This window comes from Nitrincola lacisaponensis (assembly GCF_000691225.1).
GTDB classification, from domain to species: Bacteria; Pseudomonadota; Gammaproteobacteria; order Pseudomonadales; family Balneatricaceae; genus Nitrincola; species Nitrincola lacisaponensis.
In genome coordinates, this window is the sequence record NZ_JMSZ01000016.1 from 626542 (window position 1) to 684212 (window position 57671).

At 52.9% G+C, this 57671-nt stretch carries 52 protein-coding genes (2 of these 52 only partly in view); 33 read left to right on the plus strand and 19 right to left on the minus strand.

The features are described 5' to 3' along the window. A protein-coding gene (plsY, locus tag ADINL_RS06245; protein WP_036544946.1) for a glycerol-3-phosphate 1-O-acyltransferase PlsY crosses the window boundary here: on the minus strand, positions 1 to 513 show its 5' portion. The gene continues 75 nt to the left of window position 1, outside the view; only the first 513 of its 588 coding nucleotides appear in the window; its start codon is at positions 511 to 513; its stop codon lies beyond the left edge, outside the window. 30 nt (positions 514 to 543) lie between these two features. Here plsY and folB point away from each other — a divergent pair, with 30 nt between their 5' ends. The 3 genes from folB to ADINL_RS06260 all read left to right on the plus strand — a co-directional run bounded on the left by folB (position 544) and on the right by ADINL_RS06260 (position 4074). Next, entirely contained in the window at positions 544 to 900 is a 357-nt protein-coding gene (gene folB, locus ADINL_RS06250) for a dihydroneopterin aldolase (protein WP_036544949.1), read from the plus strand. Then, positions 900 to 1424: a 2-amino-4-hydroxy-6-hydroxymethyldihydropteridine diphosphokinase gene (gene folK / locus ADINL_RS06255; protein ID WP_036544952.1), complete on the plus strand. Its 525-nt coding sequence runs from the start codon at positions 900 to 902 to the stop codon at positions 1422 to 1424. The genes folB and folK overlap by 1 nt, the downstream gene beginning before the upstream one ends. Positions 1425 to 1485: 61 nt before the next feature. Next, on the plus strand, positions 1486 to 4074 hold the full coding sequence (locus ADINL_RS06260; protein ID WP_051632603.1) for a putative bifunctional diguanylate cyclase/phosphodiesterase: 2589 nt from the start codon (positions 1486 to 1488) through the stop codon (positions 4072 to 4074). Between the two features lie 14 nt (positions 4075 to 4088). On the opposite strand, the gene ADINL_RS06265 is transcribed toward ADINL_RS06260, so the two are convergent. From ADINL_RS06265 to ADINL_RS06275, 3 genes are read right to left on the minus strand one after another with little or no spacing between them, the layout of a single operon-like run. Further along, positions 4089 to 5198 (minus strand): tRNA nucleotidyltransferase/poly(A) polymerase-related protein, encoded by a 1110-nt coding sequence (locus tag ADINL_RS06265; RefSeq protein WP_036544953.1) that lies wholly within the window; start codon positions 5196 to 5198, stop codon positions 4089 to 4091. Further along, positions 5198 to 5515, minus strand: coding sequence for a thiosulfate sulfurtransferase GlpE (gene glpE, locus ADINL_RS06270; protein WP_036544955.1), 318 nt, complete (start codon positions 5513 to 5515; stop codon positions 5198 to 5200). Before glpE ends, ADINL_RS06265 begins: the two co-directional genes overlap by 1 nt. Before the next feature lie 13 nt (positions 5516 to 5528). Next, positions 5529 to 6356 carry a symmetrical bis(5'-nucleosyl)-tetraphosphatase gene (locus ADINL_RS06275; protein ID WP_036544958.1) on the minus strand — a complete coding sequence of 276 codons (828 nt, stop codon included), beginning with the start codon at positions 6354 to 6356 and terminating at the stop codon, positions 5529 to 5531. A gap of 115 nt (positions 6357 to 6471) precedes the next feature. On the opposite strand from ADINL_RS06275, the gene msrA reads away from it, so the two are divergent. Both msrA and ADINL_RS06285 read left to right on the plus strand, forming a co-directional pair. Beyond that, positions 6472 to 6945 (plus strand): peptide-methionine (S)-S-oxide reductase MsrA, encoded by a 474-nt coding sequence (msrA, locus tag ADINL_RS06280; protein ID WP_036544960.1) that lies wholly within the window; start codon positions 6472 to 6474, stop codon positions 6943 to 6945. Next, positions 6942 to 7664: a 16S rRNA (uracil(1498)-N(3))-methyltransferase gene (locus ADINL_RS06285; protein WP_036544962.1), complete on the plus strand. Its 723-nt coding sequence runs from the start codon at positions 6942 to 6944 to the stop codon at positions 7662 to 7664. The genes msrA and ADINL_RS06285 overlap by 4 nt, the downstream gene beginning before the upstream one ends. Here the strand turns inward: ADINL_RS06285 and ADINL_RS06290 are convergent. After that, positions 7657 to 9126, minus strand: coding sequence for a sigma-54 interaction domain-containing protein (locus ADINL_RS06290; protein ID WP_036544964.1), 1470 nt, complete (start codon positions 9124 to 9126; stop codon positions 7657 to 7659). The two genes, ADINL_RS06285 and ADINL_RS06290, sit on opposite strands and share 8 nt — an antisense overlap. A gap of 217 nt (positions 9127 to 9343) precedes the next feature. Here ADINL_RS06290 and ADINL_RS06295 point away from each other — a divergent pair, with 217 nt between their 5' ends. The 6 genes from ADINL_RS06295 to ADINL_RS06320 all read left to right on the plus strand — a co-directional run bounded on the left by ADINL_RS06295 (position 9344) and on the right by ADINL_RS06320 (position 17117). Then, the gene (locus ADINL_RS06295; protein WP_036544967.1) at positions 9344 to 11293 is read left to right on the plus strand and encodes an acetoacetate--CoA ligase; all 1950 of its coding nucleotides are present in this window, start codon (positions 9344 to 9346) and stop codon (positions 11291 to 11293) included. A gap of 52 nt (positions 11294 to 11345) precedes the next feature. Next, entirely contained in the window at positions 11346 to 12128 is a 783-nt protein-coding gene (locus ADINL_RS06300) for a 3-hydroxybutyrate dehydrogenase (protein WP_036544969.1), read from the plus strand. A 67-nt stretch (positions 12129 to 12195) separates the two neighbouring features. Then, positions 12196 to 13257 (plus strand): TRAP transporter substrate-binding protein, encoded by a 1062-nt coding sequence (locus tag ADINL_RS06305; RefSeq protein WP_036544971.1) that lies wholly within the window; start codon positions 12196 to 12198, stop codon positions 13255 to 13257. A 37-nt stretch (positions 13258 to 13294) separates the two neighbouring features. After that, positions 13295 to 13912, plus strand: a complete 618-nt coding sequence (locus ADINL_RS06310) for a TRAP transporter small permease subunit (RefSeq protein WP_036544973.1) — start codon at positions 13295 to 13297, stop codon at positions 13910 to 13912. A gap of 42 nt (positions 13913 to 13954) precedes the next feature. Further along, complete coding sequence (locus tag ADINL_RS06315) at positions 13955 to 15316, plus strand: TRAP transporter large permease (protein WP_239644342.1); 1362 nt, start codon at positions 13955 to 13957, stop codon at positions 15314 to 15316. Positions 15317 to 15458: 142 nt separating this feature from the next. Beyond that, positions 15459 to 17117: a HAMP domain-containing methyl-accepting chemotaxis protein gene (locus ADINL_RS06320; protein ID WP_051632604.1), complete on the plus strand. Its 1659-nt coding sequence runs from the start codon at positions 15459 to 15461 to the stop codon at positions 17115 to 17117. A gap of 44 nt (positions 17118 to 17161) precedes the next feature. Here ADINL_RS06320 and ADINL_RS06325 read toward each other — a convergent pair whose 3' ends face one another. Beyond that, complete coding sequence (locus ADINL_RS06325) at positions 17162 to 18019, minus strand: ion transporter (protein WP_036544975.1); 858 nt, start codon at positions 18017 to 18019, stop codon at positions 17162 to 17164. Positions 18020 to 18112: 93 nt separating this feature from the next. Then, positions 18113 to 18550, minus strand: coding sequence for an OsmC family protein (locus tag ADINL_RS06330; protein ID WP_036544976.1), 438 nt, complete (start codon positions 18548 to 18550; stop codon positions 18113 to 18115). A gap of 129 nt (positions 18551 to 18679) precedes the next feature. Between ADINL_RS06330 and ADINL_RS06335 the strand changes: the two genes are divergently transcribed. Together ADINL_RS06335 and ADINL_RS06340 are read left to right on the plus strand one after the other, a co-directional pair. Beyond that, the gene (locus tag ADINL_RS06335; protein WP_051632605.1) at positions 18680 to 19786 is read left to right on the plus strand and encodes an efflux RND transporter periplasmic adaptor subunit; all 1107 of its coding nucleotides are present in this window, start codon (positions 18680 to 18682) and stop codon (positions 19784 to 19786) included. Further along, the gene (locus tag ADINL_RS06340; protein WP_036544978.1) at positions 19786 to 22833 is read left to right on the plus strand and encodes an efflux RND transporter permease subunit; all 3048 of its coding nucleotides are present in this window, start codon (positions 19786 to 19788) and stop codon (positions 22831 to 22833) included. The genes ADINL_RS06335 and ADINL_RS06340 overlap by 1 nt, the downstream gene beginning before the upstream one ends. On the opposite strand, the gene ADINL_RS06345 is transcribed toward ADINL_RS06340, so the two are convergent. Both ADINL_RS06345 and ADINL_RS06350 read right to left on the minus strand, forming a co-directional pair. Then, positions 22834 to 25884 carry an efflux RND transporter permease subunit gene (locus ADINL_RS06345; protein WP_036544980.1) on the minus strand — a complete coding sequence of 1017 codons (3051 nt, stop codon included), beginning with the start codon at positions 25882 to 25884 and terminating at the stop codon, positions 22834 to 22836. Position 25885: 1 nt separating this feature from the next. Further along, positions 25886 to 26980: an efflux RND transporter periplasmic adaptor subunit gene (locus tag ADINL_RS06350; protein ID WP_051632606.1), complete on the minus strand. Its 1095-nt coding sequence runs from the start codon at positions 26978 to 26980 to the stop codon at positions 25886 to 25888. A gap of 171 nt (positions 26981 to 27151) precedes the next feature. On the opposite strand from ADINL_RS06350, the gene ADINL_RS06355 reads away from it, so the two are divergent. The 3 genes from ADINL_RS06355 to ADINL_RS06365 all read left to right on the plus strand — a co-directional run bounded on the left by ADINL_RS06355 (position 27152) and on the right by ADINL_RS06365 (position 31152). Next, a complete protein-coding gene (locus tag ADINL_RS06355; RefSeq protein ID WP_036544982.1) occupies positions 27152 to 28081 on the plus strand; it encodes an exopolyphosphatase in 930 nt (309 codons plus the stop codon). Between the two features lie 75 nt (positions 28082 to 28156). Continuing rightward, positions 28157 to 30388, plus strand: coding sequence for a YgiQ family radical SAM protein (locus ADINL_RS06360; protein WP_084154413.1), 2232 nt, complete (start codon positions 28157 to 28159; stop codon positions 30386 to 30388). A 554-nt stretch (positions 30389 to 30942) separates the two neighbouring features. Continuing rightward, positions 30943 to 31152: a cold-shock protein gene (locus ADINL_RS06365; RefSeq protein ID WP_036544984.1), complete on the plus strand. Its 210-nt coding sequence runs from the start codon at positions 30943 to 30945 to the stop codon at positions 31150 to 31152. A gap of 66 nt (positions 31153 to 31218) precedes the next feature. On the opposite strand, the gene ADINL_RS06370 is transcribed toward ADINL_RS06365, so the two are convergent. Next, positions 31219 to 31557, minus strand: a complete 339-nt coding sequence (locus ADINL_RS06370; RefSeq protein ID WP_036544986.1) for a hypothetical protein — start codon at positions 31555 to 31557, stop codon at positions 31219 to 31221. 149 nt (positions 31558 to 31706) lie between these two features. Between ADINL_RS06370 and ADINL_RS06375 the strand changes: the two genes are divergently transcribed. After that, positions 31707 to 32153, plus strand: coding sequence for a flavodoxin (locus tag ADINL_RS06375; RefSeq protein ID WP_036544988.1), 447 nt, complete (start codon positions 31707 to 31709; stop codon positions 32151 to 32153). Between the two features lie 51 nt (positions 32154 to 32204). On the opposite strand, the gene nfsA is transcribed toward ADINL_RS06375, so the two are convergent. From nfsA to ADINL_RS06390, 3 genes are read right to left on the minus strand one after another with little or no spacing between them, the layout of a single operon-like run. Then, positions 32205 to 32945: an oxygen-insensitive NADPH nitroreductase gene (gene nfsA / locus ADINL_RS06380; protein WP_036544990.1), complete on the minus strand. Its 741-nt coding sequence runs from the start codon at positions 32943 to 32945 to the stop codon at positions 32205 to 32207. A gap of 22 nt (positions 32946 to 32967) precedes the next feature. After that, a complete protein-coding gene (locus tag ADINL_RS06385) occupies positions 32968 to 33855 on the minus strand; it encodes a ribose-phosphate pyrophosphokinase (RefSeq protein ID WP_036544993.1) in 888 nt (295 codons plus the stop codon). Then, positions 33852 to 35396, minus strand: a complete 1545-nt coding sequence (locus ADINL_RS06390) for a thymidine phosphorylase family protein (protein ID WP_036544994.1) — start codon at positions 35394 to 35396, stop codon at positions 33852 to 33854. The genes ADINL_RS06385 and ADINL_RS06390 overlap by 4 nt, the downstream gene beginning before the upstream one ends. A gap of 113 nt (positions 35397 to 35509) precedes the next feature. Here ADINL_RS06390 and ADINL_RS06395 point away from each other — a divergent pair, with 113 nt between their 5' ends. From ADINL_RS06395 to ADINL_RS06415, 5 genes are all read left to right on the plus strand, one after another. Beyond that, on the plus strand, positions 35510 to 35854 hold the full coding sequence (locus ADINL_RS06395; RefSeq protein ID WP_036545601.1) for a 4a-hydroxytetrahydrobiopterin dehydratase: 345 nt from the start codon (positions 35510 to 35512) through the stop codon (positions 35852 to 35854). Between the two features lie 77 nt (positions 35855 to 35931). Next, positions 35932 to 36786 carry a formyltetrahydrofolate deformylase gene (gene purU, locus ADINL_RS06400; RefSeq protein WP_036544996.1) on the plus strand — a complete coding sequence of 285 codons (855 nt, stop codon included), beginning with the start codon at positions 35932 to 35934 and terminating at the stop codon, positions 36784 to 36786. A 92-nt stretch (positions 36787 to 36878) separates the two neighbouring features. Next, on the plus strand, positions 36879 to 37292 hold the full coding sequence (locus tag ADINL_RS06405; RefSeq protein ID WP_036544998.1) for a CBS domain-containing protein: 414 nt from the start codon (positions 36879 to 36881) through the stop codon (positions 37290 to 37292). A 23-nt stretch (positions 37293 to 37315) separates the two neighbouring features. Further along, on the plus strand, positions 37316 to 38170 hold the full coding sequence (locus tag ADINL_RS06410) for a DnaT-like ssDNA-binding domain-containing protein (RefSeq protein WP_036545000.1): 855 nt from the start codon (positions 37316 to 37318) through the stop codon (positions 38168 to 38170). Further along, a complete protein-coding gene (locus ADINL_RS06415; protein WP_239644343.1) occupies positions 38088 to 38888 on the plus strand; it encodes a replication protein P in 801 nt (266 codons plus the stop codon). Before ADINL_RS06410 ends, ADINL_RS06415 begins: the two co-directional genes overlap by 83 nt. On the opposite strand, the gene ADINL_RS06420 is transcribed toward ADINL_RS06415, so the two are convergent. The 3 genes from ADINL_RS06420 to ADINL_RS06430 form a co-directional block, all read right to left on the minus strand. Beyond that, positions 38865 to 39905, minus strand: coding sequence for a DUF3549 family protein (locus ADINL_RS06420; protein ID WP_036545005.1), 1041 nt, complete (start codon positions 39903 to 39905; stop codon positions 38865 to 38867). The two genes, ADINL_RS06415 and ADINL_RS06420, sit on opposite strands and share 24 nt — an antisense overlap. Position 39906: 1 nt before the next feature. Then, on the minus strand, positions 39907 to 41256 hold the full coding sequence (locus ADINL_RS06425) for a class II 3-deoxy-7-phosphoheptulonate synthase (protein WP_036545008.1): 1350 nt from the start codon (positions 41254 to 41256) through the stop codon (positions 39907 to 39909). Positions 41257 to 41354: 98 nt separating this feature from the next. Beyond that, positions 41355 to 42269: a LysR family transcriptional regulator gene (locus ADINL_RS06430; RefSeq protein ID WP_036545011.1), complete on the minus strand. Its 915-nt coding sequence runs from the start codon at positions 42267 to 42269 to the stop codon at positions 41355 to 41357. 282 nt (positions 42270 to 42551) lie between these two features. Here ADINL_RS06430 and ADINL_RS06435 point away from each other — a divergent pair, with 282 nt between their 5' ends. Continuing rightward, positions 42552 to 44630: a putative bifunctional diguanylate cyclase/phosphodiesterase gene (locus ADINL_RS06435; protein ID WP_051632607.1), complete on the plus strand. Its 2079-nt coding sequence runs from the start codon at positions 42552 to 42554 to the stop codon at positions 44628 to 44630. Positions 44631 to 44688: 58 nt separating this feature from the next. On the opposite strand, the gene argF is transcribed toward ADINL_RS06435, so the two are convergent. Together argF and ADINL_RS06445 are read right to left on the minus strand one after the other, a co-directional pair. Then, positions 44689 to 45606 carry an ornithine carbamoyltransferase gene (argF, locus tag ADINL_RS06440; RefSeq protein WP_036545607.1) on the minus strand — a complete coding sequence of 306 codons (918 nt, stop codon included), beginning with the start codon at positions 45604 to 45606 and terminating at the stop codon, positions 44689 to 44691. Positions 45607 to 45666: 60 nt separating this feature from the next. Beyond that, on the minus strand, positions 45667 to 46860 hold the full coding sequence (locus tag ADINL_RS06445) for an aspartate aminotransferase family protein (RefSeq protein ID WP_036545014.1): 1194 nt from the start codon (positions 46858 to 46860) through the stop codon (positions 45667 to 45669). A 201-nt stretch (positions 46861 to 47061) separates the two neighbouring features. Between ADINL_RS06445 and grxD the strand changes: the two genes are divergently transcribed. Further along, a complete protein-coding gene (gene grxD / locus ADINL_RS06450; protein WP_036545016.1) occupies positions 47062 to 47400 on the plus strand; it encodes a Grx4 family monothiol glutaredoxin in 339 nt (112 codons plus the stop codon). 51 nt (positions 47401 to 47451) lie between these two features. Here the strand turns inward: grxD and rnt are convergent, their stop codons facing one another. Then, positions 47452 to 48069 (minus strand): ribonuclease T, encoded by a 618-nt coding sequence (rnt, locus tag ADINL_RS06455; protein WP_051632608.1) that lies wholly within the window; start codon positions 48067 to 48069, stop codon positions 47452 to 47454. 170 nt (positions 48070 to 48239) lie between these two features. Here rnt and ADINL_RS06460 point away from each other — a divergent pair, with 170 nt between their 5' ends. The 9 genes from ADINL_RS06460 to mvaD form a co-directional block, all read left to right on the plus strand. Next, positions 48240 to 49091 carry a flagellar protein MotY gene (locus ADINL_RS06460; protein WP_152547621.1) on the plus strand — a complete coding sequence of 284 codons (852 nt, stop codon included), beginning with the start codon at positions 48240 to 48242 and terminating at the stop codon, positions 49089 to 49091. Between the two features lie 98 nt (positions 49092 to 49189). Continuing rightward, on the plus strand, positions 49190 to 50407 hold the full coding sequence (locus ADINL_RS06465; protein WP_036545022.1) for an argininosuccinate synthase: 1218 nt from the start codon (positions 49190 to 49192) through the stop codon (positions 50405 to 50407). 207 nt (positions 50408 to 50614) lie between these two features. After that, a complete protein-coding gene (locus tag ADINL_RS06470; RefSeq protein WP_036545024.1) occupies positions 50615 to 52189 on the plus strand; it encodes a tetratricopeptide repeat protein in 1575 nt (524 codons plus the stop codon). 47 nt (positions 52190 to 52236) lie between these two features. Next, positions 52237 to 53274, plus strand: a complete 1038-nt coding sequence (locus ADINL_RS06475; RefSeq protein WP_036545026.1) for a hydroxymethylglutaryl-CoA reductase — start codon at positions 52237 to 52239, stop codon at positions 53272 to 53274. Further along, entirely contained in the window at positions 53271 to 54302 is a 1032-nt protein-coding gene (fni, locus tag ADINL_RS06480; RefSeq protein ID WP_036545028.1) for a type 2 isopentenyl-diphosphate Delta-isomerase, read from the plus strand. The genes ADINL_RS06475 and fni overlap by 4 nt, the downstream gene beginning before the upstream one ends. 15 nt (positions 54303 to 54317) lie before the next feature. Then, the gene (locus tag ADINL_RS06485) at positions 54318 to 55484 is read left to right on the plus strand and encodes a hydroxymethylglutaryl-CoA synthase (RefSeq protein WP_036545030.1); all 1167 of its coding nucleotides are present in this window, start codon (positions 54318 to 54320) and stop codon (positions 55482 to 55484) included. Further along, positions 55484 to 56476, plus strand: a complete 993-nt coding sequence (locus tag ADINL_RS06490; RefSeq protein WP_036545032.1) for a mevalonate kinase family protein — start codon at positions 55484 to 55486, stop codon at positions 56474 to 56476. Before ADINL_RS06485 ends, ADINL_RS06490 begins: the two co-directional genes overlap by 1 nt. Further along, positions 56454 to 57410, plus strand: a complete 957-nt coding sequence (mvk, locus tag ADINL_RS06495) for a mevalonate kinase (RefSeq protein WP_036545034.1) — start codon at positions 56454 to 56456, stop codon at positions 57408 to 57410. The genes ADINL_RS06490 and mvk overlap by 23 nt, the downstream gene beginning before the upstream one ends. A gap of 16 nt (positions 57411 to 57426) precedes the next feature. Further along, positions 57427 to 57671 carry the start of a diphosphomevalonate decarboxylase gene (mvaD, locus tag ADINL_RS06500; RefSeq protein WP_051632609.1) on the plus strand. 751 nt of this gene lie beyond the right edge of the window, so the window shows 245 of its 996 coding nt (coding positions 1–245); its start codon is at positions 57427 to 57429; its stop codon lies beyond the right edge, outside the window.

Here is a 57671-nt window from a genome sequence, read left to right on the forward strand (position 1 = left end):
CAGGGCAAGCGGACTGAGCAGCTCAGGTGTCAGCCACCAAGCCAGTAGGGGGGTGATGAGTGCCATCACCACCGATGCCAGAGAGGCGATTCGGGTGGTGCCAGCCAGTATCAGCCAGCAACTGAGCTGTATTAACAGTAGTGGCCAGCTGAGCAACAGCATGCAACCAAAAAAGGTGGCAATGCCCTTGCCACCACGGTAGGCCCCAAACATTGGGAACAGATGCCCCAGTACCGCTGCCAGAGCGCAGAGCCCGGTAATCCCCGGGGGTTGATCAGTAATGATCGCCAGAGAAACGGCCAGCGCGCCTTTGCCGGAGTCTCCCAGAAAGGTGAGAGCGGCAGCGACCGGATTGCCGATTCTGAGTACGTTGGTGGCGCCTGGGTTACCTGAGCCTTGTTGACGAGGGTCGGCGATCCCCATAGAGTTGCACACCAGCAGCGCCGTCGGCACAGAACCCAGCAGATAAGCAAGGCTGATCAGGGCAGGTTCCAGTAAACTGTCGGTTAGCATGGGCTGGCTCACAGTTTTTAGAGGTAAGTGATGGATATAGTGTACATTCGTGGGTTGCAGGTGGAAACGGTTATCGGCATCTACGACTGGGAACGAACAATTCGCCAGACTCTGTGTGTGGATCTGGAGATGGCAACCGATATACGCGCCGCTGCGCGTGGAGATGATATCGAACGGACCCTGAACTATAAGGCGATTTCAGATCGTCTGATTGAGTTTATCAGCGACAGTGAATTTCTGTTGCTGGAAGCTCTGGCTGAGGAAATTGCGACGCTGTTGATGGACGAGTTTTCGATTCCCTGGTTGCGCCTTAAGCTGGGTAAGCCAGGTGCTGTACCACAGGCGCAGGATGTGGGTGTGGTCATTGAGCGTGGTGAGGCGTTCTGATGGCCGAGGTGCTGCTGAGCTTAGGCAGTAATCTGGAGCGGGAACGCTATATCCTGTCGGCACTGGATACTCTGGCTACACATTTTGGTGAGCTGGCCCTGTCGTCTGTCTATGAAAGTGAATCGGTCGGCTTCGACGGCAGCCCCTTCTATAATATGGTGGTCGGTATTCACACTGATTTGAGTGTCGGTGAATTGTCGCGTGTGCTGAAGCAGATCGAAGATGACAATGGTCGGCAGCGCAACGGCCCACGATTCTGCTCACGTACACTGGATATCGATATTCTCACCTACGATGATCTGACCGGGGTGGTTGACGGTGTCATGCTGCCTCGCGATGAAGTGGACAAAAATGCTTTTGTGCTGTGGCCATTGGCAGAATTAAAGCCAGATGCGTTACATCCTTTGCGACAGATCAGTTATTCCCGCCTCTGGGCAGACTATAATCAGAATCAGAAGCTTTGGCCGGTAGATTTTTATTGGCAAGGTCGACAGATTTCTGTCTCCGCACCCAAGTCGGATTGACTTGTGTGACGTATCCACATATTTTCGAAGGGAATTGACAGCATCATAATGAGAGTTTGAGTTGAGCCGTATCATTCACTTCGTAAAAACGCTTCCCGGATTTGTCTTTGGAGCAATTCTGGCAGTCGCCTTGGCCGTTTTTTTTGCCATCACACTGGCGGCTTCACTGCTGTATGAGAATGTCATCAACCGCCAGGCTCAGCAAACCTCAGAAGCCATCGCCAATCATACGTTCAGCACCATGTTCATGATTATGAGTCAGGGCTGGACACGTGAAGAGATGGAGGCTTTTGTTGATGCGACTCAATCAGCCTATGAAAACAGCCCGTTTGAAATTGCCCTCTACCGTGGTGACAAGGTGCGTGTGCTCTATGGTGAGGTGTCGCAGCGTCAGCCCGATGAAGCAGTACAGCGTTCGCTGGAGGGTGCGGGTATACAGGTAATCGAAGAGGATCGCCACATACGGCGTCTCTACCCGGTGGAAGCACGTGCAGAATGTCTCAGTTGCCATGCCAATGCCAGTGTCGGTGATGTGTTGGGTGTGATTGCCTTGCAGCAGAACAAACAGGCGATCAGTTCTGAGTTGCGACGTGATCATGTGGTGCTGTTTATTCTGTTTGCGATCTTTACCTTCTTTATTGCAACACTGATATCGGCGTTTGCATCACGACGGATCAACGATTCTGTGGAACAGTTTGGTAATCGTCTGAAGTCTGTGAATACGGTGACTGATTTCAGGCAACTAGATGTCAGTGATGTGGACTTCTATTTTCAGGAGTTCAATAACACCTTCGGTCAGATCAATATTCTGATGGAGCGTCTGAAAGATGTTGCCGTCGACAAGGATATTCTCGAGTTTGAAATTCGCCTGTTGAGCAAGTTCATCATTACTTCTGAAGTGGTGAAGGACTGGCGTGACTTCATTAAAGACCTGCTGGTGGACATCAATACCATTATCAAGGCGCATACCCTGGTGACCATTTTTCAGGTGGAAGAGGAGGGGTATGAGCTGGAGGTTTTTTGGTATCAGGATGTTTGTGAAAACACTCAGGTACAGTTTGAAGCAGTTGTGACGCGTCAGTTGGGCAGTAATACACATTACCATAGCGGTGTGCCGATTCTGAAAATTGTGCATCATATCGCCTGTCCGAATACTACTGATGATGCGAAGAAGTTAAGTCTGAGTGCCCACGATATTGAACTGCAAACCAAATCGCTGCTACTTGAAACGCCCAAAATTGGTGGAGTGGTGGGTATTGGTGTGCAGTCTGAAATGGCCAAGGATCCGATCCGTCACATAGTCATCGACAGTATTCTGACCACTTTGTTGAACCTGGTGGGTTCGGTCAAAGCGATTTACAAGTACACCAAAGACCTGGAGTACTATGCAACCCGTGATCCACTGACCGCTCTGCATAATCAGCGTATGTTCCGGGAACTGCTGGGATATGAAGTCGGGCGCTCCACGCGCCATAATGAAGAGTTCAGCCTGCTGATGCTGGATCTGGATAACTTCAAAACCGTCAATGACCGCTATGGCCATGCGTTTGGTGATCAGTTCCTGCATGCCTTTGCCAAGGTGCTGGAAAACGCGGTACGTCCCGGTGATTTTGTATCGCGCTATGGCGGGGATGAGTTCACCATTATTCTGCCGGAGACGGGTGAAGAGCAGGCGCATACGGTAGCGCAGCGGATCGCCAGGCTGCTGGAGAAGCTGGCACTGACTGCGCCGGATGGCACCAGTGTGCGTGCAACAACCTCAATCGGAATCGCCATCTATCCGCGCCATGCTGATGATCCCCGAGATCTGTTCGTGGTGGCGGATAACATGATGTACAAGGCCAAGCGCAAAGGGAAAAACCAGATTGCCATTCCGGACGAGCACGAGATGGCTGAGGTGTTCAAGGCTGTGGGTGAGAAAAACCTGATGGTCCTGAATGCGCTGGAGGAACAGCGGATTTTGCCTTATTTCCAGCCGATTGTGTCTCTGGAAACAGGTGAGGTGCTGATTCATGAGTTGCTGATGCGTATCGATCTGGGTGACCGGATTGTACCCGCTGGCGAGTTTATTGATATCGCCGAATCTATCGGGGTGGTGCATAAAATGGACTACCTGTTGATCGAAAAGGCGTTCAAGCAGATGCATGAACAGGGCTACGAGGGCATGCTGTTCGTGAATCTGTCGCCTAAATCACTGATCATTGGTGAGTTCATTTCACGTGTCCGACAGTTGGCGCTGGAGTATTCGATTGAACCGCGACGTATTGTGTTTGAGCTGACTGAGCGTGAGACGGTGAGTAACATGGCATTGCTGGAGCGCTTCGTGCAGGATCTGAAGCTGGAAGGCTTTAATTTTGCCATAGATGACTTTGGCTCGGGCTACTCCTCTTTCCACTATATCAAACACTTCCCGATAGATGTCATCAAGATTGAGGGTGAGTTTATCCGTAACATGCTCACCGATGACAAGGATATGGCATTCGTAAAAAGTATTGTCACGCTGGCGCACAGCCTGGGTATTCAAACAGTTGCCGAGTTCGTTGAAGATCAGGCGGTGATGGATGCTATTCGGGCGCTGGGGATTGATTACGGGCAGGGTTACTTCATTGGTCGTCCTTCTTCCCGTTTGATGCTAGCTGCAGCTCAGTAACAGGCGTGTAGCCGTTAAAGCGACTCGAGCAGGGCCAGGTAGCGTGCTTCCAGTGCGTTACCGAGTGCCTTGCCTTGCAGTCCTTGCTGCATGAACTCGGCACTTGAGACCTGTGCCAGCGCTGCCAGGCGCTGCTCAAAACGGGGCCCCAGATCATCTGGCATGTCCGGATGCAGTGCGTGCGTCGGAGCTAGCAGCTGCTGCAGGCGTTCCGGATTGCGTAACAGTTTGAGTGCCTTAACCAGCGCCAGACGTCGTGAACTTTCCTGTGTATCCAGTGAGGCCAGTGTATCATGCCATTGCAGCAGGTCGGTTGCAGCCTGCAGAAAACGGTTGGGTGTTTTTAGGCGCTCACAGAGTGTTTTGACGGCTTCGAGTGGCGCTTCTTCCGGCATGGCCAGGTGGCACAGCAGGGCAAAACGCTGTTCAGCGCAGGGGTGTTCTCTGTTCAGGCGGTCCAGTACAGGCTGAGCGCTGTTCCAGTCCAGTGGGTTGAATTCAGGTAATAATACCGGGAGTGCCTGCGCTTGTTGCAGACACTGCAAAAACACCAGAGGGTGGTCACAGGACAAGGCGCGTTCAAATTCCATCCAGACACGTTCTGCGCTGAGGTGTTGCAGTTCGCCGCTGGCGCTGATCTGTTGCATCAGCGCCAGCGTTTCCGGTGCGACTTGAAAACCCAGGGGGGTGAAGCGTGCCATAAAGCGTGCGACTCGCAGTACGCGCAAAGGGTCTTCAGCAAACGCTGGTGAAACATGGCGCAGTACACGCTGTTCAAGGTCATCCTGTCCCTGATAGGGATCGACCAGACTACCATCAGGTCGGCGTGCCATGGCATTGATGGTCAGATCCCGGCGTAACAGATCTTCTTCCAGCGTCACATCCGGATGTGCATGAAAGGTGAAGCCTTGATAACCATGGCCGGATTTGCGTTCAGTGCGGGCCAGTGCATATTCCTCACCTGTGTGCGGATTGATAAACACCGGGAAATCTTTGCCGACCGGGCGGAACCCCTGCGCCAGCATCTGTTCCGGTGTGGCGCCGGTCACCACCCAGTCACGGTCTTTAACTTCCAGGCCCAGTAGCTCATCACGTACAGCACCGCCGACAAGACAGATCTCCATCAGGGTTCGCAACGCTCCGGAAACTGCATGCGCCATTGCTCAAAGCCACCATCCAGGCTGTAGACTTCCGCAAAACCCTGTCCGGCCAGGAAGTCAGCAGCAGATTGACTGCTGATGCCATGGTAGCAGCAGACAATCAGTGGTTGCTGTCGATCTGCCTGCTGCAAGAATACCGGCAGATTATCATTGCTGAGATGGTAGGCGTCCTGAATGTGTTTGGCGGTATAGCTGCCGAAGTCACGAATATCGACGACGGCGGCACCTTGTTCCATCAGGGTGACGGCTGCATCTGCCGAGAGAGTCTTGAATGCTTTCATGATAATGGGGTTCTCATATCGCTTCGGATTGATAGGCAGCACAGCTGCATTGTGTCAGGGTCTGAGTATCCAGGCACAGTGCGCTGAGGCTGTATCCCCACACGCAGCCGGTATCCAGTGCCTGAATATCGGCCTGACCCGTATGCCCCATTAGTGCCGCCCAGTGACCAAAAAGCTGGCGTCGGGGCAGCGGAGAGGGGCGACGAACTTCATACCAGGGGAAAAAACCTGCCGGTGCTGTCTCAACACCGCCGTTGCCGTGAAATTCCAGCTGCCCGTTGGGGGTGATGAAGCGCATGCGGGTAAAGTAATTAGTGATCAGGCGCAGTCGCGCCCAGCCTTCCAGGTCGTTATGCCAGATGTCGGGTTTGTTGCCATACATGTGGTTGAAAAACTCACGAGCATCTTTGCCGCGAAGGACGCGCTCGACTTCCTGGGCACGCTTGCGCGCTTTTCCCAGTGACCAGATATGCGGAATACCGGCATGGGTCATGACATAACCCAGCGCATCATCTTCGACCAGCAATGGCCGAAACCTGAGCCAGTGCATCAGTTCATCGCGGTCGGGTGCCTGGAGGACCTGTTGCAGGGTACTGTTGCGTTTGTCCCGGGTGGCACCAAAATGTAGTGCCAGCAGGTGCAGGTCGTGATTGCCCAGTACGCAGCGGGCGCGATCTCCGAGTCCGGCCACGAAACGCAATACCTTGACGGACTGGCGACCACGGTTCACCAGATCACCGGCAAACCAGAGGTGATCAGAATCGCTGAAACCGATCTGGTCCAGTAGCTGCATCAGCTCGTCATAGCAGCCCTGTATGTCTCCGATTGCGTAAGTTGCCATAAGTCCCCTGTTTTTCCTGAGATCATACCTTAGATCGGGCGCCAAGTTCTAATCTAAGTAAAGCGTTTTTGTGTAGAATGTAAATCTTTCAAGAGTGTCATAAGGAGTTAAGGATATGGCAATCGCGACCTTTGCTGCAGGCTGTTTTTGGGGTGTGGAGCTGACCTTCTCCGAATTGCCCGGAGTACTCTCTACGGCCGTCGGGTATATGGGGGGTGATACAGAGTCGCCAGACTATGAGTCGGTGTGCCAGGGGGATACCGGACATGCTGAAACAGTCTGGGTGGAATATGATCCTGAGCAGATCAGCTATGAACAGCTGCTGGCTACCTTCTGGCAGTGTCATAACCCGACGACACTGAACCGTCAGGGGCCGGATGTCGGGACTCAGTATCGCTCGGCGATTTTCTATCAGGATGAGATGCAGCAGGTGCTGGCGCAGCAGAGTAAAGCAGACATGCAGGCGGCTGGTGTTTTCTCTGCAGAGATCGTGACTCAAATTGAGCCAGCGGCCCGCTTCTGGCGCGCTGAAGAATATCATCAGCAATATTTGCGCAAACGTGGACAGGGGCACTGTCGGATCTCATGAACCTTCTTTTGATCGACCCGTCTGAGCTGTCGGCTCCAGATCGGGTATGGCTGACAGACCGGCGTGCGGTACATATTCGTGAGATTCATCAGGCTCAGGTAGGAGACCGGCTGCGGGCCGGAATGCTGAATGGTCTGATCGGTGAAGCTGAAGTACTGAACCTGGATGCTTCAGGGGTTGAATTGGCACTGGATTTCAGTCAGCCACGTCAGTCGCCCTCTCCCTTGCCCGTGATACTGGTGCTGGCATTGCCCCGGCCCAAAATGTTGCGCCGGGTTCTTCAGGCTGTTGCCAGCCTGGGTGTCAAAGAGATCTGGTTGATTCATTCCTATCGTGTCGATAAAAGCTATTGGTCGTCACCTTTGCTGGATGCGGCGGTGATTCATGAGCAGCTGTTGTTGGGATTGGAGCAGGCTGGTGATACGCAACTGCCAGTGGTGCATCAGCGCAAACGCTTCAAGCCGTTTGTTGAAGATGAGCTGCCGGGTCTGGCAGCCGGGCGTCAGGCCTGGGTTGCACACCCATATCATGCACAACCCTGCCCAGCACCGAGCGATGAGTCGGCGCTGGTGGCTATCGGGCCGGAGGGCGGTTTTATTCCCTATGAGGTCGACAAACTTAATCAGGCAGGTCTGAAATCCTTGTCGCTGGGGAGCCGAATTCTCAGAGTCGAGACGGCGGTGCCGGTCTTGTTGACGCGTCTGTTTCCGGTCAGTTGATCTGCAGTATTTCCAGTTTCTGATAGAGTGCGGCTCTGGAGATGCCCAGTTGTTGTGCCGCTCTGGTTTTGTGTCCGCCGCACTGACGTAATGCCTGCAGAATCGCCCGTCGCTCGGCCTGGCGTATCTGTTCTTTCAGCGAGCCGGTGCAGGTGTCATCCGTGTCAGTCTGAATGACAGCTTCCGGTGTCTTGGCAGGGACAAGTGCCTTGGGTGGTCGCAGCTCTTCGTGACGTATCAGATTGTTGCTGAACACATCCCGAAAACCCTTGCTGCTGATATGGGATGCTTTTTCGTTCATGATGCAGGCACGTTCAATGACGTTGTACAGTTCGCGTACATTGCCTGGCCAGTCGTGCGAACGTAACAGCATCAGTGCGTCTTCGGTCAGTTCCTTGGTGGCGACACCGAGGCGCTCACAGCATTCATCCAGAATGCGCTCACTGAGCAGCTCAATATCCTCCATGCGTTCACGCAGGGGCGGCAAGTGGATCGGCATCGCGCTAAGTCGATAGTAGAGGTCGGCACGAAATTCACCCATGGACACCATCTGCAGCAGATCCCGGCTGGTGGCGGCGACAATGCGGACATTGGTGGCCTGGACTGCATTGGAGCCTACTTTTTCAAACTCTTTTTCCTGCAGTACACGGAGCAGTTTGGACTGCAGCGGCAGAGGCATATCGCCAATTTCATCCAGAAACAGCGTGCCGTCCTGGGCGATCTCTATTTTGCCGGGGCGGCCTTCTTTTTTGGCACCGGTAAAGGCGCCGGGTGCCACACCGAAAAACTCGGCTTCAATCAGGGTATCCGGTATTGCGGCTACGTTGATTGAGACAAAGGGTTTGTCTGCACGATCTGAAAGATTGTGTAACGCATGCGCGAAGAGTTCTTTGCCGGTTCCGGTTTCGCCGGTCAGCAGTACAGAAATATCAAAACGTGCTGCCTGACGTATCTGGTGTTTGACTGTTTTCAGTGCTTCGCTCTGGCCAGCGATCTGTGACAACTGATAGCGTGAGCTGCGTTCAGACTGGTAATGTTTGGAGTTGCGTACCTCGCTTTGCAAGCGGTTGTACTTCGCCAGCAGCGGCTTGGCTGTACTGGGCGTGTCTGTCGCGACAAAGGCAAAGGCGCCCTCGACCTCCTTGTGTTCATTCAGCAAGGGTACGGCGCTGACCAGTACCCACTGATTGCGGATATAGAGCACATCAAGCAACACGGGTTTGCCGCTGGCGATGACCTGGGGCAGATAGCTGTTGGGGATGATGTCGGTGATGTGCTTGCCGACCGGACTTTCTTTAAGGCCCAGAAATTCGCAGTAGCTTTCGCTCATCCAGGTGAGAATGCCCTTTTTGTCGGCAGCAATGGTGTGCTCATAAAAATCATCAAATGAGTGCTGCAAAAATTTCAGAATTCGGGTTCTCAGAATGCGTGTGTCAAATGTCTTGCCGTAATGGTCTGTCATGCTGTTGTCTTTTTTATTGGACAGTAATGTCTTGAATACTAGACACGATGTCTTGCTTTGTAAACAAAAAATAGGTCAGAGTCAGAGCCCTTTTGCGCGCAGGGGCATAGGGTCAGGCCATTTTACAAAGTTGGCATGCAATCTGCTTTATCTGAGCAAACCCTGAGTCGAAACACGGTTGTGTTTTCTACCGGTAAGATAATAATAAGGAAGGTCTATGCAAACCCCTCTCTGGACACCCTCTCCAGAACGTATCCAGTCATCACGTATCTGGGCGTTCATGAAATCTGTCAATCAGCGCTATGCTACTGAACTGAAAGATTATGCAGGTCTGTGGCAGTGGAGTGTTGATCATAGCGAAGACTTCTGGCGCGATTTCTGGGACTTTGCCGGTATCCAGGCTTCGGTTAAGGGCGACCCGGTGCTGCTGCATGCAGATCGCATGCCGGGCGCACGCTGGTTCCCTGAGGCTCGACTCAATTTTGCAGAAAACCTGCTTCGCTACCGCGATGACAAGCCTGCGTTGGTGTTTAGAGGTGAGGCAGGGCAGCGCCAGGAAATCAGCTATGCCCAGCTGTATCGCAAGGTCGCCGGGCTGGCCAGCGCACTACGTCAGCAGGGGGTGGTGAAAGGCGATATCGTGGCGGGTTTTGTACCCAATCTTCCGGAAACCGTGATGGCGATGCTGGCAACGACCTCCATCGGTGCTGTCTGGACCTCCTGCTCACCTGACTTCGGTATCAATGGTGTACTTGATCGTTTTGGTCAGGTTAAACCCAAAGTGTTGTTCACTGTGGATGGTTATCAATATAACGGCAAATCGATTGATTCAATTGAACGGGTTGCCGGTATTGCATCACAGTTGGACAGCGTTGAGCGAATTGTCGTCATTCCCTTCCTTGACCCTCACCCGCACATTGATGCGTTACCCAATGCGGTATGCCTGCCAGACTTTATCGATACAGAGGCAGAGCAGGTGGTTTTTGAGCAGGTTCCCTTCGATCATCCCTTGTATGTGATGTATTCCTCAGGGACCACAGGTGTACCTAAATGCATTCTCCACAGTGTTGGCGGGACGTTGATTCAGCAGCTCAAAGAACTGATTTTGCATACGGATCTGGATCGGCAGGACAGTTTTTTCTACTACACCACCTGCGGCTGGATGATGTGGAACTGGATGGTGACGGGGCTGGCAACGGGCTGCAAGCTGGTGTTGTTTGATGGCTCTCCTTTTGCACCACGCCCTTCAATATTGTGGAAAATTGCGGAAGAGGAGCAGATCAGTGTCTTTGGCACCAGTGCCAAGTATCTGGCTGCGCTGGAAAAGGCCGGGGTGAAACCCGGTCGGGATTTTGATCTGAGACCGCTCAAAGCAGTTCTTTCAACCGGTTCACCTCTGGCTCATGAAAGCTTTGAATATGTCTACCGTGAAATCAAGCATGACCTGCAGTTGTCATCTATCTCGGGTGGTACGGATATTGTTTCCTGCTTTGCATTGGGTTCGCCGATTTTGCCTGTTTGGGCGGGTGAGCTGCAGTGCCGTGGTCTGGCGATGGCTGTGGATATTGTTGATGATAACGGCCAGCCTCTGCGACAGCAGAAAGGCGAGCTGGTCTGTACGCAGCCTTTCCCCAGTATGCCGATCGGCTTCTGGAATGATCCGGATAACAGCCGCTTCCATGATGCCTATTTCTCCCAGTTCGAAAACATCTGGGCACATGGTGATTATGGTGAGATCACAGCGCATGACGGCATTATTATCCATGGCCGTTCGGATGCTGTCCTGAATCCAGGTGGTGTGCGTATCGGGACTGCGGAAATTTACCGTCAGGTGGAAAAGGTGGATGCCGTTCTGGAAAGCCTGTGTATTGGTCAGCCCTGGAAGGACGATGTCAGGGTGGTACTGTTCGTGCGGTTGAAGCCGGGAATTCAGCTGGATGAAGCGTTGCAGCAGGAAATTCGTGACACCATTCGTGCCAATACCACACCTCGCCATGTACCGGCTGTGATTCTTCAGGTGGCCGATATTCCGCGTACCATCAGTGGCAAGATTGTTGAGTTGGCGGTACGTAAAGTGGTGCTCGGTGAAGCTGTGAAAAACAAGGACGCGCTGGCAAATCCGGAGGCGCTGGAGCTGTTCAGGGATCTGCCCGAGTTGCAGTGCTAGCGTAACCGGATTTCAGCAACAAGATGACAACAACAATAACAGGATAACACCCATGAGTCGTATCAAACGTGCACTGATCACAGGCTCCACCAGCGGTATAGGTCTGGCGATTGCACACCAATTGGCAGTCGCCGGTATTGATCTGGTACTGCATGGCCTCGAACCTCAGGTAGAAGGCGATAAACTGGCTGAGGCTTTCCATAAACAGCATGGTGTTGAAGCAGTTTATGTGCAGGCGGATATCAGTCAAGCCGACACTATTGTACAGATGATGGAGCAGATCGAATCACAAGTCGGTCCGGTTACCATTCTGGTCAACAATGCCGGTATCCAGCATACCGCTCCAATTGAGCAGTTTCCGGTGGACAAATGGGATCAGATATTGGCCGTCAATCTGTCTGCCGCTTTTCACACCACACGCCTGGCTGTTCCCGCGATGGTTGCACAGGGCTGGGGGCGCATCATTAATATTTCCTCTGTACATGGTCTGGTGGCATCGGTCCATAAGGCGGCCTACTGTGCGGCCAAACATGGCCTGATAGGGATGACCAAAGTCACGGCACTGGAGCTGGCGGCCAAGGGCGTGACGGCCAACTGCATCTGTCCTGGCTGGACCGATACGCCTTTGCTGGTTGAACAGTTCAAAGCCTTTGCCCGTGAACATAACACCGGCTATGAAGAGGCCAAACAGGGACTGATTAAAGCCAAAGCGCCTTATCCTGATTTTGTCTCGCCAGCTGATATTGGTCAGTTGGTCCTGTTTCTCTGTTCCGATGCCGCCAAGGCCATTACCGGAACCTCAATGCCGATAGATGGAGGTTGGACTGCGCACTGAATAATGCAATACACCGAAAATACGCTGAATAAACCTGTTTTATAAAACTAACAAAAGGTATACAAGCATGAAAAAATCACTTCTAGCCGCTGCTGTAACAGTCTCTATGGTAACGTCCACCGCTGTTATGGCTGACTTTGACCGGGTTCGCTGGCAAGTACCCATGGGCTTCCCCTCTACCCTGACGGCCTTGGGTGACACCATGCCGGAAGTGGCGCGCATGATTGGTGAGATGAGTGGTGGTCGTGTGACCCTGCAAACTTTCGAGCCAGGTGCATTGATTCCGGCTCTGGGCGCTTTTGAAAACGTCAGTAACGGTAACGTACCTGCAGCTTACTCCTGGATGGGATATGAGTGGGGACAGTTGCCGGTATCAGCACTCTTCGGTGCAACGCCTTTTGGTCTTGAGTCTCAGGAATTCCTGGCCTGGATGTACTTCCATGGTGGTGATGAGTTACTGAAAGAAGCCTTTGCGCCTCATAACGTCTATCCCATTCTCTGTGGCACCATCAGCCCTGAAGCGGCAGGCTGGTTCCGTGAGGAAATGGACTCGCTGGATAAATTCCAGGGGCTGAAATTCCGTGCGGCCGGTGTTGGTGGTGAAATCATGGCCGAGTTTGGTATGTCGGTCACACTCCTGCCAGGTGGTGAACTGTATCAGGCATTGGAAACCGGTGTATTGGATGGTACGGAGTTCTCCCTGCCAACAGTGGATGAGCAGTTGGGCTTCTACCAGGTGGCTAAACACTACTACCTGCCAGGCTGGCATCAGCCTTCGACCAACCAGTTCCTCTACGTCAATATGGATGAGTGGAATCGCCTGAATGATCAGACCAAAGCATTGATTGAGAATGCTTGTATGGCCGGTAATGCATTGGCGCTGGCAAAAGCAGAGGCGCTTCAGGGTGCGGTACTGAAACGCTTTGAAGAGCGTGGCGTGCAGTTGCATCAGTATCCGGAAGATGTGCTCAAGGCCTTTGAAGAGGCAACAGAGCGTGTCATGGAACGTCGTTCAGCCAACGATCCAATGTTTGCCAAGGTCTATCAGTCCATGAAAGCTTTCCAGGATGAGCACCGTCCATGGAAACACCTGGGCTATTTGCCACGTGACTGGGGTGTCGAAGACTGAAATATTCAATCCTCTGACTTAAAAGGCGATATTCACAATGGCTGAATATGATATAGATCTTGATAAAGTCGAGGAGGCGGTCGCTCATCGAGCGGCCGTCGAATATCCTCGCACACTGATAAGCGACATATTAGAGGGTATTGTTGAGTTTTTTGGCAAATACTCTTCACTAATCTGGATTGCGCTGATGTTACTGATCGTGGGTAATGTCATCATGCGTTATGTGCTTGGAACCAATCTGATTGCACTGGAAGAGTTGCAATGGCATCTGTTTGCTGTGGGATTCATGCTGGCCTTGTCCTATTGTGTGCTGCACGATGGTCATGTCCGTGTTGATGTTCTGGCAGAACACTTTCATCCCAAAACACGTGCCGTCATTGAAATTCTCGGTATCCTGATTTTGTTACTGCCTTTCTGCTATCTGATTTTGAGTTACGCCTATCCCTTTGTGGAAAGGTCTTATCGGATTAATGAGGTATCAGCCGCCCCGGGTGGCTTGCCGATGCGCTGGATCATCAAATCCGTCATTCTGATTGCGTTTACACTGATCTTCATGGCAGGGCTGGCCAGAATGATCCGTGCGTTTTCATTTCTGACCGGTTTTCCTGCCGCCAGAAAGTCACTTTCAGCAGATAAAAATAACACATCCACCTGACTGAGCAGCTCAGGCGGATAGGCTGTATAAGAGGATGACTCTGTGTTCGAAACCAATGAATTGATCGTAATGGCAATGCTCGGCAGTTTTATACTGCTGATCTTCTCCGGCTATCCGGTTGCCTGGATTCTGGCGGGTATTTCGGTACTCTTCAGCGTAGGCTCCATACTGGCATACCAGTATCTGGACGTAGACACCTATTTTCTCACCGACTGGCGCATTTTCGGGGTCATGGTGCAGCGTATCTATGCGCAAATGACCAACTGGGTGCTGGTGGCCTTGCCCATGTTTATCTTTATGGGGTTGATGCTGGAGCGTTCGGGTGTCGCTGAAAAGCTGATGAAGAACTTCGTCGATCTGTTTGGCCGGTTCCGCGGTGGTCTGGGTGTAGCCGTCATCACCATCGGTATCCTTCTTGCAGCGTCAACCGGCATTGTAGGTGCATCTGTTGTCTTGTTGGCAATGCTCTCCATTCCGACCATGCTGGAACAGAAGTATTCGCCCGCCTTTGCCAGTGGTATTGTCGCTTCGGCAGGAACCCTGGGTATTCTGATTCCGCCCAGCATTATGCTGATTATTATGGCGGATCAGCTGTCCCTGGCTGTGGGTGATCTGTTCATGGGAGCATTGATTCCTGGCGTGATGCTGGGCCTTTTGTATATTGCCTATGTGGTGATTGCGTCGCTGTTTGTACCTTCCTTATCCAAGCCACGTACTGATCTGCCGCCGATCACGCTGAAAATGATTCTTTCCACGCTTTGGGCTGTGGTACCGTCATTGGGTTTGATTCTGGCTGTGTTGGGGTCGATTTTTCTGGGTATCGCAACGCCTACCGAAGCGGCGGGTGTGGGGGCTCTGGGTGCGACAATCCTGGCAGCTATGAATGGTCGTTTGAACATGGCTGTACTGAAAGATGTCAGTATCAAGACCAGTCTGACAACTGCGTTTGTATTCGGGATCTTTCTGGGGGCAACCGCCTTCGCGGTCGTCATGCGCTCACTGGGTGGTGATGAATTTATTGGTGGTTTGCTGAAAGCCATCCCGCTGTCACCCGAAGGGATCGTCATCGTGATTCTGCTGATTACCTTTGTCGCAGGTTTCTTCCTGGACTGGCTGGAAATCAGTCTGATCCTGTTGCCGTTGGTGGGACCCGTGGTAGCGGCTTTGGGCTTCGATCTGACCTGGTTTGTCGTGTTGTTTGCACTGGCATTGCAAACCTCTTTCCTGACACCACCGGTCGGTTTCTCGTTGTTTTATTTGAAAGGGGTTGTCCCTCCGACAATCAAAACGACTGATATTTATAAGGGTGTGATTCCCTTCATCATGATTCAGTTGCTGGCTGTGGCCATGGTGTTCTACTGGAAAGATCTGGTGCTTTGGTTACCCGGTGTGCGTTACGGTTAACACATCACTTCCCTCCGGCAGTGTGCCAGCTGCTGGAGGGGCATTTATCCCCGCAAACGCCTCTCCATAACTGTTAATCTGTTTTAAAAAGATTATAATCGGCTAATAAATAACTTGAGAAAGTTCAACCGCCGGTGCCCTTATGTTCCTGAATTTAAACTCCGTTAAAAACCAGATGCGATTTCTGGTGATGTTGTTTTTACTTGCTGTGATCAGTTTAATAGCCTTCGCTTTGTATGGTTTTAATTACAAGGCTTTTCAGTTTGAAGACAATTATGACCGGCGTATGGTGCCGCTGTATGAAGTCGAGCGCATTGGCGGTTTGATGGAGCAGATACGTACAGAGTTGTTATTGTCTATTCAGCACAATCCATCCGGTCAGTTTTCAACCATGCATGATCATCCGACTACGCTGCATCTGGACCGAATTCAGCGTAATGCTGATGAAATTGAAAGCTTATGGAAGCATTTCATGTCAGTGTACCATGGTGGCGAAGCAACGCGTCTGGCACAGCAGTTTGAAACCGCGTATCAGCGTTATCTGAACGAGGCCGTAAAACCGACCGTAGCTTACCTGACACGGGGTGAGTATGTGCAGGCCAACCTGCACATACTGCGTTCTGTTAATCCGCTTTATGCTCAGGCCGATACGGCCCGTGAGGCGTTGAGTGATCGTAAACTGCGTGGTGCACAGGAAGCCAAAGCCAATATGGACCAGCTCTCCACGCGGTTGACCTGGCAATTGATAGGTCTGAGTCTGCTGTTGGCATTGCTGGTGGTGGTAATCGCCTGGCGGGTGATTAATCGTCTCAAGGGTGGCACCGCAGGTTTGGGTAGTATCGCTGAGCAGCTGGCGGCGGGTGATTTCAGAGAAACAGCGGTTGGGCATCAGAATGCATCGGATGAGTTTGGTGATATTATCCGACAGTTTGTGGCGACGCGTGCTCAATTGAATCAGATGAGCCGACAAATTGGCGAGTCAGGCAATGCATTGGCTGAACTGGCAGAGCAGGGTTCTGTCGTGGCTGAGCAGGCCAGTCGCGGTATACAGAAGCAGCGGGCCGAAACCGATATGGTTGCCACTGCCATGTATGAAATGAATGCGACAGTACATGAGGTTGCAAAGAATACTGCCAGTGCAGCCAGTAGCGCCAGTCAGGCCGATCAGAAAGCGCATGAAGGACAGGTGGTGGTGCAGAGCAGTGCTCAGGGAATGGAGCAGTTAGCTCAGGAGGTAGAATCGGCTGCTCAAGTCATTAATGAGTTGGCTGAAGATGCACGTAAAATCGGCTCTGTCGTTGATGTGATTCGTGAAATTGCGGAACAAACCAATCTGCTGGCTCTAAATGCAGCGATTGAAGCAGCACGTGCGGGCGAGCAGGGCCGTGGCTTTGCTGTGGTGGCCGATGAGGTCCGTTCACTGGCCAGTCGAACACAGGCTTCAACCAGTGAAATTCAGGCGATGGTAACGCATTTGCAAGAGTCCGCTGTTAATGCCACGGATGTGATGAACAAAGGGCAAGTGCGCGCACGTGAAGGTGTTGAACATTCGGTCAAGGCCAGCCAGGCTCTGGAAGATATTATGGCAGCCATCATGGCAATCAACGATATGAATACTCAGATTGCCAGTGCTGCCGAAGAACAGAGTTCTGTGGCGGATGAAATGAATGAAAACCTCAACCGGATCAATATGGCTGCCGATGAAACGTCTCAGGCATCTGAATTGACTGCCCAGTCCAGTCGCCGTATTGCCGAGCATGCTGATCAGTTAAAAGCGATTGTCGGGCAGTTGAAGTTCTGATTGTAAAGCGCTTCAATGCGTCAGGTGAATGACGGAAAACCCCGTCATTCACCTTTGTTTTCTTTGGGGGTCTGGCTGGCAACTTGCCCCAGTTGCTGCTCCATACGATTGAGCTGTTCTGCCATCATGACCATCTGTTCACGCATCCAGTGAATTTCAGCCACTTCGCCCTCTCCGGACTCCAACTGCTCGGCAGCACTTTCTTTCTGCATCACATCGAGCACAATGCCAATCATCATGTTCAGAAAAATGAAGGCATTTAGGAAGATAAAGGTGAGGAAGAAAATCCAGCTGTAGGGGTAGTGCTCCATGGTGGGATAGAGTACTGCGGTGGCCCAGCTTTCAAAGGTAGCTACTTGAAACAGGGTCAGCATCGCCAGCGAGATATTTCCCCATAGCTTTTCATCCACGCTTTCGAACAGGAAGCTGCCAATGGCGGCATAGATGTAGAAGATAATAAACATCAGCAGGGCCACATAGCCCATACGGGGAATGGATTTAACCAGCGCTACCAGCAGCATGCGCAGTTCAGGGATCATGGATACCAGTCGCAAGACGCGGAAAATCCTCAGCAGACGTGCAATCAGCACCATTTCAGAATCGTCAATCGGTATCAGGCTGGCGGTGACAATCAGAAAATCAAAAATATTCCAGCCTTTCTTGAAGAAATCCAGAGTGCGTTTTTCTGCAGCCAGGCGAATACAAATCTCGAACAGGAAGAACAGGGTAATGCCCAGATCCAGCCAGCGCATAATGATGTCAAAGCGGGATGTCTCTTCATAGGTTTTGGCGCCGATCAGCAGGGCCGAGGCGATGATCACGAAGATGACGAAGGTTTCGAACAGCTTGTTGGCTCGTAATCGTTCCAGGCGATCCTGGAGGCGATTCCAATAAATTCTCATGGTAAATATCACTCCGCATTTACATCATCAACGGGCATCGGGGCGCTATTATCCCTGATTCAGTTGTCAGGCAAAAGCGGAGTGTGAAGGGTTTTAGCTCAAGCTGTGTATGACTTCGGTTTCCAGCCGGGTGTTGTCATGCAGCGGGCAGCGATCACAGACTTCATCCAGAAACGCCTGCTTTTCAGCATCGCTCAGATCCGCATCGATCTCTGCCGTAATCCGTATCTGCTGAAATCCTGTACGGTCATCACTGGGCTTGCCGAGTAGCCCTGCCGGATTGTAGTCACCTTCAACTGCGATTTTCATACCGCGCAGTTCAAGTTTGCGCTGCATCGCGGCAATGCGGGCAATCGTACCAATACAGCCAGCGAGGGCAAACAGAAAATACTCCAGTGGTGTGGGTCCAAGGCCCGTGCCCCGTGCAGCGACAGGTTGGTCGATGATGACCGTATGTTCACCGAGCTGCGCTTTGACAGCAAAACCATCGGTCATCTCAGCCTGTACGCTGATGCATTTATGTTGACTCATGATCTCTCCACGCTCATGTCTATTTTATCCCGGCGAAGCAAAAATTGACGCTAAATGCTATTGCAGCACGTCAGAATCACTTCATACTTACGGGAATCTACTTATACACGGATAAAACAGGTTTTTCTAATGAAACTTTTGCAGATTAGCTGGATTTCACGTGTTCGTTCGGGCAGTCGGCGTTTACCCCTTTCACTCTTGCTGTGCCTTGCTGTGACAGGGCTGCTGGGGTGTCAGCCTGCAACGGAAACGCAGACCGCAACATTGCCTTTGGTGCGCCTGATGCAACTGGATCCACAGGGTGTTATCTCCGAGCGCTATTTCCCGGCCCGTCTGGAAGCGGCTCAGGCGACAAACCTGTCGTTCCAGGTCGCGGGTAAACTGGTTCATCTGCCGGTGATCAAGGGTGACACGATTCGTGAAGGTGAGTTGATTGCCCGTCTTGATCAGACCGATTACGAACTGCTGCTGGCCTCAACACGGGTGGCGTATGAACAGGCAGAACGGGATCTGCGTCGGGTACAGCAACTGCGCAGCCAGAATCATGTTTCTCAGGCACAGCTGGATGAGGCTCGTACTGCGTATGATCGCGCGACCGTTGAACTGAATCGGGCGCGTCAGAACCTGATTTATACAGAGATTTTTGCACCTTACGATGCGGTGATCGCGGATCGTATGGCAGAAAACTTTACTCAACTGGCAGCGGGCACACCTGTGGTACGTTTGCAGGATCTGAGCCGCATTGAGGTTGAGATTGCCGTGCCGGAAATCCTCTTGCCTCAGGTACAGGATCCGGGTGTTTTCCATGTAACCGCGACACTGCCATCTGTACCTGATCGCGAGTTTGTACTGAACTTCAAAGAGTATGCGACGGAGCCTGATCCCCGGTCACGCACTTACCGGGTCACATTTGATATGGAGAATCCGGCGGATTTGCGGTTATTGCCGGGCATGAGTGCCACTGTGCGGGTGGCCTTGATGGCTGATGCATCGCATCTGCCGGTGCTGCCATTACAGGCCTTGGTAGGTGAGGGCAGTGATACACGGGTTTTTGTCTATGATCCGCAGACAGAGCAGGTAATGAGCCATCCGGTCACCACCGGACGCCTGACCGCAGAGGGTGTTGAAATTTTGGAAGGGCTGTCTGCCGGTGATCAGGTTGTTGCGGCTGGAGCCGGTTTTCTCAGTGACGGAATGCAGGTGCGTGCCGATCCGGAACGTCGGGAGCGTCGCTGATGGATATTGCACGTGCCTCCATTGATAAGCCGGTCAACACCTGGTTATTCATTCTGGTATGTTTATTGGGGGGGATCTGGGCTGTTCTGACCTTGCCGCAATTGGAAGACCCGGAGTTTACCATCAAGGAAGCGATTATTCTGACGCCTTATCCAGGGGCTTCTGCCATGGAGGTCGAGCAGGAAGTGACCGACCAGCTGGAAATTGCGTTGCAGGAGATGCCGCAGTTGAAGCGTCTGGTGTCCCGATCCATGCCAGGGCTGTCTGAAATTACGGTAGAGATTAAAGATGCCTATCGTTCCGCGGATCTGCCCCAGGTATGGGATGAGCTGCGCCGAAAAGTGCAGGATACCCAGCCGAATTTGCCTCCTGGTGTCGGGCCTTCACGTGTCAATGACAGCTTTGGCGATGTGTTTGGTCTGCTGTTTGCGGTAACAGCACCAGGATTTGAAACGGCTGAACTGCGTGATTTTTCCCGGGAGCTGCGCCGTGTTGCTTTACGGGTGCCGGGTGTTGCCAAGGTGTCTATTCAGGGGGAGCGGGATGAGCGCATTCTGATAGAGATCCCCCAGGCTGTATTGATTCATCTGGGCCTGAGCCCTGAACAGCTGGCGGGGCGACTGCAACTGCAAAATGCGGTGATTGATGCCGGTCGTAAAACGCTGGGTGATCTGGCCATTCGTGTGATACCGACGGGGGACTTTGATAGTCTGGAGCAGATCCGTAATCTCTACCTGACCACGCCTTCCGGAGACACCCTGAGGCTGGGAGATGTTGCGGTGATCTCTCGTGATTACCATGAGCAGCCGCGGCAGCTGATTCGCTTTGCCGGACAGGATGCTGTAACGCTGGGGATCGCAGCGACGGGTGACAGTAATATTGTCGAGGTCGGGCATGCCGTAGAAGCGGCACTGAAAGCACATATGGCTGAGCTGCCGTTAGGGGTTGAGCTGCAGCCGATCTACCAGCAGCACCATATCGTGGAGCGGGCGTTGAATGCCTTCCTGCTCAATCTGGTGATGTCGGTTTCTATAGTGATTCTGGTGCTTTGCCTGTTCATGGGCTGGCGTGCAGGTGTGGTGGTTGGCAGTGCCTTGTTGCTGACTGTCACCGGTTCGCTGTTCTTGATGAAAATTACCGGGCTGCAGATGCAGCGTGTTTCTCTGGGTGCCCTGATCATTGCGATGGGTATGCTGGTTGATAATGCCATTGTGATTGCTGAAGGCATGCTGGTACGCATGCAACAGGGCCGTAATGCGCGCGAGGCTGCGACCGGAATAGCCGGACAAACACAGGTTCCTTTGCTGGCCGCTACGGTGATCGGCATCCTGGCTTTTTCCGGTATCGGGCTGTCGCAGGATGTGACCGGTGAATACACCTTTTCACTGTTTCTGGTCATCGGCCTGTCGTTGTTATTGAGCTGGATATTGGCGATCACGGTGGTGCCGTTGCTGGCCAGTCTGCTGTTTGTCACGGCATCAGCCTCTGCCGGTGATACATCCGAGACAACTTCGGCAGGTGCAGGCGGATATCGTGGCCTGTTGCAGCGGGTTTTACGGCATCGGCGCGTTACTCTGCTGGGGCTGTTGGCCTTTACCGGGATCAGTTTCGTGGCTTTTGCCCAGGTGCCGCAGATGTTTTTCCCCAATGCCCAGACGGAGGTGTTCTACGTCAACTACTGGCGTGAACAGGGAACAGATATTCGTGCAACCGATCGTGATCTGGAAGCCCTGAGTCGTTTTGTCGGTCAACTGGACGGTGTTGAGCAGGTGACCAGTGTTGCAGGCATGGGGGCGACACGCATGATGCTGGTGTATCAGCCTGAACGGACCAACCCTGCCTATGGCCAGCTGGTGATTACAGCAACATCAGCAGAGCAGATAGATATACTGGCTGATCAGATTGATGCTGAATTGCAGCAGTATCCACAGGCTCAGGCCTGGGTAGAACGTGTGCGTCTGGGGCCGGGCAAGGGAGCTCCGATTCAGGCCCGTTTTCAGGGTGAGGACCCCCAGGTACTACGACAGCTGGCAGAAGATGCCAAGCAGGTATTCCGTCAGACAGGTCAGCTAACGCATTTGCGCAGCGACTGGCGTCAGCCTGAGCGGGTGATAGTGCCGCACCTGGCTGATGATCGAGCCAGTGTATTGGGCGTCAGTCGTCAGGATTTGGCTGAGTCCCTGTCAATGGTTACGACCGGGCAGATGATTGGCCTGTACCGGGAAGAGGACCGCTTGATCCCATTACTGCTGCGAGCTCCAGCCAATGAGCGTGGCCGGGCAACACAGTTGAAAGACCGGATGATCTGGAGCCGTGCGACCGGTCAGTTTGTGCCTGCCAGTGAGGTTGTGGATGAGTTTGAGACGCGTCAGGAGGAGGCTCTGATCCTGCGGCGTAATATGCAGCGCACCCTGACAGTCAGTGCAGACCCGTTGCCGGGCGTCAATGTCGCCGCCGCCTTTGCTGACCTGCGCGGTCAGATCGAAGCCCTTCCGCTGCCGCCAGGCTATCGACTGGAGTGGGGCGGTGAATACGAAAGTTCCGGTGATGCGCAGCGTGCGCTGGCGCGGCAGCTACCCCTGAGCCTGTTGGCCATGATGATCATTTCAGTGCTGCTGTTTGCCCGCATCAAGCAGCCACTGATCATCTGGTTGTGTGTGCCCATGGCAATTTGCGGGGTGACCTGGGGCTTGCTGCTCACGGGCATGTCATTTGGTTTTATGGCATTGCTGGGGATGCTGAGTCTGTCGGGCATGCTGATCAAGAATGCCATTGTGCTGGTGGATGAGATTGATCAGCGTATTGCGCAGGGCGAAACGCCGGAGCATGCACTGGTGGAAGGCAGCGTGTCGCGTCTGCGACCGGTTGTACTGGCTGCGGTGACCACGATTCTGGGGATGCTGCCTTTGGCCTTTGATGTATTTTTTGCCGATATGGCGATTACCATCATGAGTGGTCTGGCGTTTGCCACCTTCCTGACCCTGCTGGCAGTACCGGCGCTATACAGTCTGTTTTTCAGAATTGCGCCACCTGGTGCGAAGCGCTGATCAGCGCTTCAGTACCCGGGCACCCAGCAACAGCATACAGGGCGTCAGCAGCAGAGTGAGCAGAGTGGCAAAAGCGAGCCCGCCCGCTATGGCGCTGGACAGCTGTGTCCACCATTGTGTGGAAGGTGCGCCAAGACCCAGGCTGGGTTCCAGCAGATTGACATTGACTCCCAGTACCATCGGCATGAGTCCCAGAATGGTTGTAATGGCAGTGAGCAGCACAGGGCGCAAGCGCAGTACGCCGGTTTCCAGCGCTGCTTCATAGGGTGCCATGCCTTCCTGACGCATCAGGTTATAGGTGTCGATCAGGATGATGTTGTTGTTTACCACAATACCCGCCAACGCGATGATACCCATGCCCACCATTACAATACCGAAAGACTGGCCATTGATCAGCAGTCCCAGTAATACACCGGCGGTGGAAAAGACTACGGCGGATAACACCAGCGCAGTCTGATAAAAGCTGTTGAACTGCACCAGCAGTATCAGCAGCATCAGAAAAATGGCGACGACAAAGGCTGTGCTGAGGAACTGTGCCGCTTCGCGTTGATCTGCATCTTCACCGCCGGTGCGTACTCTAACCCCTTCTGGTAGCTGATCAAAAAATCCACTCAAGGCGCTGAGGCGTTCATCCAGGCGGTAACCTTCGGCGATATCGGCCTGCAATGTCAGTGTACGCACCCCATCGACGCGATGTAGGTTACCGACACGCGGGGCTGGCTGCAGCGAGACAAAGTGGCTCAAGGGTACCTGCCCGCGAGAGGTATGCAGCGTTAAACGATTCAATTGATCGACGGAGCGCCAGTCCTGCGGCAGGCGTACCCGGATATCCACTTCATCGGTAGCATCTTCGGGACGGTAGGTTGCCAGTAGCAGCCCCTGGGTCACCAGTTGTACAGCGTTACCAACACTCATGACATCCGCACCCAGGCGTGCGGCCGCTTCACGGTCGACCTGCAGCCGCCATTCGATGCCGGGGAGTGTGCGGTCATCTTCAATATCCTGAAAGCCACCCAGTGTCAGCATCTGTTCCCGGATCAGTTCAACCGCCTGCTCTGACAGATCCGGATCATCCGAACTGATTAACAGCTCCACGGGTTTACCCTGGCCAGGTCCCATGTCCTGTTTACGAAACTCCAGCTCTATGCCATGAATATCCTCAGTGAGTTCGCGCATCGATTGAATAATCGCTTCCGAATGCCGGCGCTGGTGCCAGTCAACCAGGCGGAACTGCAAGATGCCGATCACGTCGGTACCCATTTGCATGGAGGGCATGGCAAAGCTGCGGGCATAGAGTGATTCGACTTCAGGGTAATGATTCAGTCGCGCTTCGATACGCTGCAACAGCTGGTCTTTCTCGTATACAGACAGGTCTCCTCGTGCACGTACCTGAAGCTGCAGGGTTTCCGGCTCCACATCGGGGAAAAACTCCACGCCATGATTAAAACGACCATAAGCGGTATAGATCAGCAGGATCAATACCAGCATACCCAGCAGTGTCAGCCAGGGCGCCTGCAGCAATTTGGCCAATAGCGCACGATAGAGTTGTGTAAAGGCTCCCGGCTGGGCCTCCTCACGAACACTTTTACTGGACAGAACGCCGCCCATGGTGGGCAGAAAGACCAGTGCCATCGCCAGCGAAGCCAGTAAGCACAGAATCACGGTTGCCGGCAGATACTTCATGAACTCTCCGACCACCCCGGGCCAGAACAGCAGCGGAATAAATACCGACAGGGTTGTGGCTGTGGATGCGATAATCGGCCAGCTCATGCGGCTGGCAGCCTGTATCCAGGCTTCACGGGGAGATTGTCCTTCACGCAGGTGCCGATCTGCCAGCTCACTGACCACGATAGCGCCATCGACCAGCATGCCGGCTACCAGAATCAGAGAGAAGAGCACAATAATATTCAGCGTATAACCGACGGCCCAGACCATCAAAATACCGGTGAGAAAGGCACCAGGAATTGTCAGGCCAACCATCACTGCTGATTTCAGACCCATGGTCGCAATGATCAGTATCAGTACCAGCACCACTGCAGTGAGGACGTTATTCAGCAGCTCATCCAGCATCATGCGGACTTCGTCTGACTGATCCATAATATAGTTGACCTGGATGCTGTCCGGCATCTGGCTGCGTGCCTGCTCGACCAAGGCACGTACCTGAGTGTTAGTATCGATGATATTGGCACCCGCACGCTTGCTGATTTCCAGTACTATACCGGGATGACCATTAATCCGGGCAAACCCCGCCGGGTCTTTGAAACTGCGTTGTAAGATAGCAATATCGGCGAAAGTGATGACCGTATCGCCCTCAACCTTGACCGGCATGCCCAGCACATCGTCCAGAGTCTCAATGACGCCTGGTACCTTCATCGGCATGCGCCCGGCACCCGTATCCAGACTGCCAGCTGCAACCAGGCGGTTGTTACTGGACACCAGATTGAACAGTTGTGCATAGTCGATCTGGTAGCTGTCCAGCACTTGAGGGTCGACAATAATTTCCAGCAGATCTTCCCGGTCCCCCCCGATATCCACTTCGAGGACTTCCGGGATGCCCTCAATGACCTCTTTGAGACGTCGGGCCAGATACACCAGCTCTGCTTCGGATACCGGACCGGAGAGCGCCACGGACAACACCGGGAACAGGGCAACATTGATTTCATGTACACGCGGTTCATCAGCCTCGGCCGGAAGCTTGGAGCGTGCCGTGTCGACTTTTTCACGGACATTCTGGAGCGCACTTTGCGGATCAAACCCTGCATCAAACTCCAGCATCACCGATGCATGTCCTTCACTGCTGGTCGAGGTCATTTTCTTGACCCCCTCCAGCGACCGCAATTCCTGTTCCATGGGGCGGACCAGTAAGCGTTCACCGTCTTCCGGGCTGATGCCCTCCAGGCTCATGGAGACATACATCATCGGAATTACAACATCCGGATTCGCTTCTTTCGGAATGACCTGGTACGCAGCAAAACCACCGATCAATAAAAAGGTAAACAGGGTCAGCGTGGCCCGGCTGCGAATCAGTGCGGCTCGAATTAGTGCTTCCATTTCAATCAGGCTCCACGCGTGAAGCCTGTACGCGCTGTCCTGGCTCCACGAATCCGGCCCCCTGAGTCACCAGCTCAACCCTGTCAGGTAAACCGCTGACCCAGACGCCGGAGGTGTCCAAGCTCAGAATCTCGACGGGCAGAAATACCAGTTTTTCATCTGAATCCAGCACCCACGCACCGGTCTGTCCGGCATCATCCAGGCTGAGCAGTGCGGCAGAAAAACGATGCGCCTGGCGATCAGGCAGATGGATATGCAGCGTCGCGCTGGCACCTGCAACACGCTTGAAGGCATCATTGTCAATCAGGGCTTCAATACGGTAGCTGCGAGTCTGGCTATCGGCGACACTGGCGATGAAACTGAGGTGTCCTGTCAATCGGCGGCCATCCAGCAGGATGGCCTCAACCGCCAGGCCTTCAGTCAGTTGATGCACCTGTTGCTGGGGAATCTGGCCAGTCAGTTTCAACTGACCGGTATCAGTCAGGCTGAGCAGAACATCACCAGGCTGTACATTGCTGCCAACTTCTACCGGTAGTGCTTCAACCGTTCCGGCAAATGGCGCCCGTATTTCGGTGTGATTCAATTCCAGCTGCAGGCGGTCACGTTCAGCACGCGCTGTGGCAACACTGGCTTGCAGACGCAACAGGTCATTTTCTGATACCAGACTCTGGCGCTGCAGTCTTTCTGCGGCACGCAGATCTGCTTCCGCTACGCGCAGATCCGCTTCTGCCCGTTGCAGCTGTGCCTGCCGGTCTTCAGGGTCGAGTGACAGCAGCAACTGGTTTGCTTGTACGGTTTCACCCAGGCGCACATGCCAGGTGGTCAAGTCGCTGCTCAGACGGCTGTTGAGTTGCAGATGACGGATGGGCTCCAGCTGTCCTTGCAGTTTGAGCAGGGGAGAGTAGGTCTGACTCTCTAGTATTCGGGTTTCAACGCGGGGAAGCCCCTGTGCCTGGCTATCCGGTGTGAAATCCGGTGCTTCAGTGGCACTGCTGTAAATCGAGCCGCTGAATAGCCAGACAGCCAGCAATAGCGTCAGTAGCAGTGCCAATAGCAGAGAAACGTTGAGTTTACGCCCGGTGAAAAACGGTGCCATGTTACAGTTTTCCTTAGTCCATGTCTGGCGAATGCTGATGAGCATAGCAACTTGTCGAGAAATGCGAAATCATCCGACGGGATCATCGTTGCATCAAGGGTTCCTATTCACTGCATTTGAGGGTATGTTTTAAGCAAAATAACGATCCAACTGGCTGGAGGTTCGATCCCTATGACAGCGCCAAAGTTCCGCCTGGTGACGCGCAGTGATTTTGATGGTTTGGTCTGTGCCGTGTTGTTAAAACACCTGGACCTGATCGATGACATCAAGTTTGTACACCCCAAGGATATGCAGGATGGCAGTGTCGAGATTTCTGCCCGGGATATTTCCACCAATCTGCCATTTGTTGAAGGCGTGTATCTGGCCTTTGATCACCATTTGTCTGAAACCCTGCGTAACGAGAAGCGTGATAACCATATCATTGACCCGGATGCACCATCTGCAGCACGTGTTGTATGGAAGCATTACGGCGGACATGCGGCCTTCCCGGTCGCCTGGGATGAAATGATGGAGGCGGTAGATAAAGGCGACTCGGCACAGTTTGAGCCGGATGAGGTACTGAATCCGACAGGCTGGCCGTTACTGAACTTTTTGATGGATGCCCGAACCGGGTTGGGGCGCTTTCGTGAGTTCCGGATTTCCAATTACAACCTGATGATGGATCTGATCGAGCACTGTAAAACCCTGACCATCGAAGAGATTTTAGAGCTTCCCGATGTCAAGGAACGTGTTGATCTGTATTTTGATCAGGCGGAGCTGTTCAAGGCGCAGGTTCAGCGTTGTGCCAGGGTTTACGGTAACCTGGTGGTGCTGGATCTGCGGGATGAGGAAACCATCTACGCCGGCAACCGCTTCATGATCTATGCGCTCTTTCCTCAGTGTAATATTTCTATCCATGTCCTTTGGGGACTGAAACAGCAAAACACTGTGTTTGCGACAGGTAAATCTATTTTTGATCGCAGCTCCAAGACCAATGTCGGTGAGTTGATGCTCCAGTATGGTGGTGGAGGTCATCATGCGGCGGGTACCTGCCAGGTCGATAATGCCCGTGCTGAAGCTGTGTTGGCAGAGTTGATCGCTCGAATCAACCAGGATGGTTAATCTGCGTTGAAATATCTCTGAGCAGAGAACTCAGGTATACTGTCTGTGACGTAACTCATAGACAGTATCCTCTCCATGATCCAGGCACAACACGCTTCCACCCTACCCAATACCTTTCTCTCTGCCAGCCGCCAGTCTGCTGCTCCGTTTTTGCCAATGAGTCGGCAGGAGATGCAACAGCTTGGCTGGGATGCCTGTGACATTATCATCGTGACCGGGGATGCCTATGTTGATCATCCTTCATTTGGTATGGCTATCATCGGACGCCTGCTGGAATCTCAGGGTTTTAAAGTCGGTATTATTGCCCAGCCGGACTGGCATTCGGCTGATGCGTTCAAGGTACTGGGTAAGCCTCGGCTGTTCTTCGGGATCGCTGCCGGTAACATGGATTCCATGATTAACCGCTATACGGCGGATCGAAAAATACGTTCTGATGATGCCTATACGCCAGGAAACCGGGCAGGCAAACGCCCGGATCGTGCCAGTATTGTTTACAGTCAACGGTGTCGCGAAGCCTATAAGGATGTGCCGCTGATCCTCGGTGGTATTGAAGCCTCCTTGCGTCGTATTGCCCATTATGATTATTGGCAGGATAAGGTACGGCGCTCAATTCTGCTGGATTCTCGTGCAGACCTGTTGCTCTATGGTAATGCAGAGCGAGCCGTAGTGGAGGTCGCCCGACGCCTGGATGCCGGTGAATCGATTGACACCTTGCGGGATATTCGCGGTACGGCTTTCGTGCGTAAGGATACGCCTGAAAACTGGATGGAAATTGACTCCACACGTATAGACCGTCCGGGTAAAGTCGACAAGATTATCAACCCCTATGTTAATACTCGTGATCTGCCTCAGTGCGAACTGGAAAATGAGGATAGATCTGCGGGTGAGGCGGTTGAAATGGATGCGGATGATGAGGTCCAGATTCTGCACATTGAGCCGCGTATGCGTCTGGATCGCAGTAAAACCGTCATACGTCTGCCATCTTTCGAGAAGGTGAGTAAAGACCCGGTACTCTATGCACATGCCAGCCGGGTATTGCATCTGGAAACCAACCCGGGTAACGCACGTGCTCTGGTGCAGTTGCATGGTGATCAGGAGGTCTGGCTCAACCCCCCGCCGATTCCGTTGACCACGGCTGAAATGGATAGCGTGTTTGATTTGCCCTATGCACGGGTACCGCATCCTGCGTATGGCAAGGAAGAGATACCCGCCTATAAAATGATCCGTTTTTCGGTCAATATCATGCGTGGCTGTTTTGGTGGCTGTACTTTTTGTTCGATTACCGAGCATGAAGGGCGCATTATCCAGAATCGTTCGCAGCAATCGATTTTGCGTGAAATTGAACTGATTCGTGATAAGGTGCCCGGCTTTACCGGTGTGATCTCGGATCTGGGCGGCCCGACAGCGAATATGTACCGCATTGCCTGCAAAAGCCCGGATATCGAAGCGGCTTGTCGTAAGCCTTCCTGTGTGTTCCCTGGGATTTGTCACAATCTCAATACCGATCATTCGGCCCTGACGCAGTTGTATCGTGAGGCACGGCAGTTGAAAGGGGTCAAAAAAATTCTGATCGCTTCAGGTTTGCGTTATGACCTGGCAGTTGAAGATCCTGAGTATGTACGCGAGCTGGTGACCCATCATGTGGGAGGCTATCTCAAAATAGCGCCTGAGCATACTGAGCGAGGCCCGCTGGATAAAATGATGAAGCCGGGTATCGGTAGCTATGATGCATTCAAAAAAATGTTTGAGCGTTTCTCGCGCGAGGCTGGCAAAGATCAATATCTGATTCCCTATTTTATCGCGGCACATCCAGGCACTACGGATGAGGATATGCTGAATCTGGCGCTGTGGCTGAAGCGCAATGGTTTCAAGGCGGACCAGGTGCAGGCGTTTTATCCATCACCCATGGCAACGGCGACGACCATGTATCACACCGGGCGTAATCCGCTGAAGCGACTGTCCTATAAAAAGACAGCGGAAAAAGTTGAAACGGTGAAAGGCGAACGACAGCGACGCCTGCATAAAGCTTTTTTGCGCTGGCATGACCCGGAAAACTGGCCATTATTACGGGAAGCTTTAAAAGCGATGGGTCGTGCAGATTTGATTGGTGCGGGTGATGCGCAGCTGATTCCAGCAGAAGGCAGTGAAGAAACAGCTTCTTCAAAACGTCAGCCTCAGGGACGTGGATCACGTGGACGTATGCTGACACAGCACACCGGACTGCCTCCCCGGTCGCACAAGGCGGGTAAAGGACCTCAGGCGGCCCGTGGCCGAGGTAAAGCGGCACGTAAACCTGCGCAGCGCTGATTTATTTGCTAAAAAGGGTAAATATTCATCAATCCTGCATTGTAATTCGGTAGAACAGGTGTATAGTTGAAGACATCAGGTGCTTCCCGGTAGGCACCTGTGTTTAGAATGATGGCTTTGCCGTCAATGTGTTGACCGGGATGCCAGCCGAGCGCTGGAGCTAGAGTTATAGATAATTTGATGCATGTAAATACACGTGAACTGCGGTTCACAACTGACGGATGCTTTGTTCAGCCGTCCACATTCAAAAAAGGCAGCAGGCTTTTCAGTCTGATCCGCTCACTCTCTCGTTTGACGACCACTCAATCGATTATCCAAGCGTTTATCTCTCGACAACTCAGGTTGTCTGGTATTGCTGTGTGCGTGACTGTGCCAGGTTTGAATCATGCGGAAGGAAAAAATTTCGGAAAGTGGGCCTGTTAAGGCTGGCTTTTCGCTACAGCGTTCAGTGTTGCCGGATTGATCTGGCAATGGGGACAGAAACGGGACCGGATTTACCGGTCTTTTGAAAAATGCCAAATTGATGGCAACTATGTAAACGAAAGAGGCAAGACATGTCACAGCAAGTAACCGGCACCGTAAAATGGTTTAACGACGAGAAAGGATTCGGCTTCATCCAGCAGGAGAACGGTCCGGATGTATTCGTACACTTCCGTGCAATCAATGGCACAGGTCGTCGTACACTGCATGAAAACCAGCAGGTAATGTTCGAAGTTACTCAGGGCCAGAAAGGTCCTCAGGCTGAGAACGTAACTGTTGTCTGATTAATAGATCAGGTACAGTTTTCTGACGGCGGGCCTGGTGCCCGCCGTCTTATTTTCTGCAGTTCGTTATATTTCCTGGCTTTCGGCCATTTCTTTTTCGAGTCGGCGCAGTATCTCCAGATACCTGGGTGTCGGTCCGATATCTTCATAGATGGGATCACCATCTTCTTCACGTATGACTCTCGGCCCGGGACGATAGGGCATGCGCGCTTCAATCTCCTTTAACAGGGTATGAAATAACGCAGGTCCAAGATCATCCAGAGACACAGCATACAACTCACAGAGCGCTTGTAACCTGAACAGGTCTTCTTGCTGGATCGAGAGGGTGATGTGTTGTTGCCCGCTACGCTTTTCAGCTTGCTGTTCCAGCTGTTGCAGCAACAGGTTGAAATAATCCTCTGACATGGTTTGATCTCCGCTTCAGCCATCCGGATGTTGTCAGCATAGCAGCAAATAGCATAGGGCGTGATGAATGCCCCTGTTCTGCCTCGGTATTCTCGCGCTTCTGAATCGATTATGATGCAGGCTCTTGAATTACTAGACCGGGAGGCGAAATGGCGAATGTGATGTTGCTGGTGGGATCTGTCTATGGAAACAGTTCGTCTGTGGCAGAGGAGTGTGCCGAGCTGCTGCGAAGCGCCGGGCACGAGGCTGATGTTTTCTCCACCGCGTCACTGAATGATCTGCTGGTTCGACCTGAATCAGTGCTGCTGTTTTGCACCTCGACCACAGGCCAGGGTGAAATGCCGGATAATCTCTACCCCTTGATCAGTGAGCTGCGTGAGCGTTTTCCACTAATGCCGGAGCGCCGTTATGGTGTGATTGCATTAGGTGACAGTTCGTATGAGACTTTCGCGGACGCCGGACGTCAGTGTGATGAATTGCTGCAGGAGTTGCAGGCACAGCGTATCGGTGATGTGCTCTATATTGATGCCTGCGAAACGGCTGACCCTGAAGGTGTCGCGATTGAGTGGTTGCGTGACTGGATGACGGCACTTTAAAGGCCGCCATCCAGTACTGTTGTGCAGGCAAGCTGTCCGTATCGGTAGCCTTCAGCGTTTCAGAAAACCCTGGCCCTGAAGGTAGTCGAGCATGTGAGGGCGCGCTTCCTTGACCAGCATGGCTGAAATTTGATCACTCCAGCCCATGACTTTCTTGCCACCGGTACGGGTCTGATAATAGTGCCTGACCGCTTCATCGTAGGCCTCAATAGCTGCCAGATCCTGCTTGTCCTCGTAGACATCCTGTTTCAGCACCACCGATAACGGTAGTCTGGGTTTGATCTCCGGGTTTTGATCGGGGTAGCCGATACACATACCAAACACCGGGTAGACCAGCTCGGGCAGCTGTAACAACTCGCTGACCTGCTCGATCTGGTTCCGCAGACCGCCAATATAGACCACACCCATTCCCAGCGATTCGGCAGCAATCGCGCTGTTCTGGGCAAACAGTGCGCAGTCCACAGTGGCGGTAATAAACTGTTCGGTAAAGCCGCTGAGCATCTCGGCCTGATGCCATTCACAGATACGTTGATGGCGGTGCATATCGGCACAGAACACCAGAAAGACCGGTGCGCTGGCGACATAGGCCTGGTTACCGGCATAGCTCGCCAGAGCGGTGCGTTTAGTCGGGTCATTCACCTGAATTACCGTACAGGCCTGGATAAAACTGGAGGTGGCGGCAGCCTGACCGGCTTCAATCAGCTGCTCGACGCAGTCCTGAGGCACAGGCTGGTCGGTAAATTTGCGGATGGAGCGGTGTTGCTTGAGTAATTCAATAACGGATTGCGTCATGTTGCTGTCAGTCCTCGGCGCTTCAGAGTTCGGATTGTAGCTGGCGTACAGCTTCGGCAAGTGCGGTACTGGTTTCAATCTTGTTACTGATATGTGGGATGCAGTCGGTGGTGATTACCTGGGCTTTTTCACTCAGCTGTGCATAGGCACTGCCTGCAAAAATACCATGTACACCGATTGCGGTCGTGCGCGGCAGTCCGGCACGATCCAGATGAGCAATGGTTTCCAGCATGGTACGACCACTGGAGATGATATCGTCAACCAATACAGGGTGGTGTTGCTGATAGGGTTCCAGCTCGGGTAGGGATACCGAGACGTTGTAATCACCAAAGCGCTCTTTCTCCAGCACCTGAAACGGTGCTTCAGCCAGGCGTGCAACTTCAGAGACCCATTGCTCACTCTCACTGTCGGGGCCAATGAGTACCGGATTCGGGATATGTTGTTGTATCCATTTCGCAATCAGTGGAGCGGCCTGAACAATCCGGGTGGGAATACTGTAGATTTCCGACAGGCTGTGATAACGGTGCAAGTGTGGGTCAATGGTAATCAGACCGTCGACCGCTTGTGACAGCAGACGGGCAAAAGGACGTGAACTGACACATTCACCTTCATGGAAGCGTTTATCCTGGCGCATATAAGCCAGATAGGGAGTGACCAGTATCACCTGGCTGGCGCCCAGCTCGCGCAGGGTGTCTGCCAGGAACAACAGTCTCAGTGTCTTTTTGTCAGGCTGAAACAGGTTGCAGAAAATAACACAGGGGCGATCGCGGCATTGATCATGCACGCGCAGATAGCTTTCACCGTCGGGAAAGTGGCGAAGCTCCAGTGTGCCAGCTTCGGCGGAAAGCGCCTGACAGAGTTGTGCTGCCAAGGCTGCATCGGAATCCAGATTGTAAAACAGAGTGGTCATGCGTGTTTTTCCTTTTCACGTCGTTCATGGGCCAGGCTGATAATGTCGTGATGCTCGCTGAGATAGTCAACAGCATAGTTGAGTTCTCCAACGCTTTCGGCATGGATCGTCAGCATTGGTGTACCGGACTCAACCGCTTGTCCCAGATGTACATGCATTTCCACACCTGCAGCGGGGTCGGCAGGGGCGCCGGCAAGCTTGGCCACTTTTGACAGTTTGCGGTTATCAATGTTCGTCACTATGCCGTCCTGGTGTGCGATGAGGGCATAGCGATAGGGTGCGAGAGGCGGTGATTTCATACCGCCCTGTGCCGCACAAATCGCCATGAACTTATTCCAGGCTGCACCGGATTTCAGCTGTTCTAACGCGATACGTACACCTTCACCCGCAGGGATGTCCTGCACCATTTCCAGCATGGCACCGGCAATCACTGCTGCCCGGTCACGCAAATCATCCGGTGAGTCGGCCTGATTTTGTAAGACAGCGAGAATATCCCGTGCTTCCAGTGCCGGTCCGATACCGCGACCTACGGGTTGTGAGCCATCGGTAAACAGAATGCGAATCTCCAGACCCAGTTGGGTAGCCACAGCGCGAAAACTCGCTGCCAGCTTATCTGCCGCTTCCTGGCTGCGCACCTTGGCTGTTGGTCCGACCGGAATGTCGATCAGTACATGGGTTGCGCCGGCCGCAATTTTTTTGGAGAGCACTGAGGCGATCAGCTGACCTTCGCTGTCAATATCCAGAGCACGCTCAACCTGAATCAGCAGGTCATCTGCCGGGCTCAGGCGCACAGACCCTCCCCAGGCCAGGCATCCTCCGACGCTATTGACCACATGTCGCATTTCATCCAGTGACAGGCTGACATGGGTCAGCGTTTCCATGGTGTCGGCTGTCCCCGCAGGTGAGGTGATAGCGCGGGAAGAGGTTTTCGGAATCGTGACTCCGCAGGCTGTAAGGATCGAGATCACAATTGGTGTGGTACGGTTGCCGGGCAGGCCACCCACACAGTGCTTGTCCAGCACAACAGGCAGTTTCCAGTCGATGCGGCTGCCGGATTCAACCATGGCACGTGTCAGTGAGGTGATCTCCTCATCATCCAGCTGGTCATCACAACAGGCAGTGATAAAGGCCGCCAGATGGACTTCGGCATATTGTCCCGAGACAATATCATGAATGATTTCCCGGAACTGATCCTGGCTCAGTCGATGACCGTACACCTTGGCACGAACATGAGACAGGGACTGAACCGGTCGGGGATGCGACAGCCATACCGGCGCGTCCGGCTCTATATTCAGTCGTTTCCAGGCAGCCTCGGAAAAGCCGACCTCATCGTCAGCAATCAGGTCGCTGGTAATAATATTGAGTGAGGCGATAATACATTTATCGCCATGGCTGCTGGCCAGAATGCGAGACAGGCTTTCGAACCCTTCCGAACGGCACACCGGGCTTTCGGCACGAAGATAAAGGGTGGGTTCATGATGGGTGTCGATGCCCATGCGGCGAGCCCGCAGTGGGGCCATACGTTCGGGTACAAAATTCATATAGAGCGCTATCCTGTTACCCGAAAAAGGAGTCATGTGACTTCAGGGGTCGGGTAGTGTTATTTAATATCAGTAAAGCTGACCCTTCCGGGGTTGGCAACGAGGGGGCCGGAATGGATAAGCAAGAGTGTAACTTCTGTCGGGCCGATGCGCCAAGGCTGAATGCAGAGCAGATACAACAGGAGCTGACAGTTTTGCCTGGCTGGCAACTGCTCAATGAGCAGGGTGAGGAGAAGTTGTCGCGTCAGTTTTCCTTTAAGGATTTTGCCTCTGCACTGGCCTTTACCAATCAGATCGGTGCCTTTGCCGAATCTATCGGTCATCATCCGGACCTGTTGACCCGTTGGGGCAGTGTCACGGTGACCTGGTATACCCATAAAATTGGCGGTGTGCAGCAGGGCGATTTTCTCTGTGCTATTGAAACCGAACTGCTGTTTTCCCGGCAGAATACGGGTTAAGGGCTTCAGCAGTTCGCCCCGGCGCTGCTTCCTGTTAAGATAGCCCGATGTTTAACTGACGGGAAGCGAACAGAATCATGGAACGCCGTTTTCGACTGGTGCTCTCCTGCCCTGACAGGGTAGGTATAGTTTCAATGGTAAGTAATTTTATTTCCAGCCATGGCGGTTCTATTGCCGATGCCAACCAGCATTCGGACCCTACCTCGGGTTATTTTTTCATGCGTGTCGAGATCAAGGCCGAGACACTGCCTTTCTCGCTGGATGCCTTGCGGGAGGCGTTTGCCCCCATCGCTAATTCATTCGCCATGGAATGGGAAATACAGGACTCCAATCGTCCCAAACGTGTAGTCCTGATGGCGAGCCGGGAGTCTCATTGTCTGGCAGACCTGCTGTATCGCTATCACAGTGATGAACTGTTTTGTGAAATCCCCTGTGTTATCTCCAATCATGACAAGCTGCGCAGCATGGTGGAGTGGCATGGGATTCCCTATTTCCATGTGCCGGTGGATCCACAGAACAAACAGGCACATTTTGATCAGGTGGAACAGCTGATATTGCAGCACGATGCTGACCTGGTCGTGCTGGCGCGTTATATGCAGATATTACCGGCAGGCATGTGTGAGCATTTCCCGCATCGTATCATCAATATTCACCACAGCTTCCTGCCATCGTTTGCCGGTGCGCGCCCTTATCATCAGGCCCATGAGCGTGGAGTGAAGCTGATCGGTGCTACCTGTCACTATGTCACTGAAGATCTGGATGCGGGCCCGATTATTGATCAGGATGTTACCCGTATCAGTCACCGTGATCACCCTGAAGAGATGGTGCGTCTTGGACGTGATGTGGAAAAACAGGTGTTGGCTCGAGGCCTGCGATGGCATCTGGAGGACCGGGTTCTGGTGCATGGCAATAAAACCATTGTGTTTGCCTGATTCTCTCTAAGTCATTCGAAAAGCGGGAAAATAGTCTACACTGAAAGTGTCATAAGACATTGAACTCTGGCGTTAACAAGAGGATAACCCCCATGCTGAGATCAGTGAAAGCTCAGGACTATATGGCCAGCAAACTCGTGACTTTTTCTCCGGAGACGGATCTGTTTCGTGCGCTGATGACGTTACGTGAATACAAGCTGTCAGCCTCTCCCGTGATCAGCGCCGATGGTGATCTGGTCGGGTTGCTGTCAGAGGTGGATGGACTGCGGGCTATTCTGAGTCAAACCTACCATGAAGAAGAGATGGGCAGTGGTGGCAAGGTCGAAGACTATATGAGCCGTGAAGTCGACACGGTCAATCATGATGCAGACATTATCGCAGTGTCGAAAACCTTTATTGAAAAAGGTCGTCGTTGTCTGCCGGTGGTGAAAGCCGGTAAACTGGTCGGCATGATTTCGCGCGCGGATGTGTTGCGTGCGGTTGAGGATTTTGCCAACGATGGCTGAGTGGATAAACTGTCGGACCTGTAATGAGTGAGTTGTTTCCTGAAAGACCTGTGTTGTTTTATCCATCCCTGGCACTGCGCTATGGTGCTGACGAAGCGTTGCTGTTAAGTATTCTTGACGAGTTGTTTCGTCAGCAAGCGCTCGCTGAAGGCGGTGTGGATACGCTACTGCTGGCACCATCCCTGTGTCAGATGTTGGCACCTTTCTGGCCTGCGGCCCGCTTTTCCGTGACGCTGGGAAGTCTTGAACGCCAAGGGCTGATACAGGCTCAGCAGGGTCACAATGGTACGCTGAGAATACAGCGTCGTCAGGCTGCGGTACCCAATGCTGTTCCAGCGGCTGAAGCTGTCAGTGTATCCAAACCAGAACCCGGACCAGAGCCGCGTCCAGCCTCCTTGCCAGTCTATGATACGCCACCTCCTTCACCTGCGCCTGCACCAGGGCGTACCCGGGGGCCTGCTCCCATGTTCGGTGGTAACGCTGGCTGGCGTCGGGGAAAAAATGAGCTGGAGCAGATTTTTGACTGGCATGAAGAGCGCAATCAGAGGTTGATGCCAATGACCATGGGCTGGCAGCCAGGGGAAGCTTTCCATGATATGTTGTCGCGACAGGCAATTCCGTCGGAGTTTGCACAACAATGTCTGGATGAATTTGTACTTTACTGGCTGGACAAGGATCGTAAGGAAACCAACTGGGATCAAAAATTTCTGGCCTGGGTCAAGCGTGAGTGGGTGCGTAAACAGTCACGTGACTCAGCTGGCCGATCTGAAGAACAGCAACCGCTAGGTCAATTGAATGAAAACACCCGACGAGATACTCGCGAAAACCGAAAACGGGTTACCGCGGCCATCATGGACATCAAGGACACCGATTGGTGACGAAGCACCGCACCAGCGTGAACTCACGGTTGAAACCAAGGCACACGTAAACATGATTTTTGCCCGCTTTATGGCAATTTATGGGCATAAATTTAAAAGCTGTTTTGAAACCGAGAATGAGATACGCCTTGCCAAGCGCGAGTGGGCACTGAGTCTGGACGGCTATACGGAAGCGGAGCTGGTGGCAGCGGTGAATCGTTGCAAGGAAACACTTGCCTGGATGCCCACAGTTTCCGAATTTCTCGCTATTTTGCGCGATCTTCAGGGTGACTGGGGATTGCCGGGTGCCCTGGCCGCTTACCATGAAGCCTGCTATCACGCTGCTGATCCGGCACAGCACAGCTGGAGTCATCCGGCTGTTTATCTTGCCGGTCGGGAAGTGGGCTGGTTCAGGCTGCGCAGTGAAGAGTCGGATGTGGTACAGCCACTGTTTAACTACACCTATGAACAGCTGTGCCGTCGGGTTCGGCGAGGTGAGCGGCTGGAAACGCCAGTGGTGAGGGCGATCAGTGATCAGCAGGATAATACCACTGCGCGCTTTATTCAGGCCTATGCCCAACAGCAGGGTATCGAAGAAGCCTTGCTTTACTACTTGACCAAGCCCAAGGGTACACGGATTCGCGAACGTCTGCGTATGCAGGCGCAGCAGCAGCTTGAAGCGCGAGGCATCACACTGCTGCTGCCAGAGGATACCTCAGTGGGACGTGTTGAGCCTTGACCCGAACATGGCACCAATAGCCTGGCTCAGAGATTCGCTGCGCTGCGGATCACGGAAGGCCATCAGAATCTGACTGCGCATGCTGGACAAAAACATCAGGTCACTGAGGATTCGGCTGAAGCCTTGCTGTCCGGCCTTGCCAGCTGCCAGGCACTCGAGAAAACGTTTCAGACGTTCCGGTTGCTCAAGGCTGGTATGACAGCGTGTGGCCAGTGCTGCAATCACTTCTGCTTCAAGTGCTAGCGGACTATCCAGTAACTGATCAATCACCTGATCGCGGCCACTGCTGTCGACCGCGTTGGAGAGGCCGCGTAGCAGTGCTGCAATGAGCTCGGGTGCTGTTTCCGGATGCTTGAGTCGCTGTGTCAGCAGCTGGCTCAAGGCGCGTTGCAGGCGATAATCAGGCTGGCAATGCTCCAACATGCGTGCCAGTGTCATCAGTAAAGGGTCTGGAAGTTGCGCTAAATTCTGGCAGAGACTCTGGGTGTTCTCGCCTTGATCGAGGCGCATAACATAGTCAGCCAGTCCCTGTAAGCCCAAATGTGTCCAATGCGCTTCGGGGTACTGTCCGGCCAGGTATTGCTGCACCTCTTCATAGTAGCGTGAAGCCGGTGTTTTCAGTGTCCGGCTGGCCAGCGCATGAAAACAGGCCATTTTTTCCGGATCCGGGGTGAAGGAAAATGGATTATCCTTGAGCGCATCTTCTTCGGTATCCGGGTGAATCACCTGTTGCAGCAAGCGGTTCACAATATCATCGCGTGCGGCCTGCACCAAAAATCCTTGCTCATCCAGCGGCAATTTCAGAAACCAGATCAGGTTCTGATTTCTGGCTGTTGGATTCCAGATCAGCAGACCAATCCAGGCCTGCTGCAGAAATGGCATCGGGTAGGGGATTTCGGCTGTTTCAATGCGGGCAAAGGTATCGTTGGACAGTTTACTGATACGCCGCCCCATATCGTAGATCCGCAGGCGGTTGTCCTGATGCTGTAACAGATCGATCAGGCGTTTTTCCATCATCTCAGCTCCGTGCCGCCTTCAGGGTATCTGCAATCAGGAACGCCAGTTCCAGTGATTGGTCCGCATTCAGGCGTGGATCGCAATGGGTGTGGTAACGATCCGCCAGCCCCTCTTCCGTGATCTGAAACGCACCGCCGATACACTCGGTGACATGATCACCGGTCATTTCGAAATGCACCCCACCTGCATGGGTGCCTTCTGCACGATGGACCTCGAAGAAACCTTTCATTTCCTTAAGGATCGCTTCCACACTGCGGGTTTTATAGCCGCTGGAGGCTTTCATGATATTGCCATGCATGGGGTCAGAGCTCCATACCACCGGGTGGCCAGATGCTTTGACTTCCCGGACGATCGGCGGCAGCAGCTCGGTCACCCGGTCTGCACCCATGCGGGCTATCAGCGTAATCCGGCCTGGAACACGCCCCGGATTGAGCAGGTCCAGCAGGCGCAACAGATCCGGCAGTTGAGTGCTAGGGCCGATCTTGATGCCGACAGGGTTGTGTACGCCACGTAAAAACTCGACATGGGCATGATCAGGCTGGCGTGTGCGATCACCGATCCAGAGCATGTGTGCTGAACAGTCGTACCAGTCACCCGTCAGGCTGTCCTGACGTGTCAGTGCCTGTTCATAGTTCAGCAGCAAGGCTTCGTGGGATGTATAGAGCGACGTTTCGTGCAGCTGAGGCGTATTCTGTGAGTTGATGCCGCAGGCTTCCATGAACGCCAGCGTTTGAGTGATCTGTTCTGCCAGGTGCTGATACTTTTCACCCTGAGGGCTTTTATCCACGAATCCCTGGTTCCAGCGGTGGACCTGATGCAAGTCAGCGAAGCCGCCGCTGGCAAAAGCACGCAGCAGGTTCAGCGTGGCAGATGACTGGTGGTAGGCGGCAATCATGCGCTGTGGATCGGGTTGGCGTGCCTCGGCATTGAAGGCGATGTCATTAATGATGTCACCGCGGTAGCTTGGCAGTTCAACACCCTCCATGACCTCTGTGCCGGCCGAGCGGGGCTTGGCGAACTGCCCGGCGATGCGGCCAATTTTGACCACCGGACTGCTGCCGGCAAAGGTCATCACCACTGCCATCTGCAGCAGCACCTGAAAAGTGTTACGGATTTTGTTGGCACTGAATTCGGCAAAGCTTTCAGCACAATCGCCGCCTTGCAGCAAAAAGGCTTCACCGGCTGATACCTTGGCCAGTGATCGGGTCAGTGATCGTATTTCGCCTGCAAACACCAGTGGAGGAAGGGCGCTGAGTTGCTTCTCCGCGTCTGCCAGCTGTGCCGGGTCAGGGTACACCGGCTGTTGCACAATGGGTTTGTTTCTCCAGCTATCGGGGCTCCAGTTTTCCATAAACTCTCTTCTGTGCTGAGTGACGCCTGAACATGCAGGCCATGCTTCTGTCAAAAATGAATCAAAGAGTTTAAGGTTTTGGCGCGGAGAAACAAGCTTCAGGCGGTTTTAATTCCTGTCAGATTGCGAAAGGTGATTTCGCGTGCGGTATTGAGAAAATCTACAATAAACTCAGCCTCAGCCTGTTCGCTGCGGACGGCTGCATAGAGGGTGCACCAGAGGCCCTTTTCACCCATGGGGCGAGCGGCGATATAGCCATTTTCCAGATATTCATGAATCGCCCAGTTGGGCAGTGCTGAAACGCCGCGCCCACTGGCAACCAGTTGCAAGATCATCACGGTGAGTTCTGAGGTGCGAGTCTGTGCGGGCTCCTGGCCTGCGGGGTCAAGAAAGCGGGTGAATACATCCAGGCGGCCATGATCGATGGGGTAGGTGATCAGGGTTTCCTGTGCCAGATCTTCCGGCTGAATCTGCTTTTTGCGGGTCAGTGGGTGGTGTTTGCTCATGGCCAGCACCGACTCATAACTGAACAGGGGTAAATAGCTAATACCGTTACGAGGCTCTGGGTCAGAGGTAACCACCAGATCCAGGTCTCCGCGTACCAGGGCTGGCAAGGGCAGGAAACTGAAGCCGGTACTCAGGTCCATTTCCACTTCGGGCCAGTCCTGGCGAAAGTGATCGATGGTTGGCATCAACCAGTCGAAGCAGCTGTGGCATTCAATGCAGATGTTCAGCCGACCGGTTTCCCCGCCTGCCAGGCGGGCAATATCACGTTCAGCATTGCGAATCATTGGTAATAATTCGTCAGCCAGCGTCAGCAGTCGTTTGCCCGCGGATGTGAAGGTAATGGGTTTGGTCTTGCGGATAAACAGTGAGCAGTTCAGACGATCTTCCAGATCCTTGATCTGATGTGACAAGGCTGATTGGGTCAGGTGAACACGTTCGGCGGCTTCCACCAGACTGCCAGCATCACGAAGTGCGGTAAGGGTTTTTAGATGACGAATTTCAACCATGCCCAACTCCACTGCAGGATAGGTCAGTGGTGCAGCGAGTTGCTGCCCCAGGTGACTGATTCAAGAGTATAGCGGTTGAGTCGCGGAAGCTCTAGCAGATGAAGTCATATCCATGAACAGTGTGTTACATAGGGTTGATAACTGTTCTAATTTAGTCTATCTGTATATGTTCTTGTTCATATTACAGATAGTGGTCCTGCAGCTGTTAAATATAGTTGACTCCAGTGGCGCTATATTAGTATGTTTCGTATGGATATAATTTAATCAAAACGGTGCGTATTAGTGTCTTTAGTCACTGCACGGCAGTACCAGGAAAAAATATTCGAGCTTTTTAACGAAGGCCCGGTTGCACTGTTTATCTGGTCTGTTGTGGATGGCTGGCCTGTCGAGTTTGTGTCTGACAATGTTTACGAGTTGCTGGGATATTCCGCGCGGGACTTGACGCAGGGGGCGCTGTCTTATGCTGACCTGATCCATCCGGAAGATCTGCCTCGGGTACGCGCAGAGGTACTGCAGTACTTATCCAGTCAGGCTGAATGTTTTGAGCAGCAGTATCGACTGAGATCAGCATCGGGCGAATATCGATGGATTAAAGATTTTACCATGCCGGATTGGAGCGCTCAGGGTGAGCTGCAGCGTATTCGTGGGTATATTTTTGACCAGACGGATGTGCAGGAGGCTGTCGAAACACTGCAGCTGGCGGAGCTGGTGAGAGAGCACTCCCGTGAAGCTATTATGATCACCGACCCGAATGGCGTGATCCTGAGCGTGAACCCGACGTTTACACAGGTAACCGGCTATACGTCTGAAGAAGTACTGGGTGCCAGACCCTCTTTGTTAAGCTCAGGTTATCATGACGCTGATTTTTATCGTGCCATGTGGCAGTGCCTGAATACGGATGGAAGCTGGCAGGGTGAAATTCTTGATCGTCGTAAAAATGGTGAGGTGTATCCCAAATGGCTCTCCATTCATACCGCCTATGATGCACAGGGTCAGGTGTTTCGTCGTATTGCAATTTTTTCGGATATCAGTCAGCAGAAACAAAGTGAAGAGCTTATCTGGCGTCAGGCAAATTTTGACACGCTGACTAATTTGCCTAACCGGCAACTTCTTACGCTTCGGCTGGAGCAGGAAATCGACAGGCAAAAGCGTAGCAGTCAGGGGTTGGCATTAGTCTTCATGGATCTTGATGGCTTCAAGGAAGTGAATGATACGCTCGGGCATCTGGTGGGTGATGAACTGCTGATTGAGGTGGGTAAGCGGCTGGAAAGCCTGTTGCGCACTACCGATATGGTTTCCCGTTTTAGCGGCGATCAGTTTGCCTTGCTTTTGACCGGTCTGGCCGACCAGCGTGCTGTTGAACGCTTGATCATGAAACTACGCAGTGCATTCGAAGTTCCGTTCCAGCTCAGTGATGAATTGATCTATACCTCAGTCAGTTTTGGTATTACGTTTAGTCCTGAAGATGGTCAGGATCCCTGGCAGTTACTGAAAAATGCTGAGCAGGCAATGTTCAGTGCCAAGACAAGTGGACGTGGTCGTTACCAGTTTTTTACCGAAACCATGCAGCTTACCGCTCAGCGGCGCATGCAGCTTGCCAAGGATTTGCGTCGTGCTCTTCCTGAGCAACAATTGTTCCTGGAATATCAGCCGATTGTGAGCCTCGCAGATGACGAATTAAGTAAGGTTGAAGCCTTGATTCGCTGGCAGCATCCGGAGTTAGGGTTGATCAGTCCGGCCGAGTTTATACCGGTTGCAGAAGAGATCGGCTTGATTTCCGAGATAGGGGACTGGGTATTTCGTACGGCAGTTGCTCAGGTTGAAGCCTGGCAGGAGCTTGTGAATCGTCCTTTTCAAATCAGTATCAATACCTCACCTGTGCAGTATCGTGATGATGCTCATCGAATCAGGCACTGGTTATCCTATTTGCGTGAGCGCTGTCTCAGTTCGCAGAGTATCTCACTGGAGATTACGGAAGGCATGCTGATGGAAAATACGGCAGATATCGAGCATTGCCTGCTGTTGATTCGTGATGCGGGTATGGAAGTGGCTCTGGACGATTTTGGTACCGGCTATTCATCCCTGTCTTATTTGAAACGTATGGATATTGATTTTCTCAAGATTGATCGTTCCTTTGTGCATAACCTGCAACGTGATTCCGATGATCTGGCTCTCTGTGAAGCAATGATTGTTATGGCGCATCGTCTGGGAATACGTGTGGTGGCAGAGGGGATTGAGACTGCTGAACAGAAAGCGTTGCTCAAAGCTGCTCAGTGCGATTATGGTCAGGGATATTATTTTTCACGCCCATTATCTGCTGAGCAGATAGGGGCCTGTCTGCGTCGTCGTAAAATTCACTAGTGATTGCAGTGGTGTCGGAACAGAGGTGGTTTTACGCAGGTAAAACCACCCGGTTTCTTTAAGATTGAAGCAGATCTTGCAATAAAAACTCAATCAGGGCTTTCTGTGCATGCAGGCGATTTTCCGCTTCGGGAAATGCCACACAGCGAGGGTCTTCCATCATGGATGCGCTGACTTCTTCACCGCGGTGTGCGGGTAGACAGTGCATGAACAGTGCATCCTTGTCTGCCAGATCCATGAGTTCCGGATTGACCTGATAGCCTCTGAATTCACGCATCCGCTGGCGCTGCTCATCTTCCTGGCCCATGGAAGCCCAGACATCTGTGACGACCAGGCTGGCGCCCGCAACGGCGTCTTCAGGTGCTTCCATAACGCTGACACGGTCAGCATTACGTTGTACCAGCTCAGCATTGGGTTCAAAGCCTTCAGGGCAGGCGATGTTTAACTTGAAGTCAAACTGGCGTGCTGCATTGATGTAGGAGTGACACATATTGTTGCCATCACCGATCCAGGCCACGGTACTGCCACGAATATCACCACGCAACTCATGAAATGTTTGCATGTCTGCCAATAACTGGCAGGGGTGAAAATCATCGGTCAGGGCATTGATAACCGGTACGCTGGAATGTGCCGCAAACTGGGTCACCAGGTCATGGCTGAAGGTCCGGATCATGACAATGTCGACCATGGATGAAATAACCCGTGCACTGTCTTCGACAGGCTCACCTCGGCCCAACTGGGTGTCGCGCGGTGACAGAAACATGGCGTGACCGCCAAACTGCGCCATACCGGCTTCAAACGAAACCCGGGTTCGTGTAGAGGCTTTTTCAAAGATCATTGCCATTACACGGTTTTTCAAAGGTTCGTAAATAACCCCTTGATTGCGCATCTGTTTCAGTTCTATAGCCCGGTGAATCAGGTGTTTCAGTTCATCGGGTGTCAGATCCAGCAGTGTCAGAAAATGTCGGGTACTCATCATGTATTCAAGGCAGCCAGGCTGCCGCTTCCTGAGTCGGTTTTAGTTAGAATAAGGCAATCAGTCGGTCGTCTCTTCACCGGCATAGACGCGGATCAGGCTGGATACAGTATTGACCAGCAGATCGGCTTCGCTTTGATTCATGATCAGTGGTGGCAACAAGCGGACGACGCGGCCGCCTCCAGTGATATTCAGCAGCACGCCCTTCACCTTGGCCAGCACCGCCAGCTCTGTACCGGCATCGGTGAGCTCGATACCGATCATCAGGCCTTTGCCGCGAATTTCCTTGATGTAGGGCTTGTCTGCCAACTGGATATGAAAACTGTCCAGAATATACTGACCCAGTGATGCCGCATGCTGGCAGAGGTTATCTTTCTCAATGGTATCCACAACGGCCAGTGCGGTTGCACAGGCAAGCGGGTTGCCGCCATAGGTGGTGCCATGTGTACCTGGGCCAAAAATCTCAGCCGCTTTGCCGCGCGCCAGACAGGCACCAATCGGGAAACCGTTGCCGAGGCCTTTGGCTGTGGTGACCACATCAGGCATGATCTGGGTGTGCTGGTAGGCAAAATAGCGTCCGGTCCGGCCATTACCTGTCTGGACTTCATCCAGCATCAGCAGCAGGTCGTGAGCATCGCACAGCTCGCGCAGACCTTCCAGGTAGCTGTTATCGGGTACATGGATACCACCTTCACCCTGAATCGGTTCGACCAGAATGGCTACAACATCACTGTTGTTACGCAGAATCTGCTGTACTGCTTCCAGATTATTAAAGGGTGCACGGATAAATCCACTGACCAGCGGCTCAAAGCCAGCCTGAGTAGCCCGGTTACCTGTCGCACTCAATGTTGCCAGGGTGCGTCCGTGAAAGGAGTTTTCCATCACGATAATGGCAGGTTTGTCGATGTTACGGCTGTGACCATAACGACGTGCGATTTTAATCGCCGCTTCATTGGCCTCAGCGCCCGAGTTGCCAAAGAAGACATTATCCATACCGGAAATGCGTGTCAGCTTCTCAGCCAGTTGCTGCTGCAGGGGAATCGTATAAAGGTTGGAGCAGTGAATCAGTTTGCCCGCCTGCTGACAGATAGCCTCGGTTACAGCCGGATGTGCATGGCCAAGCCCGGTGACGGCAATGCCGCTCAGAGCATCCAGATACTTGTGACCGTCTGTATCATAAATCCACGCGCCCTGGCCGTAATCAAACGCGACTGACAGACGATTATAGGTATTCATCAGAGGTTGTATGGCCATTCAGCTTCTCTCCCTACAACGCAAAAAGGCAGCCAGAGCTGCCAAAAAACAGCCATTTTAGGCTGAAGTGTTGCATTTGGCAATTGACTTTGCAGCTATAAAGGCAAGTTATCCTGCGGATAACCGGTGTTGTCATTGAAATTTGTGCTTGAGGCCTTATTATGAACAAACTAACCGTCATACAGATTTATAGGTGCTTCAATGAGTGTTGTAGATGTGATCAAAGAGCAGATTGAATCCAACGCAATTCTGCTTTACATGAAAGGTACACCGCGTTTTCCTCAGTGTGGCTTTTCTGCCCGTGCCACTGAAGCACTGATGGCGTGTGGTGAGCGTTTTGCATTTGTGAATATTCTGGAGCATCCGGATATTCGTGCCGAGCTGCCAAAGTATGCTAACTGGCCGACGTTTCCACAGTTGTGGATCAATGGTGAGCTGGTCGGTGGTTGCGATATCATTTGTGAAATGGCTGCCACCGGTGAGCTGGAGACAATGGTTAAAGCCGCCGCTGTCAATCAGGATGAAGCTCCGCAAGCCTGATCTAAACGTCTCTTGAAACCCCTGTAACCTTTTGGCTCAGGGGTTTTGCGATTAGCGGGTCTGTAACACCAGATCCCAGCCGCCCATATCTTTCCAGCGATTCACAATCATGCAGAACAGCTCGGCAGTTTTTTCCGTGTCGTAGACTGCAGAGTGAGCACTGCGATTATCAAACTCGATACCTGCGACTTCACAGGCTTTTGCCAGTACCGTCTGACCGCATGCCAGGCCTGCCAGTGTTGCTGTGTCAAAGGTTGAAAACGGGTGAAAAGGGTTGCGCTTTATATTCTGACGTTCGGCGGCTGCATTCACAAAGCCGTGATCAAACGTGGCATTATGGCCGACCAAAATAGCGCGTTTGCATCCCTGCGCCTTGATCGCCTTGCGAATCGGCTTGAAGATTGCTTCCAGGGCTTCGGCTTCAGATATCGCTTGGCGTTCAGGATTCCAGGGGTCTATACCGGTAAAGGCCAGTGCCGATTGTTCCAGATTGGCCCCTTCAAAGGGAATGACATTGGCGCTGTAGGTGTGTTCTGGAATCAAATAGCCATTTTCATCCATGCTCAGGGTGACGGCGGCGATTTCCAGCAATGCGTCTGTCCGGGCATTAAAACCTGCCGTTTCCACATCGATGACGACCGGGAGATAGCCGCGGAAGCGGTCGGCCATCAGGCTCTTGTCAGTTGGCGGGTTCAAAGAATATCCTTAAATGCTGTCGGGTTGATGTTAGACTATTCTATCAGTCACGCGTTGTTGAGTGAAATCCGGGTAAAGTTCTCGATTAGATGGCCGATAACTGAATCAGTTTCTATATTTTTCTTCAAAGGGTTATGCGCTGTATGCTTGGCCGGGCACTTATCCTGATACTGCTGTTAATACCCGCGCAGGTGCTGCAGGCAGTTACCTTTCGTGCCCCTGTGGATGCTGTGCACTGGCAGATTGAAGCCTCTCCGTTTATGTGTCGTCTGATTCAGCCTATACCAGCGTTTGGTGATGCAGTATTTGAGCAGGAAGCAGGCGAGCCAGTGCAATTTAACCTGTTGCCGGCACAGACGCAGCAGTTAAGTGGGCGGGTGCGACTGGTCGCTGAAGCAGCACCCTGGTCTCCGGGCGCCGCACCACGGCGCATTGCTGATATTGAAGCCCAACAGGGACGGGTTCAGGTGCGTGGTGATTCGGCAATTAATATGCTGGCTGCACTGCATCAAGGCATGATGCCGACTTTCAGTGCTGATCGCTGGTATGGTACGCGCGAGTCGGTCACAGTAGGTATCATGGCCGTCAATTTCCAGACTGCCTATCAGGATTACATGGATTGTCTGACCCAACTGTTGCCGGTTAACTACCGTCAGATTGCTCGTACCGCTGTCCTCTTTCCAACCGCTGAACACCAGCTCTCGGATGCCACCCGCGCCCGACTGGATCTGGTGGCTCAATACGTGCTCACGGATGATTCCGTGCAGCAGATTTTTGTCGATGGTCATACCGATAACGATGGCCGCCGTTTGCTGCTGCGTGACCTGTCGATGCGACGTGCTGAAGAGGTGACGCGTTATCTGGTGTCTCGTGGTGTGGATGAATCGATGATTGTGACCCGCTTCCACGGTGATCGCTACCCCGTCGTTGAAAACGATACGCCGGAAAACCGTCAGCGTAATCGTCGTGTCACCATTCGCCTGGAGCGCGACTAGGCAGGAATTTTGGCAATCTGTTATGATGTGCCTTTGTGTTTATTAGTCGCTGTACTCCGGTCCAGACAGCTGGAGTTCGTTTAATCGGGAGCATCAATATGTCCGACGTCAACAAGGTAGTTCTGGCTTACTCCGGTGGTCTGGATACCTCTGTGATAGTGCGCTGGTTGCAGGATACTTATCAGTGTGAAGTGGTAACCTTTACGGCTGACCTGGGTCAGGGTGAAGAAGTGGAACCGGCACGTGCCAAAGCGCAGGCGCTGGGAGTCAAAGAGATCTACATTGAAGATCTTCGTGAAGAGTTTGTGCGTGATTATGTGTTCCCGATGTTCCGCGCCAATGCCATTTATGAAGGTGAGTACCTGTTGGGTACCTCGATTGCGCGCCCGCTGATCGCCAAACGCCTGATTGAAATTGCCAATGCGACCGGTGCGGATGCCATCTCTCACGGTGCGACAGGTAAGGGGAATGATCAGGTGCGCTTCGAGCTGGGTGCTTATGCACTGAAGCCGGGTGTTAAAGTGATTGCTCCCTGGCGTGAGTGGGATCTGACCTCCCGTGAAACGCTGATGAAATATTGTGAAGAGCGCAATATTCCGGTGGATTTCAGCAACAAGAAAAAGAAATCTCCTTATTCGATGGATGCCAACCTGCTGCATATCTCTTATGAAGGGGATCTACTGGAAAATCCGTGGAATGAAGCTGAAGAAGATATGTGGCGCTGGAGCGTCAGTCCTGAAGCTGCACCTGACCAGCCGACGTATCTGGAACTGACCTATGAGCAGGGCGATATTGTTGCGATCAATGGCGAGCGCATGAGTCCGGCAACCGTACTGGAAACACTGAACAAGATCGGTGGTGCCAATGGTGTGGGTCGACTGGATATCGTGGAAAACCGTTTCGTCGGTATGAAGTCACGTGGCTGCTATGAAACACCGGGTGGCACCATCATGATGAAAGCGCATCGCGGTATTGAGTCTCTGACACTGGATCGTGAAGCCGCACATCTGAAAGATGAGCTGATGCCCCGCTATGCCAAGCTGATCTATAACGGCTTCTGGTGGTCAGAAGAGCGCAAGATGCTGCAGCAGATGATCGACTACTCCCAGCGTCATGTGAATGGTGATGTGCGCGTCAAACTCTATAAAGGTAGTGTGAGTGTCGTTGGCCGTCGCTCTGCTGACAGTCTGTTTGATGAAAGCATTGCAACCTTTGAAGACGATGCCGGTTCATACAACCAGAAAGACGCTGAAGGCTTCATCAAGCTGAACGCGCTGCGTATGCGTATTGCTGCCAGCAAAGGTCGTCAGTTCTGATCTCCGTTGTGCATTTAACCCTGTTACTGCCAGGCTGGAACTGCCTGGCAGTAACACGGCCTTGATGTTGTGCTGCCTGGCAATCTGTACTCTTCTCAAACCACGGAAAAGGTGAGTGCGTCTGTCCCTCTGACTGAAAGGGTGTGATAGTGGTAATTAGGCTCAATTTCATGCTACTTTTCAGATAGTTATTAAGAAATCTGGGCCATGACAGCACTTTTCTCTGATCAGACAGTCCTTATCGTTGAAAAAAATCTGGAAGAGCTGGAGCAGCTTCGACAGATTTTGTCGGCTATGGGCTTTCGGAAAATTGAAGTGGCTTCCTCGGTGAATATGGCGGCAAGCCTGTTGGCTGAAGTGCGAGTTGACTTGTGTTTTCTGGTGTATGATCTGGGGCGGGATGAAAAAAACGGCCTGCAGGTGCTGCAACAGCTCAAAGCCGCTGGGCGACCCAGCTATGCCACCTGTTTCCTGTTGGTGGTTGAACCACAAAAGCTCAGTTTGTTGATGGGTTCTCCGGATCTCTCGGCAGACGGTTATCTTGCCAAACCTTATGATCAGCTAAAGCTGCGAGCCCAGCTGGAAAAACAGCTGCGTATCAAACGCTGTATCGCTCAGGTCGAACGTTTTCGTGATCAGCGTGACTGGGACCAGGCGTTGGAAGAGTGTGAGCGGTTACAGAAACAGTTTCCGGCACTGGGAGTGTTGATCTTTCGGATCAAGGGGCTCGTATATCTGGAACAGCAGCAATACCAGAAAGCGCTGGCCGTGTTTGAGCGTATACGTCAGGCGCATGATAAACCCTGGGTGCATGTTGCCTTGGGACTGACGGCCTATGATATGACAGATTATCAGCGTGCACGTCGTGAAATGACCCAGGTTATTGAAGAGCAGCAGGTGTGTCAGGAGGCCTTTCTGATCATGGCCAGGATTCACTGGCTCAGTGGTGAGCGCAGTCAATGTGTCACGCTGTTACGCAAGGCCGTAATGCTGCAACCAACCATGCCGGTATTACAGGGTGAACTGGGCAATCGGGCAGCGTTTTCAGAGGAGTTGAGTGTTGCGGCTGACGGCTTTCGTCAGGCAGTTCAGCATGCCCGGCATACCGCGCTGCAGAATCCGGAGTACTATTTTGGCCTGGTGCGGGTCATTCAGCAGTTAATTGCGGACAAGCCGGATCGTACCGCCGAGTTTATTGCCGAGGCGATCCGGGTACTGGAGTCAGTGGTTCACGATTGCATGGATGATCCGCAAATACGTTTTCGTGCCCGTTTGATTGCCGCCGAGATCTATCGACAGAATGGTGAGCATCAGAATGCAGATTTTGCGGCAGGTGATGCGTTGGCGCAGTTTCGCAAGATTCCACTGAATGCACAGCTCAGTGTTGTGGATTTGCTGGCCGATGGCCTTGAATCGACGCGCTTTGCGGTGCAGGCAGCCGAGCTGAAGCAGGAAGTATCCCGATCAATGCCTTCTGTAGAGTGGGGTAAAAGCAATCTGAAAGGGATGTTGTCATTTCGTCAGAAAGCCATGGATGAGGCCTTTAAGTCGTTTGAACAGGCCTGGTTGGCTGATCCGGGCAACCCAGGTGTGGGTCTGAATCTGTTGCAGACGGGTATTGAATCCTTGCGTCGACAGACCGCACAGCCACAGATCGTCAAGCGCTGCAGTGAAATTGTAAACGCACTGCACTACGGCTCGCTCAGCGGCAAGCAACAGCAGCGTTATCAGATGCTGAGTGAGCGTTTTGGTGATCTCATCCGGGAAGCAGAGATTGCATAAGCGGGTACAGGTGGCTAAAATTCTGCGTTTCTTTGGTTCGGGAAGCTATGAAGTCTCATAAAATTCTGCAGGCACCTATTCCCATGCGTTGGGTAGGCCCCCTGAAAATCACCGGCCAGACTCTGAATGAAAAAATCAGTGTGCCTCTGGCAACCTATGAAACGCCATTGTGGCACTCTGTGGGCCGTGGTGCGCGTGTTTCTGTGCTGACGGACGGAATACTGACCAGCGTGATTGATGAGCGTATGACTCGCTCGATTTTGCTGGAAGCTGATAATGCCATGGAGGCACACCTGGCACTGCAGTCGCTGATGCGGCGTCAGGACGAGCTTAATCAGGTGGTAGCGACGACCAGTCGGTTTGCGCGTCTGATTGATATGCACAGCCAGATCGTTGGTAACCTGATCTATTTGCGTCTGGAGTTCACGACGGGTGATGCTTCAGGCCACAATATGGTGACCAATGCAGCAGATACGCTGATCCCCTGGATACTGCAGCAGTATCCTCAGCTACGCTACAGTTCCATTTCGGCAAACTATTGTTCCGATAAAAAAGCGACTGCCGTTAACGGTATTCTTGGTCGGGGCAAGTATGTTGTCAGTGAAATCCTGATTTCACGTGATCTGTGCGAGCGCAAGCTGAACACCACGCCTGAGAAAGTGGTGGAACTGAATGTACGTAAAAATCTGATCGGAACCCTGATTGCGGGTGGTGTGCGCAGTGCCAATGCGCACTATGCCAATATGTTGCTCGGGTTTTACCTGGCGACAGGGCAGGATGCTGCCAATATTATTGAAGGCTCGCAGGGCGTGGTGCATGCTGAAGTACGAGACGACCAGCTGTACTTTTCCTGCACCTTGCCGAATCTTATTGTGGGCAGTGTTGGTAATGGCAAGGGGATCGATTTCGTGGAAGAAAACCTGCGCCGTCTGGGCTGTCGGGAAATGCGTGAACCTGGTGAAAATGCCCGTCGACTGGCGGCAATTTGTGCAGCGACAGTGCTCTGTGGCGAACTGTCACTGCTGAGCGCGCAAACCAATCCTGGTGAGTTGATGGAAGCCCATATCCGATTGGAACGTCCATGAGAGATCAGACCAATAGCCGCAAGATAGAGCATATCCGTGCCATAGAGCAAGACGGTCTGACAGATCGTCAGGGGCATTGGTTTGATCAGATCCAACTGACACATCGGGCGTTGCCCGAGCTGTCGCTGGATGAGGTAGATCCGCGTTGTCAGTTTCTCGGTAAAACACTCAGTTTCCCGTTATTGATTTCCTCCATGACCGGTGGTGATCATGAGCTGGTGCGTCGTATCAACCGCAATCTGGCTATTGCAGCCGAGCGTTGTCAGGTCGCGATGGGAGTGGGCTCCCAGCGGGTGATGTTCAGCTCACCGGAAGCCAGTGAAAGTTTTGCACTGCGTCAGTTGGCACCCACTACTGTGCTGATTGCCAATATTGGTGCGGTGCAGTTGAACTACGGTATGACATTGGAGCAGGTGCGTCAGGCGATTGATCTGCTCCAGGCCGATGGTTTGTTTCTGCACTTGAACCCTCTACAGGAGGCTGTGCAACCTGAGGGTGATACGAATTTTACCGGTCTGACCCAGGCAATTGGGCGTTTACAGGCCGAGTTACCAGTACCCATTATTTTGAAAGAAGTCGGGTCAGGGTTGTCACCAGCGGATATTCAGGCAGGTTTGCAGCAGCAGATTCGCTACTTTGACCTGGCTGGGCGCGGCGGCACCTCCTGGAGCCGTATAGAGCACCACCGTCGTACAGACCCGCTTGCTGATATTGGCCTGAAATTTCAGGATTGGGGGTTGCCGACACCGCTGGCTTTGAAGCAGGCAGAACCCTTTCTTGATCAGGCAACGCTGATTGCCAGCGGTGGCATCAGAGATGGGATTGATATGGTGAAATCTGTTATACTCGGCGCCTCGCTTTGTGGGGTGGCGGCGCCGCTGTTACAGCCCGCGATGGAATCGGCGGACGCTGTGGTGAGCACCATTGAAAAAATGCGCCGTGAATTTGTTACCGCGATGTTTCTGCTCGGTACCCCGGATACTGCTGCACTGTTCAGGAACAAAGCGCTTATTGTCGAAGAGCGTTAAGGAATCCAACCGACTATGTCAGTAGGTATAGACGAAATCAGCTTTTACACGTCCAGTTATTATCTGGATTTGCGGACGTTAGCTGAGAAGCAGCAGACTGATCCTGAGAAGTACTACACCGGTATCGGCCAGGAAAAAATGGGCATGGCTGCGCCGGATGAAGATATCGTTACCATGGCTGCGAATGCAGCCTTGCCGATTATTGAGCGGGTCGGGTCTGAGGCAGTTGATACACTGCTGTTCGCGACAGAAACCGGTATAGACCAGTCCAAGTCGGCAGGTGTTTATGTCCACCGTTTGCTGGGCATGCATGCCAATTGCCGTGTCGTCGAATTGAAACAGGCTTGCTACAGTGCAACCGCTGCCCTGCAGATGGCTTGTGCACTGGTCGCGCGCCGCCCAGAGAGCAAGGTGCTGGTTATTGCCTCGGATATTGCCCGTTATGATCTCAATACACCGGGTGAGGCAACGCAGGGGTGTGGCGCAGTGGCGATGCTGATCAGCCATAATCCACGTATTCTGAGCGTGTCTCCGGATGTAGGTAACTACACGGATGATGTCATGGATTTCTGGCGTCCCAATTACCGCAGTACAGCCCTGGTGGATGGTAAGTACTCCACCAAGATTTATCTGCGTGCACTGAAAAAGGCCTGGGAACATTTCACCGCTGTCAGTCCTTTGCAGTTCAACGACTTCAGTTACTTTTGCTACCATCTGCCGTTCAGCCGCATGGCCCAGAAAGCGCATCAGCATCTGGCCAAGCTGAACCACTGTGCCTTGACTCCGGAACAGATTGAGCAGCAGATTGCCGATACACTCTTGTATAACCAGGCGATAGGCAACAGCTACACAGCGTCTATTTACATAGGCCTGTGCTCTTTGCTGGACCATCTTGAGGCGGATCTCTCCGGTCAGCAGATCGGCTTTTTCAGCTATGGTTCTGGCTGTGTGGCCGAATTCTTTGCCGGACAGATTCAGCCGGGATACCGTGAAGGCCTGCATACCGAGCGTCATCGGGCGTTACTGGCACAGCGGCAGGAAATTAATTACGACGAGTACCTGTCACTTTACCGTTACCCGGATCCCCAACAGGGTGAAAGTGTCGAAATACCCCAGACCACTCAGGGGCGTTTCCGCCTGGCGGCCATTACCCATCATAAACGCGAATACATTCCCTGCTAATGCGTGCCGCCTCTGCGCCCGGTAAGGTCATCCTCACAGGTGAGCACGCTGTGGTGCATGGCGGCGCGGCGCTTGCCGTAGCTATCCAGCGTCATATACGGGCTGTATTCATCCCAGACCATTCATCTGAGCTGCGCTGGAAAGATCCTTTTAGTGGGCAGATTCAACACATCACCGAATCCGTTCTGCGCGAACGAGCGGCCTTGCTGGATGCGCGTTATCGTGCGTGGCAGCAAGGTGATTTGTCGGTCCAGGCGATACTGCCAACACCTGCGGATCTGTTGATCTACACCCTGAGTCAGGCGCTGCCGCAGGAGCCGTTGAGCGGTGGTGACCTGACCTGGCGTTCCGATCTGCCAGTTGGGGCGGGAATGGGATCTTCAGCCGCGTTCATTGCGGTAATCTTGAAGCTTTTTTCGAGCGCACCCCTGAGTCATCATGAGTTACTGCGTCAGGTACAGTTCTGCGAGCGCTTGCAGCATGGCAAAGGCAGTTTTATTGATGCTGCCAGCGTCAGCCTGGGCGGTACGGTGCGTGTTCAGGGAACACATATAGAGCCTTTGCAGGCTTCTGGTGTGAACCCGGACAGTTACTGGATTTTTACCGGCACACCCTTGTCCACCACCGGAGAATGTGTAGAGCAGGTGCGACAGCAGTTCACAGGGTCATCCATTTGGCAGGCCTTTGCCGATATCGAGCATCAGTGGTTATCCGCCAGTGTGCTCCAGCGAGCTGAATTGATACGCCAGAACCATCGTCTGTTGTGTCAGTTGGGAGTCGTACCAGAAGCGACCCGGCGTCTGGTTGCACAGATTGAAGCTCTGGGTGGTGCCGCCAAGGTGTCAGGCGCTGGCAGCATTCGGGGTGATGCCGCCGGGCTGTTATTGGTCTGGTTGCCCGAGCATCAGCCGGATGCGCTGTCATTGCCAGCGGGTGCTGTCTGGGGAGCGTTGCAGGAGGAACCACAGGGTGCCACAGACTTCCAGCTTTAAAGTATCTGCACCCGGCAGCACGCTGTTGATGGGTGAGCATGCCGTACTGCGCGGAGAGCCTGCGCTGGTTTGTGCGGTGGATTCTCGCATGGAATTGACGGTGACCCCCCGGACTGATCGTCGGGTACTGATCGACAGTGCGTTAGGTCATTATGCGGCGTCACTGGATGAGTTGCCGGATCATCCTGAGCTGCGCTTTGTGTTGACGGCGTTGCGTCACTATCGTCCTCACCTGCATCAGGGTATGGAACTGGTGATCCGCTCCGCTTTCGAGTCCACCATAGGCTTGGGTTCTTCCGCTGCCATTACCGCTGCGCTGGTGACCGCGCTGGATCATTTGACCGGTCTTGAACGTGACCTGCCAGCACGTTTTCGTCAGGGGCTGGCGATTATCCATGAGGTACAGCAGGGGCGGGGATCGGGTGCTGATCTGGCTGCCAGTCTGTACGGTGGTTTGTTGAGATTTACCACTGACCCTGTCACCTTTACCCCGCTGAACTTTTCGCAGACACTGACCCTGTCGCTGTTTTATTCCGGCTATAAAATGAAAACGGCAGAAGTGTTGCAGCAGGTAGAGCAACAATGGCACCGCCAGCCAGAGCTGTTGCAGGCACTTTATCGCTTAATGGGACAAACCACCCAAGCAACTGAAAAAGCGCTGGCGCAGGGAGACCTGACTGAACTGGGGCGACTGATGAATGTCTACCAGGGATTGATGGATGCGCTGGGTGTGTGTGATGCGACCCTGTCTCGCATGGTCTACGCTTTGCGGCAGGACCCGCAGGTATTGGGCGCTAAAATATCCGGATCGGGATTGGGTGATTGTGTGTTGGCCCTATCTCGGGCCGTGGTAAATGAACTGCCACTACATCAGCGCCTGGATGTTCGGCCCGCGGCCGCCGGTGTGTTGATACACCATGGCGCCGACAAGTAGTGTGAACGAGGACAGGATGGATAAAGCAGCTGTATTGGCCCCCTGGATTTCACCCGGTCGTGTACCGGTGACTTCTGAAGAGCATTTTGCACCGAGCAATATTGCGCTGTGCAAGTATTGGGGCAAGCGTGATACGCAATTGAATCTGCCGGTGAATGCATCGTTATCAGTTTCTCTCGGTTATCTGGGCAGTCATACACGCCTGGTGCCGATTGACTATTCGGCAGACGAAATCTGGCTAAACGGTGACCGTCTGTTACC

Excerpts from the sequence above, each read along its gene's own strand:
- folB (WP_036544949.1), top strand. The coding sequence starts at position 544 with ATGGATATAGTGTACATTCGTGGGTTGCAGGTGGAAACGGTTATCGGC.
- folK (WP_036544952.1), top strand. The coding sequence starts at position 900 with ATGGCCGAGGTGCTGCTGAGCTTAGGCAGTAATCTGGAGCGGGAACGC.
- ADINL_RS06265 (WP_036544953.1), bottom strand. The coding sequence starts at position 5,198 with ATGGAGATCTGTCTTGTCGGCGGTGCTGTACGTGATGAGCTACTGGGC.
- glpE (WP_036544955.1), bottom strand. The coding sequence starts at position 5,515 with ATGAAAGCATTCAAGACTCTCTCGGCAGATGCAGCCGTCACCCTGATG.
- ADINL_RS06275 (WP_036544958.1), bottom strand. The coding sequence starts at position 6,356 with ATGGCAACTTACGCAATCGGAGACATACAGGGCTGCTATGACGAGCTG.
- msrA (WP_036544960.1), top strand. The coding sequence starts at position 6,472 with ATGGCAATCGCGACCTTTGCTGCAGGCTGTTTTTGGGGTGTGGAGCTG.
- ADINL_RS06285 (WP_036544962.1), top strand. The coding sequence starts at position 6,942 with ATGAACCTTCTTTTGATCGACCCGTCTGAGCTGTCGGCTCCAGATCGG.
- ADINL_RS06290 (WP_036544964.1), bottom strand. The coding sequence starts at position 9,126 with ATGACAGACCATTACGGCAAGACATTTGACACACGCATTCTGAGAACC.
- ADINL_RS06295 (WP_036544967.1), top strand. The coding sequence starts at position 9,344 with ATGCAAACCCCTCTCTGGACACCCTCTCCAGAACGTATCCAGTCATCA.
- ADINL_RS06300 (WP_036544969.1), top strand. The coding sequence starts at position 11,346 with ATGAGTCGTATCAAACGTGCACTGATCACAGGCTCCACCAGCGGTATA.
- ADINL_RS06305 (WP_036544971.1), top strand. The coding sequence starts at position 12,196 with ATGAAAAAATCACTTCTAGCCGCTGCTGTAACAGTCTCTATGGTAACG.
- ADINL_RS06310 (WP_036544973.1), top strand. The coding sequence starts at position 13,295 with ATGGCTGAATATGATATAGATCTTGATAAAGTCGAGGAGGCGGTCGCT.
- ADINL_RS06320 (WP_051632604.1), top strand. The coding sequence starts at position 15,459 with ATGTTCCTGAATTTAAACTCCGTTAAAAACCAGATGCGATTTCTGGTG.
- ADINL_RS06325 (WP_036544975.1), bottom strand. The coding sequence starts at position 18,019 with ATGAGAATTTATTGGAATCGCCTCCAGGATCGCCTGGAACGATTACGA.
- ADINL_RS06330 (WP_036544976.1), bottom strand. The coding sequence starts at position 18,550 with ATGAGTCAACATAAATGCATCAGCGTACAGGCTGAGATGACCGATGGT.
- ADINL_RS06335 (WP_051632605.1), top strand. The coding sequence starts at position 18,680 with ATGAAACTTTTGCAGATTAGCTGGATTTCACGTGTTCGTTCGGGCAGT.
- ADINL_RS06340 (WP_036544978.1), top strand. The coding sequence starts at position 19,786 with ATGGATATTGCACGTGCCTCCATTGATAAGCCGGTCAACACCTGGTTA.
- ADINL_RS06345 (WP_036544980.1), bottom strand. The coding sequence starts at position 25,884 with ATGGAAGCACTAATTCGAGCCGCACTGATTCGCAGCCGGGCCACGCTG.
- ADINL_RS06350 (WP_051632606.1), bottom strand. The coding sequence starts at position 26,980 with ATGGCACCGTTTTTCACCGGGCGTAAACTCAACGTTTCTCTGCTATTG.
- ADINL_RS06355 (WP_036544982.1), top strand. The coding sequence starts at position 27,152 with ATGACAGCGCCAAAGTTCCGCCTGGTGACGCGCAGTGATTTTGATGGT.
- ADINL_RS06360 (WP_084154413.1), top strand. The coding sequence starts at position 28,157 with ATGATCCAGGCACAACACGCTTCCACCCTACCCAATACCTTTCTCTCT.
- ADINL_RS06365 (WP_036544984.1), top strand. The coding sequence starts at position 30,943 with ATGTCACAGCAAGTAACCGGCACCGTAAAATGGTTTAACGACGAGAAA.
- ADINL_RS06370 (WP_036544986.1), bottom strand. The coding sequence starts at position 31,557 with ATGTCAGAGGATTATTTCAACCTGTTGCTGCAACAGCTGGAACAGCAA.
- ADINL_RS06375 (WP_036544988.1), top strand. The coding sequence starts at position 31,707 with ATGGCGAATGTGATGTTGCTGGTGGGATCTGTCTATGGAAACAGTTCG.
- nfsA (WP_036544990.1), bottom strand. The coding sequence starts at position 32,945 with ATGACGCAATCCGTTATTGAATTACTCAAGCAACACCGCTCCATCCGC.
- ADINL_RS06385 (WP_036544993.1), bottom strand. The coding sequence starts at position 33,855 with ATGACCACTCTGTTTTACAATCTGGATTCCGATGCAGCCTTGGCAGCA.
- ADINL_RS06390 (WP_036544994.1), bottom strand. The coding sequence starts at position 35,396 with ATGAATTTTGTACCCGAACGTATGGCCCCACTGCGGGCTCGCCGCATG.
- ADINL_RS06395 (WP_036545601.1), top strand. The coding sequence starts at position 35,510 with ATGGATAAGCAAGAGTGTAACTTCTGTCGGGCCGATGCGCCAAGGCTG.
- purU (WP_036544996.1), top strand. The coding sequence starts at position 35,932 with ATGGAACGCCGTTTTCGACTGGTGCTCTCCTGCCCTGACAGGGTAGGT.
- ADINL_RS06405 (WP_036544998.1), top strand. The coding sequence starts at position 36,879 with ATGCTGAGATCAGTGAAAGCTCAGGACTATATGGCCAGCAAACTCGTG.
- ADINL_RS06410 (WP_036545000.1), top strand. The coding sequence starts at position 37,316 with ATGAGTGAGTTGTTTCCTGAAAGACCTGTGTTGTTTTATCCATCCCTG.
- ADINL_RS06415 (WP_239644343.1), top strand. The coding sequence starts at position 38,088 with ATGAAAACACCCGACGAGATACTCGCGAAAACCGAAAACGGGTTACCG.
- ADINL_RS06420 (WP_036545005.1), bottom strand. The coding sequence starts at position 39,905 with ATGATGGAAAAACGCCTGATCGATCTGTTACAGCATCAGGACAACCGC.
- ADINL_RS06425 (WP_036545008.1), bottom strand. The coding sequence starts at position 41,256 with ATGGAAAACTGGAGCCCCGATAGCTGGAGAAACAAACCCATTGTGCAA.
- ADINL_RS06430 (WP_036545011.1), bottom strand. The coding sequence starts at position 42,269 with ATGGTTGAAATTCGTCATCTAAAAACCCTTACCGCACTTCGTGATGCT.
- argF (WP_036545607.1), bottom strand. The coding sequence starts at position 45,606 with ATGAGTACCCGACATTTTCTGACACTGCTGGATCTGACACCCGATGAA.
- ADINL_RS06445 (WP_036545014.1), bottom strand. The coding sequence starts at position 46,860 with ATGGCCATACAACCTCTGATGAATACCTATAATCGTCTGTCAGTCGCG.
- grxD (WP_036545016.1), top strand. The coding sequence starts at position 47,062 with ATGAGTGTTGTAGATGTGATCAAAGAGCAGATTGAATCCAACGCAATT.
- rnt (WP_051632608.1), bottom strand. The coding sequence starts at position 48,069 with ATGGCCGACCGCTTCCGCGGCTATCTCCCGGTCGTCATCGATGTGGAA.
- ADINL_RS06460 (WP_152547621.1), top strand. The coding sequence starts at position 48,240 with ATGCTTGGCCGGGCACTTATCCTGATACTGCTGTTAATACCCGCGCAG.
- ADINL_RS06465 (WP_036545022.1), top strand. The coding sequence starts at position 49,190 with ATGTCCGACGTCAACAAGGTAGTTCTGGCTTACTCCGGTGGTCTGGAT.
- ADINL_RS06470 (WP_036545024.1), top strand. The coding sequence starts at position 50,615 with ATGACAGCACTTTTCTCTGATCAGACAGTCCTTATCGTTGAAAAAAAT.
- ADINL_RS06475 (WP_036545026.1), top strand. The coding sequence starts at position 52,237 with ATGAAGTCTCATAAAATTCTGCAGGCACCTATTCCCATGCGTTGGGTA.
- fni (WP_036545028.1), top strand. The coding sequence starts at position 53,271 with ATGAGAGATCAGACCAATAGCCGCAAGATAGAGCATATCCGTGCCATA.
- ADINL_RS06485 (WP_036545030.1), top strand. The coding sequence starts at position 54,318 with ATGTCAGTAGGTATAGACGAAATCAGCTTTTACACGTCCAGTTATTAT.
- ADINL_RS06490 (WP_036545032.1), top strand. The coding sequence starts at position 55,484 with ATGCGTGCCGCCTCTGCGCCCGGTAAGGTCATCCTCACAGGTGAGCAC.